Raw genomic sequence first — 55,210 nt, forward strand, 5'->3', positions numbered from 1 at the left:
GCCCGAGTACTGGACGTACTCGGGCGCCCCGACAACGCGGCGAGGTGCGGTGCCGGGCGGCGCGGGTCAGGCAAGATCCGGAAGAGACGGCCTAGAGCCTGCGGATGGCGGTCTGCGCGTACCGCTTGGCGAGGTTGAGGGTGGCGGTGCTGTTGCGGCCGAGCGCCTCGCGTACGTACGTCCTGGCCTGTGCGAGGTCCGCGCCGGGGCCGAGGACCCGCTCGACGGCCTCCTCCCGCAGCAGCACGCTGTGCTGGGAGACCGCGGTGACCCCGGTCTCGTCGGGGATCAGCGACCACTCGCCGGTGTGCGCGGTCATCAGGGCCGGGGTCACGGTCTGCTTGTAGACGATGCGGCCCGCGTGCGGGAAGCAGACCCGGACGGACTCCGTGGTGTGCACGGATCCGTCGGACGTCACGGTGTCCATGCTCAGCAGCTGGACGCCGGGCTCGTCCTCGGTGACGGCGACGCGGGAGACGTGCGGGACGCGTTCCGGCCAGTCGGCGACCCCGTAGAGGAACTGGTAGACCAGGTCGGCCGGTCCGTCGATGCGTACGGAGTCCTCGAAGGACAGCAGCAGGCCGTCGAGCCGGGTCCAGTGCTCCGCGGCCTCCTTCAGCTGCGCCAGCTCGGCGCGGCTGTTGGTGTCGGTGGCCGCCTTGGTCCAGTCGACGTCCGCGGGCCGGTCGCCGGCCACCGCGAAGTCGTGGAGCAGCGTCAGCCGCGAACGGTCGGCGCCCCGCGGCTCCACGATCCAGCTGCCGCCCATCGCGATGACGGGGGCGGCGGGGACCTCCTGGCGGAAGTCGATCCGCAGCCGGGGCGCGTCCAGGGTGCGGCGCGAGAGCCAGGACCTGACGCTCCCGTTCGCGGTGACCCACATGTGGAAGCGGTCCTGGGAGCCGTCGAAGTCGAGCCGCTCGACGTGGATGCTGGGCGGGATGAACAGCGGCCACTGCGTCGTGTCCGCGATCAGACCGTAGACCACGCCTGCGGGCGCGTTCACATCCACGGCATAGGACGTCCGGTGCACTTGCTGGACAGACATCGCCACACCCTTCCCTCACACTTGGTCCAGAGTCTGTCCGCGACCGCCGGAGTACGGCTCGAGACGGCCTGGAGCCCCGGGCGGTGTCCGGTGGATCAGGTCCGGACGGCCGCGACGCTCCCTGCGGACACGACACCCCCTAGCTCGCGAGCGCCGACTCCGCGTGCTGCTTGGCGTACGTCATGGTCGCGGTGCTGTTGCGGCCCAGCGCCTGGCGGACGTACCTGCGGGCGGCCGCGAGGTCGGCGGAGGGGCCCAGCACCTGGGTGATGGCCTCCTCGCGCAGCACGACGCCGTGCTGCGAGGTGACCGTCGAGCCGTACGCGCCGCCGGTGACCGTCCACACGCCGGTGTGGGCCGACATCAGCGCCGGGGTGCGGGTCTGCTTGTAGACGATGCGGCCGGCCGCCGGGAAGCACACCCGCACCGATTCGGTGGTGTGCGCGGACCCGTCGGCGGTGAGCGTGTCCATGGCCATGATCTGGACGCCGGGCAGCTGGTCGGGCTCGGTGAGCTCCAGCCGCGAGACGTGCGGCAGCAGCTCCGGCCACTGCTCGGCCCGCTCCAGGAACGCGTAGACCAGCTCCGGCGGGGCGTCCACGTCGACGCGGTCCTCGAAGGACATCACGAGTTCGTCGAGCTTGCCCCAGCGCTCGCCCAGCTGCGCCAGGTTCGCGAGCTCCGCACGGCTGTTGGTGTCGGTGGCGCGCTCGACCCACTCCACGTCCTGCGCCCGGTCGCCCTCGACCGAGAAGTCGTGCAGCAGCGTCAGCTTCGAGCGGTCGGCGCCCAGCGACTCCACGATCCAGGTGCCGGTCATCGCCGACAGCGGGGCTGCGGGGATCTCCTGCCGGAACTCGATGCGCCGCGCTGCCGCGTCGAGCACCCGGCGCGAGGTCCAGGACTTGACCTGGCCGTTCGCCGTCGCCCACATCCGCAGCCGCTCCTGTACGCCGTCGAACGCCAGGCGCTCCACGTGCACGTTGGGCGGGAAGTACAGCGGCCACTGCACGGCGTCCGCGATCATTCCGTAGACCACGCCCGCGGGGGCGGCCACCTCGGTCTCGTGCACGGTACGGTGCACGCGCTCGGCCGCCATCAGAAGTTCCCCAGTCCGCCGCAGACGTTCAGCGCCTGCGCGGTGACGGACGCGGCGAGGTCCGTGGTCAGGTAGCCGACCATGGCCGCCACCTCCTCCGGCGTCGCGTAGCGCCCCAGCGGGATCTTCGCCTCGAACTGCTCCTGCACGTCCTCGGTCGTGGTGTCCCAGGCCGCCGCGTAGCCGGCCCGCACGCGCTGCGCCATCGGCGTCTCCACGTAGCCGGGGCACACCGCGTTGACCGTGATCCCGGCCGGGGCGAGCTCCTTGCCGAGGGCCTTGGTGAAGCCGACGACGGCGTGCTTGGAGGCCGAGTACGGGGCGCCCAGCAGGACGCCCTGCTTGCCCGCCGTGGAGGCGATGTTGATGATCCGGCCGTAGGAAGCCCCGGCCAGGCCGCCGTGCTTGAGCACCTCCCGGGTCAGCAGGAAGACGCTGTTCAGGTTGGTGTCGATGACGTCGTACCAGAGCTCGTCGCTGATGTCGGCGGTCGGACCGCCGCCGCTGCGCCCGGCGTTGTTGACCAGGACGGAGATCGGGCCGAACTCGGCCACGGCGGCGGCCACCAGTTCCGCGATCGCCTCGCGGGAGCGGACGTCGGCGGCCAGGCCCGAGACCTCCAGGCCCTCGGCGCGCAGCTCCTTGACGGTCTGCTCGACGGTTTCCGCGGTCCGCGCGCACAGGAACACCCGGTGCCCGCGCCGGGCCAGGTCGCGTACGACGGCCAGGCCGATGCCGCTCGTGCCGCCGGTGACCAGGGCGACCGGCTTCTCCGGCGCCGCGTGCGGCTGCGCTGACGGTGTTGTCGGTGTGCTCAACGTGTCCCCTCCAGTACCCGTGGTGAGGTCTCGACCGTGTCGCGGAGCTCTGGAGACGCGCTGGAAGCAGGGTCGAGGAGCGGTACGGAGGCGCGGTCGGCGGGGGTCGCGGCCGCCGCCGGCGGCGCGGACGGGCGGGGTGCGCGGACCGCTTCGCGGATCACGTCGGGCAGCGCGGCGGCCGCACCCAGCGGCGCGAGGGCCCGCGCGAGCCCGCGCCGGGTCAGCTCCGTGCCGCTCGCGGCGATGTAGCCGTCGGGCCGGATCAGCACCCAGCTGCCGGGCCCGAGGTCCAGCGAGCGCCGCAGCAGCCCGTTCGGGTCGGGCAGCGGGGCGGGCCCGCCGCCGAGGCCGTCGCCCGCGGTCCGTACGGACAGCCACGTGCCGTGTGCGGCCGCGGCGGCCGCCGCGACCCGTCCCGCCTCGCCGGGCTCCTCCTGCGCCGCCCACACCAGGGACCAGCGGGTGTCGCGCAGTTCGGCGCGCAGCGCCCGGGAGCCGGGGTCGTCGGGGTGCCGCCCGGCCGCAGCGGCGGCACGCGAGCCCGCGGGCACCGCCATCAGCGGGTCGGCCGTGGTCAGCGGGGACTCGGGGTAGGACAGCAGCAGCCCGGACATGCCGCCGAGCACCTTGCGCTGGATGGCCCGGCGCAGCGGCCCGATGTTGCGTACGAAGGTGAAGGCGACGGGCAGCCCCACGCCGGCCAGGGTGTTCTTGAACTGGACCAGGAAGGTGGCCTTGCGGACGGAGCCCAGGAGCTTCTTGCCGATCGGGACGCGCTCCTGCCCGTACGTGGCCAGCAGTTCCCGGCCCGCCTGCCCCAGGGCGGCCATGGCGAGCTTCCAGGCGAGGTTGTAGGCCTCCTGGATGCCGGTGTTCATGCCCTGTCCGGAGGCGGGGCTGTGCACGTGGGCGGCGTCGCCGGCCACGAAGCAGCGGCCGTCGTGCATGCGGGGCACCATGCGCTGCTGGAAGGTGAAGACGGAGGTCCAGTCGGGTTCGCCGACCTGTACCGGGCGGCCGAGCCCGGTGCTGAGCTTCTCCGAGAAGCGCTGCGCGGCCTCGCGCGGGGTCTCCGACCGGCCGGCGGGGGCGGTGTCGAGCAGTCGCCAGTACCCCTCGCGCTGGTACGGGACCATCATCATGGCCTGGCTGCCGGTGTGGGCCCAGTAGATGGTGTCGGGCGGCAGGTCGAGGGAGACGGCCGCGTCGGCCAGGGCCCAGGTCTCGCTGGACTCGCCGAGCAGCGGGAGGCCGAGCTGCTTGCGCACCGTGCTGTGGCCGCCGTCGCAGCCGACCAGCCAGGGCACCTCGTACTCCTCGGTGGAGCCGTCGGCGTGCTCGAGGCGGGCGCGTACGGTGTCCCGGTCCTGCTCGAGGGAGGTCAGGCGCACGCCCCATTCGACCCGGACGCCGAGCCGTGCGACGGCCTCGCGGAGCACTTCCTCCGTCTCGGTCTGCCCGATGACGAGGGTGTACGGGAACCGGGTGGGCATCGAGCGGTAGTCCGCCTCGAGGCGTACCAGGCGCCGGCCGCGCGCGAACATCGTGAAGGCCCGGTTCTTGCGGCCCCGGGCGAGCAGCCCGTCCACGAGGCCCATCTGGTCGAACGTCTCGAGCGTGCGCGGGTGGACGGCCACCGCACGGCTGGTGGGGGCCGGACCGGGGGCGCCGTCCACGACGCGCACGCGCAGTCCTCGGCGGGCCAGTTCATGGGCGGCGGTCAGGCCCACGGGGCCCGCCCCCACCACGAGCACGCGGGGGGACCCGGCCGCGGGGGATGTACCGGCGTTGGTCGCCACAGTGGTCGCTCCTCTGGTCGTACGGGAAGTGGTGCGCGGGCCGTGCGGGCGCGGCGGTCTCACGCCGCCGTCTCCGCCTCGGCCCGGCTGCGCAGGCTGTGGCGCAGGGAGCGCCGCTCGGGCTTGCCGACGTGGTTGCGCGGCACGGCGTCGATCACTTCGACGCGGCGGATCTGCTCGAACCAGTTCAGGCTGCCGTTGGCGCGCTCCACGACGGAGTCGATGACGTCGAGGAGGCCGGGGGCGGTCGGGTCGCGCAGCACGATGCCGGCCCAGACGACCGCGCCGTGGACCGGGTCGGGCCAGCCCGCCACGATGCACTCGGCGACGCGCGGGTCGGCGCCGATGACCCGTTCGACGGCGGTGGGCGAGACGAGTTCGTTGTCGTACTTGAAGACGTCGCCGAGGCGGTCCACCAGGAACAGTTCGCCGTCCTCGTTGCGGTAGCCGACGTCCCCGGTGGAGAACCAGCCGTCCTCGTCGATCGGCGAGGGCGCGCTGTCGTCGAGGTAGCCGGCCATCAGCTGGGGCCCGCGGACCTGCACCTCGCCGGTGGCGTAGACCTCGAGCGGGGTGCGCGTGCCGGTGTGGACGATGCGGCATTCGGTGCCCGGTACGGCGGGACCCACGGAGCCGCTCTTGGGGTGGTGCGGGTCCTGGGAGTGGGAGAGCGGGGAGAGTTCGGCCAGCCCGTAGCCCTGGATGACGGGCACGCCCAGGCTCTCGCGCAGCGCGCGGGCGGCGGTGGGGGACAGGGCGGTGCCGCCGGAGAGGACGGCGGTGAGGCGGCGCCCGGCCGGGAAGTCGTCGGTGAGCCGCCCGTCCTGGGCCAGCACGTGGAGGCGGGCGGGCAGCCCGTAGTAGTGGGTGGCCTCCGCCTGCGCCGCGACGGCGAGGGAGGCGACCGGGTCGGGGTCGGTGCACAGCACCTGGCAGGCGCCCGCGTAGATCCCCGAGTTGAGGTGCATGGTGTGGTAGAGCGGCAGGTGGTTGAGGGTGACCGAGTCGCTGCCGAGGTCGTGCGCCACGGCGATCTGGGCGGCGTTCGCCACCAGGTTGCGGTGGGTGAGCCGGACGCCCTTGGGGCGGCCGGTGGTGCCGGTGGTGAACTGGATGCACGCGTCGCCGTCGAGGTCGACGACTCCGGGCAGGGCCGTCCGCTCCGGTGCCGAGTCCAGTGCCGCGGCCAGCGGCAGGGCGTCGCCGGGGACGATCCCGTCGGGCGCGTCCGTCACCACGACGGAGCGCAGGTCCGGCAGCTGGTCGCCCAGTTTGATCAGCAGCTCGGCCGTGGCGGCCGGCACGAACGCCACTTCCACGGCGGCCGTCCGCAGCACGTGGACCAGGCCCGTCTCCTTGATCAGCGGGTTGACCAGCACGACCGTGTTCCCGCTGCGCACCGTCCCGTAGTAGGCGGCGGCGAAGACGGGGTCGAGGACGTTGGAGACGCCGATCCGCGCGCCCCGGCGGCCGCAGGTGTGCTCCAGGTAGGAGGCGAAGCGGTCGGCCTGGCCGTCGAGTTCGGCGAAGGTCACGGTGGTCGTCATGCCGGTCCTGGTCGCGGTCCGGATCGCCAGGCCTGCGGGGTCGCGGACCGCCGCCCGGCGCAGCAGGCCGTCCAGCGGGAGTTCCGGGTACACGAATCTCGGCATGGTGCTGTCCTCCTGGCTCCCGAAGGGGCGGCCGCGGCTGCGGTGGCACCCCTAGACCCTGTCGGCCCAGCCTGGGCAGGAACGCTTGAGGAGTCTTCGAAGAATGCTCGATCTGCGCCGCAGAAGCTGTCGGGAACCGAAGAACGGAGTCCCGCGATGACCGCGACGATCGCCACCGAGGCGTCCCCCCGCCCGCCCCAGGGGCGGGAGTTCGGCCTGCTGTACGCGGAGGTCCAGCAGTTCTACTCCCGTCAGATGCAGCTCTTCGACTCCTTCGAGGCCGAGCCGTGGGCGCGGACGTTCACCGAGGACGCCGTCTTCGACGTGCCGACGCTGCCGGCGCCGGTGGTCGGCCGCGCGGCCCTCGCCTCGAACGTCCGGCGCAACGCGGAACTCCACTCCACCAGCGGTGAGAAGTTCCGGCACTGGCTGGGCATGCTCGACGTGCAGCCGCAGCCGGACGGATCGCTGCACACCCGCAGCTACGCCCTGGTGTACCTGACCCCGCGCGGCGGCGAGTCGAAGGTGCACCGGGTGTGCGTGATGGAGGACGTGCTCGTCCGCTCGTCCGGCCCCTGGCAGGTCTCCCACCGCCTGGTCACCCGCGACGACCTCGCGTGACGGCCCGGCCGGGCCGCACGTCCGCTCAACCGCGGACGTGCCGGTCGGGCAGGGCGGTGAACAGGTCGGTGCGGACCCCGGCCGGGTCGCGCCCGTGCGCGAACCTCCGGGTGATCCTCGCGCCGATCGGGGTGCGGGTGACGATCCCCGCCGCGCGGGCCCTCAGCAGCGCGGCGGCCGGCGGCCCCCCGCCGGACAGCGCCCGGGTCTGCACGACCTGCATCCGGTGCACGGCGGAGGCCGCCGGGGACCGCCGCCGCTGATAGGCCTCGAGCCGCCGGGCGGTGGGCTCCCCCGCGTGCAGCGCGGCGACGAGTACGGGGTGCAGCGCGGCGGCGTCCTGGAGGGCCAGGTTGATGCCCTGGGCGCCGATCGGCCCGTGCGTGTGCGCGCTGTCGCCGAGGAGGACGAGTCCGTCGCGCACCCACTCCCGGGCGTGCGAGGCGGACACGTCGAGCACGGTCAGGTCGGCCATGGAGCCGAGCTGTGCGTGCAGCAGGTCGGCGAACTGCGGCAGGATCCCGGCCAGCTCCCGCCGGATGTCCCCGATCCCGCGACCGGCGGTGCGGGCCCGGCCCGGCGGCAGGGCCCAGACCACGCTGATCCGGTCGGGGTGGGTGTCGTGGACCAGGACGGCGCTGTCCGGCGCGCGGTGCACCCGTACGCGCCCGGTGGCCCGGCGCGGTGCGTGCAGCGAGAACCGCACCACGTCGTGGACGAAGGACGTGGTGCGCCCCGCGTCGATGCCCGCGAGGGCGCGGGTCTTGGAGAACCGGCCGTCGGCGCCGACGACCACGGCGGCCCGCACGGTGACCGGCGCCCGGTCGGGGCCGTGCACGACGGCTCCCTCGCAGGGGCTGCCGGGACGCTTCTCCAGGAGCGCGGCGATCCGGTGCCCCTCGAGAACGGTGAAACCGGGCAGCCTGCGGCATGCCGCCAGGAGTTCCTGCAGCACGTGCGCCTGCGGGAGGGCGAGCAGGTGGTCGTACGGGGCGGGCAGGCGCCCGTAGTCGATGTCGAGCAGCACCTGCTCGCGCTCCAGGACCTGGACGCCGCGCAGGCTCGCCGCGCCGCGGGCCGCGGCTCCGGCGAGGATGCCGAGCTCGTCCAGGACGCGCTGGCCGCCGGGCTGCAGGAGCTCGCCGTGGAAGTCGCGGCGCAACCCGGTGGAACGCTCGACGAGCGTCACGCGGACGCCGGAACGCAGCAGCATCAGCGTCAGCGCGAGCCCGGCGGGTCCGGCGCCGATGACGCAGACGTCGGTGTCGAGCTCCTCACCCACCGGTTCAGACCGCGGCCCGGGCTGCCAGCATCTCGTTGACCATGGCGAGGTAGCGGCGCGGGGTGTCCGCGTCGTCGAGGGCCTCCTCGTCGAGCAGGACGTCGTACTCGCGCTCGATGTATCCGGTGGTCTGCAGGACGGCGAGCGAGTCGTAGCCCAGCTCGAACCAGCTCAGGTCCAGGACGTCGCCGTCGAGGTCGACACCCTCGTCCTCGCCCGCGCACTCGCGCAGGATGCGCTTCAGGTCGTCGAGTTCCAGACGTTCCATGCTCTTCCTCTGTTCCGGTGGGTGATGTGAGGTGGGGTGGGTGCGGGTCAGGCGTCCGCGGCGCGGACGACGACGGCGGAGTTGAAGCCGCCGTGGCCGCGGGCCAGTACGAGCGCGGTCCGCAGCGGCATCCCCAGGGCGGGGCTGGCCGCTCCGGTGACCAGGTTCAGCGGGCAGTCGTCGGCCGGCAGCTCGGTCCCGGTGGTGGGCGGGATCACCTGGTCGCGCAGGGCGAGCAGGGCTGCGGCCACGTCGAGGGCCGAGCCGCCGGCGGCGAGCCGCCCGGTCATCGACTTGGGTGCGGTGACGGGCACCCCGCGCGGGCCGAACAGTGCGGTGATCGCCGCGGCTTCGGCACGGTCGGCGTTGCGCTCGCCCGCCGCGTCGGCGAAGACGACGTCGACCTCGTCGGGGTGCACGCCCGCATCGGCGAGGGCGAGCTCTGCGGCCGCGCCGAGGCGGGAGGTCCCGTCGGCGTCGAAGGTGGCGGCGTGCCCGGCGATGCTCCCGTAGACGCGGGCGCCGCGGCGGCGGGCCTCCTCGGCGCCCTCGAGGACGAGGAGCGCGCCGCCCTCGCCCGCGACGTGGCCGCTCGCGTCCTCGGCGAACGGCAGGTAGGCGCGGGCCGGGTCCTCCCGGTCGGTGAGCCCCCCGCCGGCCAGGTGGGCGGCCCAGCCCCAGGAGCACAGCGCGGAGTCGAGGCCGCCGCTGACGACGAGCTCGGCGCCCTTGCGGATCTGGCGGCGGGCGTGGGCCAGGGCGTCGAGGCCGCCGGCCTGCTCGGAGACGATCACTCCGGAGGCTCCGCGCAGGCCGTGCCGGATGGAGATCTGGCCGCTGTTGACGGCGTAGAACCAGGCGAAGGACTGGTACGCCGAGACGTGCTGGCCGCCCTTGCTCCACAGTGCCTGGAGCTCCTGCTGGCCGAAGTCGAAGCCGCCGAAGGAGTTGGCGGTGACCACGCCCGCGGCGTAGTCGGGCAGCTGCGCGGGGTCGGCCCCGGCGTCGTCGAGCGCCTCCTTGGCCGCGGCGAGCGAGAGCCGGGTGACGCGGTCGGTCTGCGGCAGCAGCCGGCTGGAGACGTGGTCGGCGTCGACGAATCCGGGCACCTCCCCGGCGAGCTTCGCCGGATAGCCGCTCGCGTCGAAGCGGCTGACCGGGCGGATGCCCGATTCGCCGCGCAGGACGGCGGACCACCAGGCCTCGGTGCCCAGCCCGTTGGGCGCGGCGACACCGATGCCGGTGACGACGGGGGCCGCGGTGCGGGAGCCCGCGGCGGCGGGAGTGGCCCGGGCGGGGGCAGGGGCGGCGACAGCGGTGTTCATCGGTCCGCCTTCAGGTTCGGGCTGGTCAGGATCATCGCGCTCTGGAACCCGCCGAATCCGCTGCCGACGGTCAGGACGGCGTCGGTGCGCTGCCGGCGGGCGGTCAGCGGGGTGTAGTCGAGGTCGCAGGCCGGGTCGGGCTCGTGCAGGTTCGCCGTCGGCGGGACGGTGTCGTGCTCGATGGCGAGGGCGCAGGCGGCCACTTCGAGGGCCCCGATCGCGCCGAGCGAGTGCCCGACCATCGACTTGATGGAGCTGACGGGGACCTCGTACGCGCGCTGTCCCAGACTGAGCTTGAAGGCCTCGGTCTCGTGCTTGTCGTTCTGCTTGGTGCCGGAGCCGTGCGCGTTGATGTAGTCGATGTGCTCGGGCAGCAGCTGTGCCTCGTCGAGCGCGGCCGTGATGGCTGCGGCCATCTCGGCTCCGTCGGGCCGCAGTCCGGTCATGTGGTACGCGTTGCTGCGCGAGGCGAAGCCGGAGATCTCGGCGTAGATGTGCGCGCCGCGGCTGCGGGCGTGCTCGTACTCCTCGATGACGAGGACCGCCGAGCCCTCCCCCAGGACGAACCCGTTGCGGGTGCGGTCGAAGGGCCGGGACGCGGTCTCCGGCTCGTCGTTGCGCGTGGAGGTGGCGCGGATGGCGTCGAAGCAGGCGGCGGTGATCGGCGTGATGGGCGCCTCGGCCGCGCCGGTGACCATCACGTCGGCGCTGCCCTCGCGGACGAGGTCGACGGCGTGCCCGATCGCGTCGAGACCGGAGGTGCAGCCGGTGGAGACCAGCGCCACGGGCCCCTGGGCGCCGACGGTCCGGGCCACCTCGGCGGCCATCGAGCTGGGGACGAAGTGGTCGTACAGGTGGGGCACGGCCTTGGTGTGGTCGACGAGCGTGCGGCTGCCCTGCTCGCTGACGACCCCGTACTCGGCGTCGAGGCTGGTGGTGCAGCCCAGCGCGCTGCCGAGGGTGACCCCGGTGCGCGTCGTGTCGTACGAGCCGGCCAGGCCGCTGTCCGCGAGGGCCTCGCGGGCGCTGACGACGGCGAACTGGGCGGCGCGGTCCAGGCGCCCGGACTGCTCGGCGGTGAGCCCGGACTCCTGCGGGTCGAAGTCGGCCTCGGCGGCGATCCGTGAGCGGAACGCGGAGGCGTCGAAGAGGGTGATGGCACGGGTGGCCGTACGGCCGTCGGTCAGCAGCGACCAGAATTCCTTGGTGCCCGGGCGGCCCGGGGCCACGACCCCGATGCCCGTGATGACGACTCGTCTCATCGCCCTTCCCCCTGTCCTGTCTGGTCGCGGTGGCCGCGCTGCACGATGCGGGCGGCCCGGCCGAGCATCCGGGGCAGTTCGCCGCCCCGTACGAAGAAGTGGTCGCCGGGCACGGTCCGCTGGACGAACCGTCCGGTGGTCCATCGGCGCCAGCCCTCGGCGGCCTCGGCGCCGACGAGGGGGTCCTGGTGACCGGTGACCGCGAGCAGCGGTACGGGCACGGGCCCGGGCGTGGTCGGCTCGATGGCGGCGGCGCGCAGGTTGCGGGCGAGCCGGAGATCGGCGCGGAGCACGGGGAAGACCGACCGGAACCAGATGTCCCCGGGCTGCACGCCGGGCGGCAGCGCGTCGAACCGGTCCAGGACCCGCAGCAGTTCCGCCTCGGGCAGTTCCGCGGAGTCCGCGAAGACGGCCGGGGTGTCCGGCGGCGGGCTGGCCCCGACGGCCAGCAGTGCGGGCATCGGCAGCCCTTGTTCCAGCGCGACGTGGGCGACCGTGAGGGCGACCGTCGCGCCGAGGCTGTGCCCGTAGAGGATGTAGGGGGCGCCGGGCTCGTCGGCGATCTGCTCGAACAGCGGCTTGAGGTCGGCCAGGAGCTCTTCGCGGCCGGTCAGCCGGATCTCACGGCGCCGCTCGTCACGTCCGGGCAGCAGCCAGGACGTGGTCTTCACCCCGCTGCCGGCGAGCTTGTCCCACCGGTAGAACGAGGACACTCCGGCCCCCGCATGTGCGAAGCAGTGCAGCCGTACGGCCTGCCTGTCTCCCACAGCCACCTCCCAGGAACCGAACCACGTAGACCTCGACCCTCACCGACCGCGCTGGAGACCGGCTCGAATCGGTGTGCAGGGTCGAGGAACGCGGCGCGGTCCGCCGGCGGCCGGGCGAGGAGCCGGCGGGCGGCGGCCCGCGTCGGCTCCCCCGCCGGGCGGGCGGCTAGGCGGCGTACAGGTCGAACGTCGATCCGCGGCGCGGACCCGCCACCACGTCCAGCGCCGGATCCACCGTCAGCATCGCCTGGTGCAGGCGCTGCAGCTGCGGGGACGGCTCCACGCCCAGTTCGTCTATCAGGCGGTTGCGCAGCCTGCGGTAGACGTCCAGGGCCGTGGCCTGGCGGCCGGACCGGTACAGCGCGACCATGGCCTGCGAGTGCAGGCCCTCGTGCTGCGGATGGCGGGCGATCAGTTCGGTCAGCTCGGCGATGACCTCGACGTGGCGGCCCAGGCGCAGGTCCGCGTCGATGCGCCGCTCGACGGTCACGAGCCGGCTCTCCTCGAGGCGCATGACCTCGATCTCGAGGATCGGCCCCACCCGTACGTCGACCAGCGCCGGACCGTTCCACAGTCCGAGCGCCCTGCGCAGCATGTCGGCCGCGCGCTCGTCGTCGCCCTCCTCGTACGCGTTCTGCCCGCCGGCCACGAGCGTCTCGTACTCGTGGACGTCGACCGCGTCCGGCGGGATCTGCAGCAAGTAGCCGCCGTGCCGCGTCGCGAGCACGTCCTTCGCGCTGCCCGGGACCCCCGGGCCCATGGCGGTGCCCAGCCTCCTGCGCAGCTGCAGGATGTACGTCTGCAGTGTGGTGAGCGCGCTCTGCGGGAGCTCGGTGCCCCAGATCTCCTCCATGAGGGTCTGTACGGGCATCACCCGCCCCGGGTAGAGCGCGAGCAGCGCCAGGATCTGGCGCGGCTTACCGGCCGTCGGAACAATCGAGCCCCCGTTGACCTCGGCACTCAACGGACCCAGAACCTGAATCTGCACGGTCTCCTCCGTTATTTTGTCGAGTTCTCATCGATTTTCAGCCCTCGACTCCGGCACGCTAGCGGGATCCAGTGCCGTGCCCCCGAATTCTTGAGCAGGTGTCAAGCCGCCCTCCGTCAAGGACGGTTGCAGGTTGAAAACACAGTGGTAGATTCCGCTCAGGGGATTAAAACCGGCGCATTTGCTTACGGCCGCCGGTCTTCGTGTCTTTCCGCAGATCCCGCGAGATCGCCGGGAGGAGGCACCATGGATTTCGGCGCACACGGCACCCGGGACGTACCCGGCGACGCCGGGGTGGACTTCCGCATCCTGGGCCCGGTCGAGGTGTTCGACCGGCGCACGGGGGCGTGCATCGTGCCCTCCGGCTCCAAGCAGCGGGCGCTGCTGGGCGCCCTGGTGGTGCGGGCGGGCCACGTGCTGTCCGCCGAGCGGCTCATCCACGAGCTGTGGGGCGACCGCCCGCCCGTGAGCGCGGCCAACGCGCTCCAGGCCCATGTGGCCCGGCTGCGCCGGCTGCTGCAGGGTGGCGCTGCGGACGGGGACGGCCACGAGTGGATCGCGACCCGTTCGATGGGCTACCTGCTGCGCCCGGGCCGGGCCACCGCCGACGCCCAGCGCTTCCACCGGCTGTCCGCCGAGGGCCGGGCGGCGCTCGGCTCCGACCCCGTGCACGCGGCCGAACTGCTGCGCGGGGCCCTCGCCCTGTGGCGCGGACCGGCGCTCGAGGGCAGTACGCAGGGGCCCATCTGCACGGTGGAGGCGGACCGGCTGGAAGAACTCCGGCTGACCACGCTGGAGACGCTGCACGACGCGAACCTGCGCAGCGGGCGGCACGCCGAGGTCACCCGGGAGCTGGAGCGGCTGACGGCCAGCCACCCCATGCGCGAGCGGCTCTACGACCTCCACATGCTGGCGCTGTACCGGTGCGGCCGGCAGACGGAGGCGCTGGGCGTCTACGAGCGGGCCCGCCGGCGACTGGTGGACGAGCTCGGCGTCGAGCCCGGCCCGGCCCTGCGCGAGCGGATGGAGGCGATCCTGCACCACTCGCCGTCCCTCGCGGTCCCGAGGCCGACACCGCCCGTCCCGCTCGCCCTGCCCATCCCGCCCATCCCGTCCAGCCCGTCCGGCCTGCTCGCCCCGGCGGTCCCGTTCACCCCGCGCGCCCCGGCCGCCTCGCCGGATCCGCATGCGGCCCTGCTCGAACTCGGCCGTGAAATCGCCCGTCTCGGCGACCGGATCGAGTCGCTCAGCCGGGAGCAGGAGGAGCTGATCAGGCGCTTCAACCTGCTGGCCGCCGTGCCGGTGCCGGGCGGGCAGCTCGTCTGACCCTCGCGGGCACCCGTACGCGAAGACGCGAGCGCGCGAAGACCCCCTGCCGGCATCTGCGGCAGGGGGTCTTCGCGCCGGCTCAGGCGAGGCACTGCGAGGGGCGGCCGTGGTACATGGTCATCTCCTGGAACAGGGCGCCGACGTCCAGCGGCGATCCTTCGGGCAGGCCCTGCTCCTCGGCGTATCCGCGGTGGAGGTTGGGCAGCAGGCGCTCGGTGTCCAGCAGGTCGGCGTAGGGGCCGAGGTCGGTGGCGCGGGCCAGCTCGAGCGGGGTCGCGCCGGCCGCGGCGCCCTCCCGGGCCAGGCGCTGGATCCAGCGCAGGTAGGCCTCGTTGGCGTCGAGCAGCTCGGGGCCGCCGACCGGGCCGTGGCCGGGCACGACCGTGGTGGCGCCCAGTGCGCGCAGCCGGTCCAGCGCGCGCAGGGAGCCCGCCACGGACCCCATGACGCAGAACGGCGTGACCCCGTTCATCACGAGGTCGCCGGTGAACAGCACGCCCTGGTCGGGCAGCCAGACGATCGTGTCGTCGGTGGTGTGGGCCGCCGGGCCGATGTGCACGAGCTCGGCCCGGATGTCGCCCACGTGGAGCGTCGTGCGGTCCTGGAAGGTCAGCTCGGGCGGGGTGACCTCGATGTCGCCCCAGCAGACGTCCGGCCACAGCCCGGCCATGTGCAGCCCTGCCGCCCGGACCATGGCCCGGGTCCGCTCGTGGCCGATGGTCAGGGCTTCGGGGAAGACGAAGTTGCCGTAGGTGTGGTCGCCGTGGAAGTGCGTGTTGACCACGGCGCGCGGCGGCCGCGGTGCCAGGCGCAGCGCGGCCCGGCGCAGCTGCCGGGCCCGGTTCTCGGTGGCGGCGGTGTCGACGAGCGCGCTGTGGCCGCCGTCGGTGAGGATGCCGGCGTTGTTCAGGCACCAGCCGCCCTCGGGCTGGACGTACGCGTGGACGCCCTCGGCCACCTCGATGACGGCGCTCTTGGCGTCCACGGGCCACCTCTTTCTACGAAGATCCGGAAATATGAATTCTCGGTCTCCGCACCGCCGCCCCGCTCGACTTTCCCTTGATTTCCCGTCGCATTACGAACTCCGGTTCGCTTTCCTCCACCCGTCTCGATCGAATGTCGAGCGGATTTCCAAGGAAATCGTTTGCGGCCACCCGATGCGGCACGGCGGACCGCGGGTCCGTCATACTCCGGCGGGCTCCGGCAGGACCAGGCGGCGGGGCGCGGCGCGCCCCCACGGGAATCCGTGGTGAAGATGGACGGCCGGCGGCCGGGTGTCGTCGACCTCGACCGCAACCGCCGCCAGCACGTCGGGCACCGGCTCGACCTCCAGGAACCGCCAGCGCGCCGCCGCATCGTCGGCGGGCGGCCGGAAGGACAGGACACCCCGGTCCTCGGCCAGGGTGAACACGAAGGAGTCGAAGGGCAGGCCGAGTCCCAGCCCGCGGGCCTTGGAGTACGCCTCCTTCAGCGTCCACAGGCGCAGGACGCGCCGGTCGCGCGGCCGCCCGGGGGCGGCCCGGGCGATCCACTCCTGCTCCTCGCGGGAGAACGTCGCGATGATGCTCTCCAGACCGCGCTCACCGCGGTCGAGCCGCTCGACGTCGACTCCGATGCGCAGGCCCCGGGAGACGCCCAGCAGGTTGTAGGCGTTGGCGTGCGAGAGGTTGAAGTCCAGCGTGTCGGCGCCGCGCGGCAGACCTCCGGCGGGCGTCTGGAGGAACGGCCGCCCGCGCGAGGAGCGCCAGATGATCGCCTCGGCCTCGGGGATGCCGGTCTCCAGAGCCAGCACCCGGCGCACCAGGGCGTGGGCGACCAGGTACTGGCGGCGGTCGCGTTCGAAGAGGAAGCGGCCGGCCACCTGCTGTTCGTTCTCGTCCAGCCAGTGCGAGGCCAGGGTGGCGGCGATCCCGGGCGCGAGGTCCTCGTTGGGGCAGAACCACAGGTTGACCGGGGCCGGCTCGTTCTCCCCCTGCCCCGCCAAGTCGAAGGACAGCGTGGTCATGCCGAAGCCTCCTCGCCGCCCAGCCACAGCGGTATGCGCAGGAATGCGGATGCGGGCAGCGGTACGGCCACGGTGGCTGCTCCGTGGGCCGGTTCGAGCGCGGTCCAGTCGACGTCGAGCCCGGACAGCCACAGGCCGCGGAGCTGGTGCAGGTGCCCGGCCTGCCAGAGCGCGGCGAGGTACCCGTCCGTCTCGGGTACGCCGCCCAGCCCCAGCGGGTCGGCGCCGCCGTCCCGCAGGTCGGCGCAGGGAGCGCCCTCCCGTACGAACCGCTCCAGGATCCGCACCAGTTCGCCGGTGTCGGCGACGACGGCCGCGAACCGGCAGTCCATGGCGGCCCGGCCGGTGCGCAGGGCGCGGGCGAGCGCCCCGAGCGGGGGCAGCGGGCCCGGTCCGCCGAGCAGCTCGGCGAACCGCCGTGCGGTGGCGGCCAGATGGGCGGGCGTGGGGGCGGACAGCACGAACAGCTCGTCGGCCGCGGGAGACCGGTCCGCCGCCGATCCGGCGGCCGGGGCGGGCACGTACTCCTCGAGGACCACCTGCGCGTCCGCGCCGCCGGCGCCCCGCACGCCGACGCAGATCCGGCGGGGTGCGCCCTCCCCGACCTCCCCGGCCTCCCCGCTCCCCCAGGGCTCTGCCTCGGCGCGGGCGGGGCCGGGTGCCAGGATCCGGTGGCGCAGCTGGAGCACGGCCCGGGTCAGGGCGGCGGCCCCGGTCGCGGGGCCCGCGTCGCCGACGAGGGCGCGTACGGATCCGGCGTTTTCGCGGACGGCGACGGCCGACGCGTCCATCCCGGCCACGCGCAGGGCCTCGCGCAGCACCCGCTGCGCGGGGGCGTCCGCCGGGGCCGCGGGCTGCGTACCGAGATCGGCGCAGGACTCGCGCAGGGCCGCTGCGGCACGCGCGGCGGCTCCCTTGCGCGCGTCGGCGGCCCGGGACCTGCGGCCGGGGCCGGCTGCCGAAGGGTCGGGGGCGGTGTGGCCGACCGCGCTGCCGCGGACCACGCAGTGGATGCTGTCCCCGTCGGCCAGGGCCCGTGCCAGGGGCTTGAGCAGCAGCGCGCCGACGCCTTCGCCCGCCCCGGGGAGCCGGCTGGACGGGTGCAGCAGCAGCCGGACCCCGCCGACGAGCGCGGCGGCACATTCCCCGCGGTGCAGGGCGGCGACGGCGAGATGGAGGGCGACGAGCACGGAGGACTCGGCGGTGTCGACCGACTGGCTGGGGCCGGTCAGGCCGAGCAGGGCGGAGAGCCGGTTGGGCAGGCTCCACTGGCCGCCCGCGGGCATCGGGCGGGGCCGCTCGGACGTCCACGTCCGGGCCGCGAGCAGCAGGTAGTCACCGCTGCCGGCGCCGGTGAACACCCCGACGCTGCGCGGCGTCCCGTCGCGCGCGGTCAGGGCGTCCAGGCGGCCGCCGGTGCAGCCGGCGTCCTCGAGGGCCTCCCAGGCGGTCTCCAGGAACAACCGCTCCTGGGGGTCGATCAGGGCGGCCTCGTGCGCGTCGATCCCGAAGAACTCCGGGTCGAAGTCCTGTACGCGCTCCAGGTAGTGGCCCCGCTCGTCGCCGGGCCGGCCGGCCGGCGGCCGGGAGGCACTGTCGTGCCCGCCGCGCGCGTGCCGCCAGAAGGAGGCGAGGTCGGGGGCGCCCGGGTAGCGGCCGGCCATCCCGACCACCGCGATCGGCTCGGCGCCCGGCCCGGCGGGCGCGAGGGGCTCGGCGGGCTCTGCGGGCGCGGACTCCGCGCTGCGGCCGGGAGCCGGGTGTGCTGCGGCCGGGGACTGCTCCTTGGCGTCCTGCTCCGGCCAGGCGTCCGGCAGTGTGAAGACCACGGGTCCCGAACCGGTGGCGCCACCGGCGGCGCCGGTCAGCAGAGCGGCCACCTGGGCCCGGTCCAGATGGCCGTTCTTGAACCGGGTCAGGACTTCCTTCTCGTCCATCTGGACGTGCTCCTTCTAGGGGGTGTCCGGCGCGTCGGGTCGGATGGGCCGGATCGTCTGGTGCCGTGGACGGCGAGGCGGAGGAGGCGACGCGGCGGGGCGCCTGCCGGCGGTGGCCGGGGGACGTCGGCGAGCGACGACGACGCGGCACGGCGCGGTGCCGGACGAGCCGGGCCGGGCCCTGGTCCGCCGGACATCCCCTGGGGGCTTGAGCTCCTTCAGCCGCGGCGGGCGAGCAGCAGGAGTGCCTCGTCCACGGTGAGCCGGTCGTCGCGGATCGCGTCCAGCAGGACGTCGAGATCGCCGCCCGGCAGCGGCCGTGCGGCAGGGGCAGCGGCGGCGGTGGTGCCGGCGGGGGCGGCGGACGCCGGCCCGGTGGCCGGGCGGAACGCCGGCTCCTGTGCGTGGGGAGCGGGGCTCCCGAGGGCCGCCGGGGCAGGGGCGAGGTCCTGCGCGGCCGCGCCGGTGCGGGCCGCGATGTATGCGGCCATGGCAGCGAGGTTGGGGTGCTCGTAGAGCAGCACCGACCGCTCCTCGAGACCGAAGGTGCGGTTGACGACCGCGATGAACTCGGCGCCCACGATGGAGTCCACACCGAGCACGTTGAACGCGGCGGTGGTGTCGATGTCCCAGGGGTCGCAGCACAGGATCCCCGCGAGCTGCTCCCGCAGCACCTCCGCGATCCGGGTCGCGGCGGCGGCCGCCGGCACCTGCCGCTCGAGGCCCGTGGCCGGCGCCGGAAGGGCAGCTGCCGGGACGGCGGCGGCTGCGGCCGCGACCGCCGCCGCGGAGACGGCGCGGGTGACGGGGGCGGGCACGGGCGCTGCGGCCGCGCTGCGCGCCGCCCGCGCGACCTCGCGTGCGAAGGACGCCGGTGTCGGGAAGTCGTACAGGTCGGTCGCCAGCACCCGCAGTCCGTACCGGGTGTTGACGACGGCGACGAACTCCACGACCAGCAGGGAGTCGAGCCCCATGGACTGGAAGGTCTGCTCGGGGTCGATCTTCTCGGGCTTGATCCGCAGCACGTCGCCGAGGACGCCGATGAGGTCCGTCAGTACGTCCGCAGGATGTTCATTCGTCATCGCAGGCTCCTCCAAGTCGTCGGTGGCGCACGGTCACGCGGTGCTGCCCGAGAACACCGGCCGGGACCGGCGGGCCGTGGGTGCGTCCAGGGCGTCGCCCACGAGGCGGGGCGCGGGGTCGGTACCCGGCATCCCGACGCGGAAGTTCTTCTCCGCGCCCTCGGGAACCAGGCAGGGCAGCAGCAGCGACCACACCCCGGCCACCCGGCGCTGGAGCTCGGCGTACGGCATCCCGGTGCCGGCCAGCGATTCGATCCCGCAGCTCGCCGCGGCGACCAGCGACTCGATGCTCTCCCAGCGGCCCTCGGCGCGGAGTTCACCCGCGTCGCGGGCCTGGCGCAGCAGTCCGCAGACCTCTGCGAGCCAGATCCGGTGGAAGTCGGTGGCGAGCGCGGTCAGTCCCGCGCACTCCTTGGTGATGCGGAAGCTGGCCGGGATCGCCGGCTCCTCGCGCAGGTTGAGCGCGAGCCAGTGCGTCGTGTTGATCAGCGTCTGGAGCGGAGAGAGGCCGGATGCGCGCAGTTCGCGCACCGACGCGTGCAGCAGCTCGCAGCCTCGCAGCTGGACCGCCTCCGCCAGTTCGTCTTTGGAGGCGAAGTGGAAGTACAGCGCCCCCTTGGTCACTCCGGCGAACGCGGCGATCTCACCGAGTGTCGCGTTCGCATAGCCGTTGCGGTGGAACATCTCGGCCCCCGCATGGACGAGCTTCCTGCGGGTCCGCTCCGACCTGTCCTGCATCGCGCTGCCTCCTCGGCCCGTGGTCCGGGCGCGCGTCCGGCCCGGCGAGCCGATCGCGGCCGCGTTCCTCGTATCGCGTAGGGCCATCTCAGCCCACGCGTACGAGTCGCTCGCTGTTCGTGTCCGTGGCCACCGGACTCTCGGGGCTGGCCATCAGGATCGAGCGCTGCAGCCGGCGCAGGGCGGCCGACGGCTCGAGCCCGAGTTCGCGCACCAGGGTGGCGCGCAGCCGCTGGTAGACGTCGAGGGCCTCGCCCCGGCGGCCGGAGCGGTGCAGGGCCAGCATGAACTGGCCGTGCAGGTTCTCGTGGGTGCGGTACCGGCTGGCCAGCACGGTCAGCTCGGCGAGCAGTTCGCGGTGTCGCCCGAGCCGCAGATCGGCCTCGATGCGCTGGTCGAGCGCACAGAGCCGGGTCTCCTCGAGCCGCCGGGCCTCCATGTCCAGCTGGATCCCGCCGTGCACGTCGGCGAAGGCGGGCCCCGACCACAGGGCGAGCGCCTCGCGCAGCTGCCGGGCCGCGCCCGGGAAGTCGCCCGCGTCCATCGCCCGGTAGCCGATGCCGGCGAGCCGGTCGAACTCGCGGACGTCGCTGGTGCCGCCGCCGCTGTTGAGCAGGTAGCCGCCGGGCAGCGTGACGAGCACGTCCTTGGCTGTGCGCCGGCCTGCGGCGCCCTCGGCACCTTCGCCGCCTTCTGTGGCGGCCGCGCCCTGCTCCAGTGCGCTCGCGATGAGGGCCCGCAGCTGCAGCACGTAGGTCTGCAGTGTGGTGCGTGCGCTGCGCGGCGGTGCACCCGCCCACAGCTCCTCGATCAGAGCCGACACCGGGACGACCTGATCGGCATGGAGCGCGAGCAGCGCCAGCACCTGTCGCGGCTTGGGGGCTGTCGGCGTTACGGAGACTCCTTGCTCCCGAACCGCCAGTGTTCCCAGTACTTCGATGTCCACGCGTACTCCCCTGTCCGTGGATGAGCCGACCTCAGTAAAAAACAGGACCGGCGGTTTGTCAATACGAAACCGACCGTGCTGTTTTTATTTCTTCGCCCACCTAAAGATCTCCCGCATAACGCTCTGACCTGCACATTCACCCCAAGCGGAGACGGCGAGACCCGCTTCGACTACGCTCCGCTCCCCCTCCAAAGCAGACCGAGGCGGACAAGAACAGACCATCAGGTATCCACCTGGAGGGCCGGGCCGGCACACGAAAGCCCCGGCCCTCCGCGGGGTGCGGGAAGGGCCGGGGCACTGGCGCGGCATCCCCTACGACTCGCGGATGCCCTCGGCATCGAGGTCCACGAGGAGGGGGGCGGGTACGAGCGTCGGCAGCAGGAGCCGCCAGAACCGGGTGACCGTGGACGCCGAGAGCCACGCCGCGTCCCGGGCGCCGAGCACCTCGAAGCCCACGGTCGCCGCCACCACGGCGGTCACCACGTCCCGGGCCGCCACACCGGGGTGCAACTCGCCCTCGGCGTCGGCCCGTTCCAGCGTATCCTCGACCCACCTCCGCCAGCGCACGCGCAGATCGGACTGCGACACACGGGACGGCTCCCCGCTCAGCTCGAATCCGGCCCGCAGCACCACATCGGTGCGCAGCGCCGCGGCGAGCCCGTAGGTGACGTCGACGAGGAGCTGCACACGGCCCGCCCCGGGCGCCGGCCCGGCGTCCGTGACGGCCAGCAGCCGGGTGAGCGCCGCCGCCTCGACGGCGTCCGCCAGCGCGGCCTTGCTCGCGAAGTGGAAGTGCAGCGCCCCGTTGCTCACCCCGGCCAGCGAACTGATCCCGGTGAGCGACGCCACCGAGAAACCCTCCCGGTCGAAGATCTGCGCCGCGGACCGGATCAGGCTTTCACGCGTGCGCGCCGCGCGCTCCTGTTTGACCATCGACTGCTCCGTCACTGCGAGGGGTTGCCGCACCGGCCGAAGGGCAGGCAGGCCGGGGGCGCTGTCACGGAGCGGCCGGGGGAGCTGATCGCGATGGCACCCCGGCGCCGCCCTCACAGTCACACCAGACCATCCCCCGCGAGGCGGCCGCTGCTCCGTACACCCACCCTAACAAACCGCTCATGCGGTTTTTGCTCAGGATGCGTGGCCCATTCCGGACCGACAAGGGGCGCGCCGGTTCACGGCCACCCTCGACACAGGCACTGGAGAACCACTCGCGTCCCCCTGGACACACGCGGAGAAGCGAGGATCCTGAGACTGCGGCCAGAGCGGGCGGAAAGTGGCCACAGGCCTCTGAGCAGGGAGGACTGCCAACAAGAAGCAGATCGTTCCACCCACCCCTAGGCGGAGGCTCTGGTACCGCTAGAAATTAAACCGGTTGGTATGTATCTTTCGAGCCGAGGGCATACAAGCCATCACTCGCCAGCGGAGCCCAGGGGGAGCAATGTCTGCGAGCACGTTCCACGTCGAACGCCCGGCAATCGCCGCTTACCAGGCGGCATTCATGGCGGAGTCACGGTCCGATCTGGCCGCCCTCCGCTATCCCACCCTGACGACCACCGTGCCCAAGGAGCTGGTGCACCGGGCGGCCGTGGCCGAGGTCATGCTCACCGGCTGGGAGCGGGAGGACGACGCCCGTTTCCGGGTGGAGGCGCAGTGGCCGCGCAGCCACAGCTTCTTCATCCCCATCGACGGGGAGTACCACGACCCGCTCATGGCCGCCGAGACGATCCGCCAGGCCGGAGCCCTTATCTCACACGCCGAGTTCGGCGTGCCTTTCGGCCATCAGTTCCTGATCCGGGAGATCGGGCTCACCGTCTATCCGGAGCACCTCAGGGTTTGCCAGACCCCCGCCTCCCTCGACATCGAGATCACGTGCTTCGACGTGAAGCGACGGGGTGGCCACCTGTCGGGGATGACGTACGAGTCCGTCGTCCGTCGCGAGGGACTGATCGTGGCCACGGGGCGGCTCTCCTTCACCTGCGTCAGCCCGGCCGTCTACAGGCGGGTCCGCCCCCAGCACGTCTTCCGCGCGGACCACCCCATGGTGGCGCTGACCGCTCCCATGGCGCCGCAGAGCGTGGGGCGCACCTCGCCGGCCGACGTGGTGCTCTCCCCCATCGGTCACAGCAATCGCTGGCAGCTGCGGCTGAACTCCCGCCACCCCGTGCTGTTCGACCACCCGGTCGACCACGTCCCGGGCATGCTGCTGCTCGAGGCCGCCCGGCAGGGCGCGGCCGCCGTGCTGAACCGTTCCTCCTTCATCCCGCTCGGCGTCACGACCGAGTACAAGCAGTACACCGAGCTGGACGAGCCCTGCTTCATCGAGGCCCACCGGCTCGGGCCCGCCACCCCCGGAGGGGAAGAAAGAGTGCGGGTGACGGGCTACCAGGGCGGAGCGCTCACCTTCAGCTCCCTCGTGACTGCGGCCCCGGACGCCGTCTGATCCCGGAGCTCGCCCCCGACGCTGCATGGACCACCAGACGGGCCGGGCAGGACGCAGGCCCGGCCGAGGAGACGGATTCACGCCCATCGCACCTCTACGCCCGACCACGAGGCCATCGGAGAGCCAATCACCGGTAAGACATGCCCGAGTCTGTCATGTGTTGGTTGGCCCGGGGGGCGTCCGCTGTAAGATACGAACTAGACGGTTTGTATACAGAGCCTTTCCAAGGGTTCGTGAACCAAGTGGAGGGCACCATGGCCGAGCAGGAACGGGCCATCCGCACGCGTCGAGCCATCTTGCTGGCGGCGGCAAAGGTCTTCCAGGAGCGCGGCTACCAGACAGCGACGATCTCGGAGATCCTCTCCACTGCCGGGGTGACCAAGGGGGCCCTGTACTTCCACTTCCAGTCGAAGGATGAGCTGGCGCAAGGCGTGCTGACCGCGCAGCACCAGGACCTCGTCATCCCGGACCGCACGACCAAGCTCCAGGAGATCGTGGACATGGTCGCGCTCCACACCTACCGGTTGCAGACCAATCCCATGGTCCGGGCCAGCGTACGGCTGGCGATGGACCAGCGGGCGGCCGACCTCGACCGAAGCGGCCCTTGGCAGGACTGGGTCGACGGCGTCCGGGTGAAGCTGGAGCTCGCGCAGGCCCAAGGCGAGCTGCTCCCCCAAGTCCAGGCGGGCGAGACCGCCGACGTCATCGTCGGCGCCTATGCCGGCATCCAGTCGATGTCGCAGGCGATCAGCGACTACGAGGACCTCGTGGTCAGGGTCTCCGCACTGCTGCGCCACCTGCTGCCCAGCATCGCCCAGCCCTCGGTCCTCCCGTCCTTGGACCTCACCGAGAGCCGGGGCGCGCGCGTCTATGAAGAGGCTCTGGAGTTCTCCAAGCAGCTGGCCGCCGCCGGATAGGCAGACGACGCACGCGCACGTGCAACCCCCTCCGGCCGGGCCGGTGTTGCCCCCCCGGCCACTTGAAAAAATACCGCCACCCTGTTCTTTTTCACGCCGACGCCCACTCCGGACGCCCACGGCATCAGCCCCGCATCGCCGACGACATCGGTCCGCCCTCGGAGCGCTCGGTCTTGCGCCCCTTGATGCCCGGCGCCAAGGTCTTGGCGTCCACGGCCTCCGCAGGCGCCCCCGTGGCATACAGCCCGTCGGGGGCGGTGTCCCGGTCGTGCGGGAGCAGCCAGAACACCCGGCGCCGGAACGTGCCGGAGGAGCGGGAAGGCTTGGCGCCCGGCCCCAGCACGGCGTAGCCGACCATCCGTCCGTCGCGGTGGTACGCGGGCCTGCCGCGCCGCGTCGGCAGCCGGTCGAGGCTCTGGCGGACGTAGTCGAGCCGGCTGATGTCCTCGAGCCAGACGAGGTCCACTTCGTGGACGATCTCGTCCTCTGCGATGAGGGCGCTCATGCTGTCTCCTCGTCCGCGAGCAGGCCGATGCCCGGGTAGTACTTGCGCTGGTTGGACAGGATCATCTGCTTGGGCGACGCCAGCCCCACCGCCTCGCGGACACGTGCCGCGAAAGCCCGGGACGAGATCGCCGGGGCCCCCTCATTCTGGCACCAGCTCCTGTAGGCCGCGTAGAGCAGGGCCTGCTCCGCCCGCAGATCGGGCTCGAGCCGGCAGGTCTCGCCGATGAAGCGCCCGGTGTGGTCCTCGGTCTCGGCGTACGCCGTGGTCGCGATGCGGACCCGCTCGGGACCCGTGAGGTCCTTGTCTCCGCCGAGGTACCGGCGGGCCCCCTCTATCAGCCAGTTGAGGATGCCCGGCCCCTCCTGGGTGACGAGGATGTCCGCCAGGTTGTCGATCTTGCGGTCGTCGGAGACGACCCGCTCGAACGGGATCAGCCGCATGCGCCGCCAGAACGCGAAGCCGCCGGTGCCCACTTCGGGGCGGTGGTTGCCCAGCAGCCACAGTTTGTGCGTCGGCTCGAAGCTGAAGAAGTCCTGCCGCATCCGGCGCGCCTTGATGCGGTCGCCGCCGGTGAGCAGCTTGACGCGGGCCTCGTCGAAACGGTCGCCCGGCTTGACCTCGCTGCACACGATCACCCGCCGGCCGTGCAGCTCCGCGAGGTCCGTCGGATGGCCCTCGTACGGGCGGGCCATCAGGAACCCGGGGGGCGCCGCGTCCGCGTAGTCGCCAAGCAGCTTCATCAGGACATCCAGCAGTACGGACTTGCCGTTCTTGCCGGAGCCGAACAGGAACGGCATGACCTGCGCACCCACGTCGCCGGTGACGGAGTAGCCGAGCAGCAGCTGCAGGAAGTCGATCATCTGCGCGCCCTCGGCCCCCTCGCCGAAGGTGTCGGTCAGGAAGCGGTTCCAGCGCGGGGTGGGCATCGGCCGGGGCGCCGCCGAGGTGGAGCGCGAGTGGAAGTCTTTCGTGGGCTCGGCGGGGCGGACGTGCCCGGTGCGCAGGTCGACGACTCCTGCGGGCGTGCACAGCGCGTAAGGGTCGGCGTCCAGGCGCGCCGCGTTGAGCACCATGCCCGGCGCAGACTTCGCCTGGGTGAGCATCGCGTTCATCCCGCTCGTGCTGAGCGCACGGCGGCGGTGCTGCTGCAGCGCGGCCGAGGTGTGGATCCCGCGGGGGTCGGTGCCGGCGATGCTCTCCGCCAAGTCTCCGGCGGCCCATACGACCGTGTCGTCCTCGTCGATCTGCCAGCGGGTGCCGTCCCACCGGAACCAGCCGATGCCGGGCACGTGGCGGTAGTCGTTGCTGTAGAGCTTGACGAACAGTTTGGCGTTGCCGCGATCAGTGAGCGTGTCGGGCAGCAGTCCGTCCGCCGTCGCCTCGCCGGCCGCCGCCGCCGCGATGCCGGCGGCGTCCGCGTCCGGGCCCGCGGAGCCCGTGCGGGAGCCCCGGGAATCGCCGGACTCCACGGACTCCCGGGGCGCCGGGACGGGCTGCGCGAGGATCTGCGCGGCGACGGCCTGCACGTCGAAGCCGGACAGCATGCTGTCGTTCTCCACGCTCACACGCGGCCTCCGAGCGCCAGCGGGCGCGCCAGACCCGCGCCCAGGCCGCCGCGGATGATGGCGCTGCACCGGCGCTGCTGCCCGGGGCGGGCCCGCTCGGCCATCTCCTGCAGGGCGCGGGCGGCCTCGGCCCGGGTGACGTACCCCGCGGCGACCAGTCCGCCCGCCGTGTAGGCGGCACGGTTCAGCTTCTCGGAGAACGCCGCCCCCTCAGGTACGGCTGCGCAGGCGGCGACCTCGGCGAGGACCCCCGCCAGGACCCGCTCCGAAGCCCCGCGTTCGCCGCCCGCAGCGATGACGGCCTGCCGGGCGCGCGGCGGTACGGGCCGGGGCCCGGACACCGCCGGGGACGAGAGCGCCGACGGCAGGTGCCCGGTGCGCTCCAGCTCCCGGGCGAGCCAGCCGGGCAGCGGCGCGGGCTGCCGCACGGCTCCCTCCGGCCGGTAGACGCCCGAGCGGGTGACGGTGCCCGGGGCCACGATGTACCCGCCGTGCGCGCGTACATCGACCTGCCAGGCCAGGGCCCGGCTGCCGCCCGACCCGGCCGAACACTGCCAGCGCCGGGCCGCGTCGTCGCGGTACCACACGTGCAGCCCGCCGGACGGAGTCCGTACTCGCAGGGTGGAGCCGTCGTCCGCCGGACTCGCGCAGCCGCGCAGGGCGGCCAGTACGCCCAGGGTGTGGAAGCCGTTGGCCAGTCCGGTCAGGTCGACCTCGGGGTTGATCCCGACGCCGGGCAGCAGCCGGTTGCGGTCGGGCAGTTCCCGGCCGTGCGCATCGATGTCGATGACGACCAGGCCGGCGGCACCGGTGGCGACGCCGACACCCATGTCCGGGCGGGCTCCCCACCACTGCTCGATCCGGTCCGGGTCGAGCGTGGCCGCATGGAAGCCGTGGCACCAGCGGCCCGCGGCGAGGCAGGCACAGCCCGCCCGGTCGTGCCCGGAGGGCCGGCACGGGTCACAGTTGCCCACGGGTGTCTTGCGGCCCGGTGCGAGGGGGTGAACCGGCCATCCCTGGCTCGCACACCACAGGGCAGTCGTCAGGGGGTGCGACCCACCAGGGGCAGCTCGCATGAACTGCCCCGCGTCGCTGCGCGAAACCCGCAGCTCAGCTGCCATTCACTTCCCCCATCAGCGACTGAAGCGACTCAACGCCCAAAATCAGATTAGCGAAACCCCTGTGAGACAAGGGATACCTGAGCCAGAACAGATGTACGCCGCTCAGGCGGCGTCGGCGACCGAGCGGCTGAGCGACTGAAGCCACAGTTACTGACGCCTGTTCAGTCGCTTGCCGCCCGCTGCACAGAACACCAGGTCACAGCCTTGCGCAAGGCAGAACAGCGACTGAAGCGACTGAAGTCCCCCATATATGACGCATGCACACGCGCACACACACGCGCACGAATGTCGCCATAAGCCCGGGGCTTCGGTCGCTTCAGTCGCTGCCTCCCCCCAACCAGGGCCTCTGGCCTGGGATTTTGCTGTTCTTCTCGGAGCGACTGGAAGATTGCTCAGTCGCTTTCCGTCCGTCGCTGCCCCGTGCCCGCCTCCTCCAGGCCCGTTCGAGCCCCCTTGCGGTCTGCCCCGAGCCGGGAGCGAGCACCTGCCGATCCGTCCCCACCCGGGAGTTCCTCCCGCGCCGGGGCCGAGCGGAGTGCCAGGCGCGTCACCAGGGCCGCGAAGATGAGCAGGGCCCCGAGCGGTGTGGAGCCTTGCTGGATCAGGATGTAGAGGGCCATGACGCGGCCGCGGTACTGCGGATCGGTACCCAGCTGTATGTGCTGGTACGTGGCCTGGGCGAAGTACAGCGTGGCGAAACCCGTGAGGGCCAGCAGGGCCACGGCCGTCACGGCCGTGGGTGCCCAGCCCGCGGCGGCCTCGACGGCACCGAAGCCGAGGGCGGCCACGACGACCATGCGGGCGGAGGGCCGGACCCGCCGCCCGGCAGTGGCCAGGGCCGCGAGGAGGGACCCCACGGCCATCGCCGTGGTGAACATGCCGAACAGGCTGACGGCGGCGACCAGGCCGATGACCGGGACGAGGTCGCGCCGCCCGGCCGTGTAGCGCAGGCCGTCGCGCACCCCCGCCCCGGCGGCCGGCTTCTCCTGTACGGGCGGCTCGTGCAGTTCCGCCGGACGCATCAGGCACAGGGTGATGACGGTCCCGAAGAAGGTGACGGCGTTCATCACCATCACCGGGCCGGTGCCGACGGCGCTGATGAGCAGGCCTGCCCCGGCGGGTCCGACGATCTGCGCGATGTTGGAGTACGTGGCGGTGATCGCGGAGGCGCTGGGGAGCAGCTCCGGACCGACCATCTCGCTGACGAACGCCATCCGGGCCGGGGTTTCCACGGCGTTGATGCAGCCCACGGCCAGGGCCAGCAGGTTGATGTGCCACAGCCGGACCTCACCGGCCAGGACGAGCACCGCCAGCAGCAGCGCCAGGCCCCCGGCGGCGACATTGGCGGCGACCAGGAGCCGCCGCTTGTCATAGCGGTCGGCCATCAGGCCGCCGTACAGGGTGAGCAGCAGGATCGGGGTGAACTGGAGTGCGGTGACCGTTCCGAGGGCGGTGACGGAGTCGGAGCTCAGGGACAGCACGAGCCAGTCCTGGGCGACGATCATCATCCATGTGCCGATGGCGGAGACGGCCTGGCCGACCGTGAAGAGGCGGAAGCTGCGAACAGTCAGGGAGGGGAATGCGGACGACGTCCCCAGGCATCCCCCCTCCTGCCGCGCCGATTACGGGGTGGTCAGCAAAGACCGGAGCTTCTCCGCATAGGCCCTGGGGTGCGTGGTGTTCCCGTTGTGCCCGCCCGGGAAGGTCTGTATCCCGGCCCCCAGCAGGTCCGCCAGTTCCATGGCGCACCGGTGGTCGAACACCCCTGCCGGTGTCTCGGCACCGACCGCCGGGACGATCCGGGTCTGCGTGCGGGCCAGTTCGGCCGGGTCGAGGGTGTCCCCGATGACCGCCGACAGGTCGTGTTCGATGAAGTAGTCGAAGTTGGCGCGCCGCTGGTCGTCGATCGGCTGCGGGGTCAGGCCCGGCTCGGTGTCCTGCCGGGAGGGGTCGATGCCCACCGCTCGGGCCATCTCCGCAAACACCCCGCTGAGCCCGCCCGCCCGGTACAGCCCCTGCAGCCCGGCGAGCTCCGCCTCGTGACGGTCCCGCAGCTGCGCAGGCAGCAGCCGCGGGGCCACCGGCTCGTGGGCCACCAGGGTGCTCACCTGCCCCGGATACCGTGCGGCCACGTGCAGCCCGATCAGGGCTCCCATGCTGCACCCCAGCATCAGGGCGGGCTCGTCCGTGACGGCTGCGAGCAGCCGGTGCACGTCTTCGGCGTGCTCCTCGAGCGAGGTGGTCCGCCCGGGCTCCTCGAGCCGGCTGCGCGAGAGGCCGCGGCGGTCGTAGGTCAGGACCCTGAAGGTATCGGTGAGATGGGGAACCATGTCGACGGTGCGGTCCGCGTCCCCCTCCCCGCTCTGTGCGATGAGCAGCAGCGGGCCGGAGCCCTGGATGCGGTAGTGCAGCGTGGCACCGGCCACCGCCAGGATCCCCATGGTGTTGCTGTTGCCGTGAACGGTGTTGGACATGACGACTCCCCCAAGATGTCTGCCGCAACGGCCTTCGCCCGCTGCTCTGCGATCAGCCTAATCCATCGAATCAGATACATCAAGAGAGATGTATCCACCTTGATGTATCTTGCCTCCATGGATGGAATCGAACTGTTCCTGCTGGGCCGGGCCCTGATGAAGCTCGGCGAGGAAGCCCTGCCCGAACCCCCCGGCGGTCCGGGCCAGTACGCGGGCAGCACCCGCTCCGTGGTCATCGTCGCCGGGGACATCGCCGCGCACCCCGACACCACCGTCGGCGAGACGGCTCAGCGCACCGGGCTGCCCCAGAGCCAGGTCTCCACCGCCGTCGCCCGCCTCCGCGAGGCCGGTTCCGTCCGGACGGCCCCCGACCCCGCCGACCGCCGCCGCACGCTGGTCCGCCCGGCCCCGACGGTCTCCGACCGCGTGGCCGCCGTCCGGGCCGCGGGCTCCTCCAAGGTCGAGGACGCCCTCGCGAAGGCCCTCGGCACCGCCGAGGCCGCCCGCCTCCCGGAGGTCACCGAGGCCCTGGAGCTCCTGGCCCGGCACTTGGTCCGGGAACCCCGCTAGCCCGCCCAGCTAGCCTGCCCCGGGGCCCCGCCGAACAGCCCCGCCGAAGGCCCCGGCCCCGCCCCTCAGCCCGCCTGCGGGCCGAACTCGCCCGTCAGCAGCAGCTTCTTCTGCGGCTTGCCCATCGCGTTGCGCGGAACCGCCGCCACGAACCGCACCTCGCGCGGCCGCTTGTGCACGGACAGGTGCGCGGCGACGAACTCCGTGAGCTCGGCGCCCGTCACCCCCTCCGCGACGACGAAGGCGACGATCCGCTGCCCCAGGTCCGCGTCCGGCACCCCCACCACCGCGGCCTCGCTGACCTTGGGGTGGTCCAGCAGTGCGTTCTCGATCTCCCCGGCGCCGATCCGGTAGCCGCCCGACTTGATCATGTCGATGGAGGCCCGCCCCACGATCCGGTGCACCCCGTCCGCCTCGTCCACGGCCGCGATGTCGCCCGTACGGAACCACCCGTCCTCGGTGTACGCGGCCGCCGTGGCCTCCGGACGTCCCAGGTATCCCGCGAACAACGTCGGCCCGGTCAGCTGGAGTTCCCCGATCTCCGCGCCCGGCTCGGCCGCGATCCGGGTCCTCGTCCCCGGGAGCGGGGTGCCGACCGTACCGGGGCGGACCTCGCCGCCCGCGCGCCCGCTGACGGTGATCAGCGTCTCCGTCATCCCGTAGCGCTCCACGGGCCGCAGCCCGGTCAGCCGCTCCAGGTCCCGGAAGACCGGCGCGGGCAGTGCGGCGCTGCCCGAGACCAGCAGCCGGGCCCCGGACAGCGCGGCCGCGGCCTCCGGGGCCGCGGCGATACGGGACCACACGGTCGGCACCCCGAAGTACAGGCTCCCGCCCGCCGCCGCATACGCCTCGGGCGTCGGCCGCCCGGTGTGCACGAGGCGGCTGCCGGTGCGCAGGGCCCCGAGCACGCCGAGCACGAGCCCGTGCACGTGGAACAGCGGCAGCCCGTGCACCAGCGTGTCCTCGGCGCTCCACTGCCAGGCTCCGGCGAGCGCGTCCAGGTCGGCGGCCAGCGCCGCGCCGGTCAGCACCACGCCCTTGGGCGCGCCCGTGGTCCCGGAGGTGTACAGCACCAGCGCCGGGTCCTCGGGGGCTGCGGCGGGCCCGTTCCAGTCGGAGCGCCGGGCGAAGTCCACGTCCACGAGCTCCGCCCCGGAGTCCCGCAGGATGTGCTCGCGCTCGGCGGGCCCGGCGTCGGGCGGCAGCGGTACGAACGGCACCCCGGCCAGCAGCCCGCCGACCATGGCCGCGACGGTCTCGAGGGAGGCCGTCGCGGTCACCGCGAAGGCCTTCGCCCCGGCCACGTCGGCTGCCACCGCGCGCGCGGCGCCCAGCAGCTCCTCGTACGAGGCGGTCCGCCCCGCGACGCCGATCGCGTCCTCGCGGTCGCCGTACACCCCGTCCAATGCGGTCAGCACGGTCACGTCCCCCTCGGTGTTCCTTCGGCCTGGTCGGCCCCAGGCTACGGCCCGGCTCCCGCCCACCGGGCGACACCGGCCCGCCTGCGCTCGAGGCGGAGTCAAAGCCCGCTTCCGCCCGCCCGCTGCCGCCCGGCGGCACCCACCGCGCCGCACCGCATCCGCAGCGCCCCCGCACGGGGCCCGGGGCCGAAGCCCCGGGCCCCGCCCGGTCAGATGACGCCCTGCGCCAGCATCGCGTCCGCGACCCGCTCGAACCCGGCGATGTTCGCGCCGGTGACGTAGTCGCCCGGGGCCCCGTACCGCTCGGCGGTCTCGTACGCGACGGCGTGGATCGAGCGCATGATGCCGGCGAGCTCGTCCTCGACCCGCTGCGCGCTCCAGGCCACCCGCCCGGCGTTCTGGCTCATCTCGAGGGCGCTGACCGCGACCCCGCCCGCGTTGGCCGCCTTGCCGGGCCCGAACGCGACCCCGGCCTCCTGCAGGATCCGTACGGCCTCGGGAGTGGTCGGCATGTTGGCGCCCTCGGAGACCGCCTTGACCCCGCCCGCGACGAGCGTACGGGCGTCCTGCGCGGTCAGTTCGTTCTGCGTGGCGGAGGGGAAGGCGACGTCCGCCGGCACCTCCCAGACCCGCCCGCCGGGCACGAACCGTGCCGAGGATCCGCGGCGCGCCGCGTAGTCGCTCACGCGCCCGCGCTCGACCTCCTTGACCTGCTTGAGCAGCGCCAGGTCGATGCCCTTGTCGTCGACGACGTAGCCCTTCGAGTCCGAGCAGGTCAGCGGGTTCGCGCCGAGCTGCTGGAGCTTCTCGATCGTGTACAGCGCGACATTGCCGGAGCCGGAGACCACCGCGGTCAGCCCGTCCAGCGACTCGCCCCGGACCGCCAGCATCTCGGCGGCGAACAGCACGCTCCCGTAGCCGGTCGCCTGCGGCCGGATCGCGGACCCGCCCCAGCCCTGGCCCTTGCCGGTCAGGACGCCGGCCTCCCAGCGGTTGGTGATGCGCCGGTACTGGCCGAAGAGGTAGCCGATCTCGCGGCCGCCGACGCCGATGTCCCCGGCGGGCACGTCGGTGTGCTCGCCGATGTGCCGGTGCAGCTCGGTCATGAAGGACTGGCAGAAGCGCATGACCTCGGCGTCCGACCTGCCGTGCGGGTCGAAGTCGCTGCCGCCCTTGCCGCCGCCGATCCCCAGGCCGGTCAGGGCGTTCTTGAAGATCTGCTCGAAGCCCAGGAACTTCACCACGCCGATGTCCACCGACGGGTGGAAGCGCAGGCCGCCCTTGTACGGGCCGAGCGCGCTGTTGAACTCGACGCGGTAGCCGCGGTTGACGTGGACGCGGCCCCGGTCGTCCTGCCACGGGACGCGGAAGAGGATCTGCCGCTCGGGTTCCGTGAGCCGCTCCACCAGGGCCACGGCCGGGTCGGCGTACTCGGGCCGGGCGGCGAAGACGGGGGCCAGGCTCTCGAGGACCTCCCGTACCGCCTGGTGGAACTCGGGCTGCGCGGGGTTGCGGCGCTCGATCTCGGCCCGCAGGTCTTCCAGCCTGTCCTTCGAGTCCTTCACGTGTGTCCCTCCAGGGATTGCGCGGTGCGTAGACGACGGCAGGTGCATGGTGCCCGCTCAGAGAGTCGCTCCGGGGAGGACTTCCGTTCCCCGGACGGCGGACATCCCCGTGAATCCCCCGCGACACGCGGCCCTACTGCCCCTACGATCGGCAGCCTTGACGATTCGATGACCCGTGCATGACCGCGAACAGACCATGCACAGACCATGCACAGACCAGTCACGGGCCACGAGCGGACGCCGAGCAGACCACCACCAGGGGGAAACGGACGTGGACATCGCAGGGCTCGTCTCACTCATCGCCGCGACGATCACGACGGGCCTGATGGCGGGCCTGTTCTTCGCCTTCGACGTCTCGGTGATGCCGGCGCTGGGACGCTCGGACGACCGGACGTTCATCGCGGTCATGCAGCGCATCAACGTCGCGATCATCAACGGCTGGTTCATGATCGGCTTCCTCGGCTCCCTGCTGTTCACGGGCCTCGCGCTGGCCCTGCACCTCGCCTCCGGCGCAGGCGAGGTGGCGCCGCCGCTGATCGGTGCGCTCGTCGCGTACGCCCTCCAGCTTGGTGTCACCGGCAGGGTCAACATCCCGCTCAACAACGCCCTGGACCAGGCCGGTCCCGTCGAGCGCATCGCCGATCCGGCCGCCGTCCGCGACGCCTTCGCGTCGCGCTGGGTGCCGGCCAACCGCTGGCGGACGCTGCTGTGCACGATCGCCCTCGGCTGCCTGGCCTGGGCCCTCGTACTGCACGGCCGCCTCTGACGCCGCCGCGGCTCAGCGCGCGGTGGCCCGCCCGTACAGCACCAGGGCCCGCGCGAGGGCCGTCAGGGCCGCCGTGCAGAGCAGGGTGCGGATGATGTTCGTGGTCACCCAGGTCCCCTTGAACTTGTCCACGATCGAGAAGTCGGTCAGCTTCGCCGCGTCGCCCGCGTCGGCCAGCTCGTTGTTCAGCGGGATGTTCACGGTGAAGGTGATCACCAGGACGACGAGGTACAGGGCGGCCGCCGCCCCCACCCACACCGCGACCCCGCGCCGGCCCTTGCGGTACTCGAGGACCGCCGAGGCGACGGCGGCGAGCAGGGCCACCACGAAGACGGTGCCGAACAGCCCGTTCCCGTCGATGACCGCGTTGAAGTTCTGCATCGCGGTGACGTACGTCCGCTCGTCGCCCCGCGCCAGGCCCGGCATCACCGAGACGTCGAACGCGAAGAACAGGCCCGCCATCAGGCCCACGAGCACGGTCGAGACCATGAGCAGGACGGTCGCGATCCGGTTGCTGCCGTCGGCTGTGTTCGTCTGCACGAGAGGCTCCCATCTGGTCGATATGGTCGTACTGCCACGGGTTGTGCTGTCATCTCGAAAATCTTCGGTGCCTGCGCCGGACACACCCTCGGTAGGGTGCGGCCATGAGCACCTCCGCACTCCGCCTGGAGCCGGTCACCGCAGCCAACTTCGACGCGGTGTGCGCGGTACAGGTACGTCCCGACCAGGCCCATCTCGTCTCCCCCGTGGTCAAGTCCCTGGCCGAGGCCTACGTCCACGGGGACACCGCCTGGCCGCGCGCCGTCCTCGACGGCGACGAGGTCGTCGGCTTCGTCATGGCCTTCGTCGACATCGCCTGGGCCCCGGAGAGGGACCCCGCCGACATCCGCTCGGGCATCTGGCGCCTGAACGTCGATGCCGCCCACCAGGCCAAGGGCTACGGCCGGTTCGCGGTCCAGGCCGTCACCGCCGAGCTCCGGCGCCGCGGCGCCGACCGCGCGTACGTCACCTGGGAGCCCGGCGCCGGCACCCCCGAGCCGTTCTACCTGGGCCTCGGCTTCCGCCTCACCGGCGAGGCGAGCGGCGGCCAGACCGTCGGCGTACTGGACCTGCCGCCCGCCTAGGTCGTGTCCGGCAGGACCACCGTGCGCGGGGGCCCGGCGGCCGCCGGGCCCCCGACCGGGGCGGCGGCCCCCGTACGGAACTCCTGCGGGCTGACCCCGCGGACCCGCTTGAAGGCCGTCGACAGCGCGAACGCCGAGCTGTAGCCCACCCGTCGGGCCACCGTCGCCACCGTGGCGTCCGGCTCCCGCAGCAGATCGGCCGCCAGCGCCAGGCGCCACCCCGTCAGGTAGGCCATCGGCGGCTCCCCGACCAGGTCCGTGAACCGCCGCGCCAGCGAGGCCCGGGAGACCCCCGCCTTCTGCGCGAGCTCCTCCACCGTCCAGCCGTGGGCCGGGTTCTCGTGCAGCAGCCGCAGCGCCCGCCCGACCACCGGATCGCCCTGCGCCCGGTACCAGCCCGGGGCCCCCGACCCGGGGTCCGCGAGCCACGTACGCAGCACCCCGATCAACAGCAGGTCCAACAGCCGGTCCAGGACGAGCTCCTGGCCCGGGTCGTCCCGGGAGATCTCCGAGGCGAGCAGCCCGATCAGGGTGGTGTCCGCGGCCGCCGCCGGCCGGACCAGCACCGTCGGCAGCGCGCCCAGCAGCCGGCGGCCGATCTCGCTCGGCCCCTGGTAGGTGCCGCTCAGCATCACCGCCGACCCGGCGTCCTGGAACGCCGCGCCCCAGGTCCGCACCCCCAGCGCCATGGACTCGCTGACGTCCTCGCCCGCCCGCGTGCTGCACCGCTGCTCCGGGTCCACCGTGATCTGCACCGGCGTACCGGGGGCGTCCGCCAGCGTGTACGGCTCGGGCCCCCGTACGACGGCCACGTCCCCGGGGCCGATCAGCACGGGCGTGCCCCCGTCGGGGAGCAGCCAGCCCTCCCCGTGCACCATCGTGACCACCGACAGCGGGGCCCGGTCCTCGATCCGCACCGCCCACGGCGGGTTGAAGACGGATTTGAGGAGGAAGGCGCCCCGGGCTTTGGGGCCTTCGAGGAGGCCGCTCAGCGTGTCCATGGGCCCATCCTCTCCCGGAGGCCCGCCCCGCAACAGGGACTCAGACGTCCCAGACACCGGTCGCCGCCGCATCACGGGCGAACTCGGCGAAGTCCTTCGGCTTCCGGCCGAGCACTTCCTCCACCCCGTCCACCAGATGCGCGTTGCGCCCGTCCAGGATCAGCGTGAACAGGTCGGCGAACTCCTCCGGCAGGCCGTGCTCGCGGAGCACCGCGCGGTACGCCTCCAGGGAGACGGGGACGTACGTGATCGTGCGCCCCGTCGCCTTCGACAGCTCGGCGGCGACGTCGGTGAAGCTGATCAGCCGCGGTCCGGACAGCTCGTACGTCCTGCCGATGTGCCGGTCGTCGCTCAGCGCGGCCACCACCACGTCGGCGATGTCGTCGGCGTCGACGAAGGCCTCCACGGCGTCCGCGGTCGGCAGGGCGATCTCCCCCGCCAGTACGGGCTCCAGGAAGAAGCTCTCGTCGAAGTTCTGGTTGAACCAGCTGGACCTGACGACCGTCCAGTCGGCCCCGGAAGCCTTCAGGCTCTCCTCGGCGCGCTGCGCGGCCTCCTCGCCCCGGCCGGACAGCAGGACCAGGCGGCGCGCCCCGGCGGCCACGGCCGCCTGCGAGAACGCGCCGATCTGCTCGGCGGCCCCCGGGAAGGCGAGGTCGGGGTGGTAGGTCACGTACACCCGGTCGACGCCCTCCAGCGCCGGGCCCCAGGTGACGGGGGCGTTCCAGTCGAAAGCGGGGGCTCCGGTACGGGAGCCGATCCTGACCGCCCGGCCCTGGAGCCGGAGCTTCTCGGCGACGCGCCGGCCGGTCTTGCCGTTGCCCCCGATGACGAGGGTGGAGGGGGCGGCGTTCTTCGTGTGCTGCGGTGTCTGTGTCATGGCTCCAGTCAAGCCCGGCGCAGCGAGACGGAACATCGCCGAAAAGCTCAGCTCCATACGCGTACGTCCAAGACCCGCTCCCGCGTGCGGCGCCCGTTGCTCAGGCCCGCCCCGCGTCCTCGCCGAGGGTGTGCGCGACCAGGGCGTTGGCGTGGCCGTGCCCCAGGCCGTGCTCGGTCTTGAGCCAGGAGACGAGCTCCATGTGCTTGCTCAGCGGAGAGGACCGGATCAGGTCCTTCCATTCCGCGACGGGGCGTCCGTACTTCTTCTCGATCGAAGGGAAGTAGCTGGCGGGGCCCTTCACCGGCTCGCTCATGTCTGGGGTGCTCCTGTCCGTACGTCGTGCTCGGCTGTCACAGAGGTAGACGCGAGTCCCGCCCGGAACTCATCGGCGGGAGCCGAAGAATCTGGGAAATCGTTCCGGCTGTCGCGCCCGCTCCGACCAGGACTGGGGATTCGTACAGTCATCCGACATTCGCCCATATGGCCGATCGCGCCACCTCCACTATGGTCGAGATCAACTCATGTGATCACATGGCGGTATGACCCCCACGAGGACGCTCTACCTGCTCTGTTCCGCCGCCCCGCCCGTATTCGACGTGGCCCACGTCATCGAGGACGCACAGTCCCGCGGCTGGGACGTCTGCCTCGGTCTCACCCCGACCGCCGCGCACTGGCTCTCCGGAAGCCTCGACGGCCTTGCCGCCCTGACCGGTCACCCCGTGCGCTGGCAGTACAAGCTCCCCGGCGAGCCCGACGTATGGCCGGCCGCCGACGCCATCCTCTTCGCCCCGGCCACGTTCAACTCCCTCAACTCGTGGGCCCTCGGTCTGACCGACCGCTTCGCCGTCGGCGTCGCCGCCGAGGCGATCGGCAAGGGCACCCCGGTCGTCACCATGCCCTGCACGAACGCCGCCCTCGCCGCGCACCCGCAGTTCGACCTGTCCCTGGCCACCCTGCGCGGCGCCGGCGTCGCGGTCCTCTACGGCGAGGACGGCTTCGTCCCCGGACCGGCCGGCCCCGACGCCCCGTCCCACTTCCCGTGGCCGGTGGCCTTCGCCGCCCTGGACACCGTGACCGCCCCGCGCACCCCCTGAGGGCGCCGACCTCGCCTCACCGGTCCCGGTCGATCGGACACCCGGGATCACTCCACTCGGCGAACTGCTCCCCGATCCTAGGCCCGCCCACCGTTAACGGCGTTAACGCCGCAGGCCCACCCGGCGGGAACCATTAACGGCGTTAACGCCGAGGGCCCGACCCGGGGAGCCCGAACCGTTAACGCCGTTAACGGCGTTAACGCCGGACGCCTGTCCCAGCGAGGACCGGTACGCGGAACCCCCGCCCGGGCCCGGACCATTAACGGCGTTAACGCCACGGGACACAAGCCGCGGAGACCGTTAACGGCGTTAACGCCGTTAACGGTCTCGGCCCCGGGCCGAAGCGCCACGAGGGGCTCCCCCAGGAGCCCTGAGACGGCTCTGTCCTCCCAAAAAGTAATAGCAAAAACCACCCCAGCACCCCACAAACCGTCACCCGCCCCTCGCCAAAAAATACTTGTCGACTGGTTTTCTTTGCTGCCGCCCCACTAGATTGACCTTGTACGAGCCCGGCAACAGACACGAACCGCCAAGCACCAGCGGGCGGCAAGCGGCAGGGAGAGCACATGGCACGGGCCCGTCAGGAACGCGCCGAGATCACCCGGCAGGCGATCCTCGACGGTGCGGCCATCGCCTTCGACCGCTTCGGCTTCGGCGGCGCCAGCCTCAGTGACGTGGTCAAGCACGCCGGGGTCACCAAGGGCGCCCTGTACTTCCACTTCCAGTCCAAGGAAGCCCTCGCCCGCACCCTGATGGACGAGCAGTTCGAGGTCGCCGCAGGCGTCCCCGCCGTCGAGGAACCAGGTCTCCAGACCGTCATCGACCTGACGCACCAGATGGCATACGGACTGCGCGCGAACGTCCGCATCCGCGCCGGCATCCGCCTGGTCATCGAGTTCGGCTCCTTCACCAACCCGGACCCGGCCCCGTACAACGCCTGGATCGAGACCGCCCACGCCTGCCTGAAGCCGGCCCAGGAGCGCGGCGACATCCTCCCGTCGCTCGACGCGTACGCCCTCTCGACGCTCCTCGTCGGCTCGTTCACCGGAATCCAGGTCACCTCCCACGTCCGCACCGGCCGCGCAGACCTGCACTCCCGGATCGTCGACCTGTGGAACTTCCTGCTCCCGGGGATCGTGCCCGCGCACCGCATCCCCCTCTTCGACCCGGCGGGCTCGCCCGCCTGCCGGGCCGAACTCGGTCTGCCCGCCCCGGAGTCCTCTGCGGTTCCGGTCGGCTGACGACGCATCCAGGGCGGCCTCGCACACGCCGTGGCGAACCACGGGGGTGCTCGCTACGGCGTGTGCGAAGCCGCCCTGTCGCGTACCCGGATCCGGCCGCGGCACCCGCACCTTCACCCCTTCGTTAGCAAAACCCAAGCGTGGCGCCCACATCCACCCGCGAACGTTAGTAAAGTCCCTCTCATGACTTCGCCCTCGTCTCAGAGCGACCGAGAGAAGGTCGTCTCCAAGCTCCCCCCGTGGCTCCGCCAGGAGTTGAAAATCCGCACCGCCCAGCTGCGGGTGGACATCCAGGACGCCGTCCACCAGGGGATCGCCCAATGGAGCGCCCTCGCCTCCGCCCCCTCCCCCGTCGACACCTCGGGCGCCGAATCGTTCTCCACCTGGCTGCCCGCCGGCCAGTGGGAATCCTTCCGCGCCGACTCCAAGGACCGCGGTGTCTCCCTCATCCAGGGTCTGGCCCAAGCGGTCCGCCTCTGGCTGGAGATGAACCCGGCGCCCACGGTCAAGCGGCCCTCCGTCGTACGCCGCATCGTCGTGTGCAACCAGAAGGGCGGCGTCGGCAAGACCGCCATCACCGCCGGTACCGCCGAGGCCCTCGCCGAGGACCCGGAGACCCTCCACCCGGTCCGCATCGCCCGCCAGCTGGCCCGCGCCGCGGCATCCGACGAGGGCAGGCAGAGCGAGCAGCCCCACCCCGAGACGACCCCCCTGGACCTGGAAGACCTCCCGGGCCTCGGCATGCGCGTCCTGCTGGTCGACTTCGACCCCCAGGGCCACCTCACCAAGCAGCTCGGCCAGCAGCCGCTGCCCATCGGCGGCGACAGCCTCACCTGCCACATGGCCGGCGAGTCCAAGGGCCCCCTCGCCGATCTGATCGTCCCCATCCCGGACCAGCGCTTCGGCAACCGCCTCCACCTCCTGCCCGCGTGCACGGACGCCTTCCTCCTCGACGTCCGCCTCTCCACGGTCCGCGCCCGCGAGGCCGCCCTCGAACGCGCCCTGTCCCCCGTCGAATCCGACTACGACGTCATCCTCATCGACTGCCCGCCGAGCCTCGGCCTCAGCATGGACGCCGCCATCTACTACGGGCGCCGCCGCGACACCGAACAGCCGGGCGCCTCCGGCGCGCTGATCGTCGTACAGGCGGAGGACTCGTCGGCCGACGCGTACGACCTCCTCACGTCCCAGATCAACGACCTGCGCGACGACCTCAGCCTCGACATCGACTACCTCGGCCTCGTCGTCAACCTCTACGACGGCCGCCGCGGCTACATCGCGACCTCCTCCCTCCAGGCCTGGATGGACATAAAGGATCCGCGTGTCGTCGCCGTCGTACCGGACCTCAAGGAACAGCGCGAAGCCGTCCGTGTGAAGCAGCCCCTCTTCGTCTACTCGCCCAAGGGTGACCAGGCGATCGCCATGCGCGCCCTCGCTAGGGAGATCTCATGAGCAAGGCCGACAAACTCGGAGTCTCGGCGTCCTTCGCGCGGGCCCAGCCGGTCGGCGTCAGCTCGCGCCGCGCGGCGATCGCGGAAGCCACCGGCGCCCCCACCTCCGGGGTGGTCCCGCCGTCCGAGGTCCCCATCGAGGCACTGGCCCACAACCCGTTCAACCTCCGCGAGGACCTCACCGAACTCGAGGAGCTGGCCCAGTCCCTCGTCTCCCGCGGCCAGCTCCAGCCGCTCGCGGTCGCCACCCGCATGGCCTTCATGGAGGCCCACCCGGGCCAGACCGACGGGCTGGGGCGCGCCCCGTACGTGGTCATCGACGGCAACCGGCGCCTCGCGGCGGCCCAGCTGGCCGGCCTGAAGACCATGCACATCCACGTGAACGACGCCCTGTCCACCTCCGCTGCGGACATCCTCGAATCCGCGCTGATCGCCAACGTCCACCGCGTGGACGTCGCCCCCATGGACCAGGCCCGCGCCCTCCAGGAACTCGTCGACGTCCACGGCTCCCAGGCCCAGGTCGCCAAGCGGCTGGGCAAGACGGCGGCCTGGGTCTCCCAGCGCCTGGCCCTCCTGAACCTCACTCCGAGCCTCCAGGAGAAGGTCGACACGGGCGAGCTCAAGGTCGAACCGGCCCGCCGCATCGGCCGCCTCCCCCAGGAGCGCCAGGAGGCCGCGGCAGACGAGACCCTCAACACCGTCACCCCTCCCCGCCAGCGCGCCCACCCGGCGCCGACCGTTAACGCCGTTAACACCCCCCCTCCCTCCACTCCCCCGGCACCCCAGGCACCCCAAGCACCCCAGGCACCCCAAGCACCCACGACACCCCGGATCACGATCGCGACGGACACCCCGGAAACGATCGCGGACGCCCTGACGGCCCACCTCACCCCGGACGACCTCAAGGCCGTCACCGAGCTCCTGCTGCTGCGACTCTGAGCGGGGCATCCGAGGCAACACCCACGACGGGGGCGCTGACGGCATTAACGCCGTTAACGCCCCCACGTGCGTTTCGTGTGCGTTCGGTCGTGCGATTCGCATAGGCTGACCTTGGAGGTACCGATGCCCAACGAACAAGAGAGCCTCTTCGCAGCGGTCGACGCCCTGCTCGAGGAAGCAGCCGCCCAGGACCCGCTCCCGCACCCGGACGAGCGCAAGCGCCTGCGCGAAGCCGCCGGCCTGAGCCAGGACCAGATCGCCAAGGCCCTCTCCGTCCGCCGAGAAACGGTCACCTCGTGGGAAACGGGCCGCACCGCCCCCCGCCCGCCCAAACGCGCCGCGTACGCCCGCCTCCTGGAGGGCCTCTCCACCCTCCACCCCGTTAACGGCGTTAACGCCGTACCCCCCACCAACCCGCTCCCCGAGGCGCACCAGGACGCCCCCAACCCGGCGCGCACCGTCAACGCCGCCCAGGCCGCGGCGCCCACCGTTAACGCCGTTAACACCGCCCCGCCCCCGGCATCGAGCATTAACGGCGTTAACGCCACCCCGCTCACCGCCGACGCGACCGCCACTCCGGCACAGAGCATTAACGCCGTTAACGCCGTCGCTCCGACCGCCCCCGTTAACGCCGTTGACGCCCCCGCCGCCGCAGGGCCCCAAGCCACTCCGGCAGCCCGCGCGGCAGCCCCCATGGCTGCCCCGCGCGCCGCGGGCGCCGCGACCCCCACGCGCCCGGGGTCTGGGGCGGAGCCCCAGTTTCGGGAAGGGGCGGGGAGGGGAACAGCCCCGCAGGGCCCCACCCCGACGCCCCAGACCGTTAACGGCGTTAACGCCGTCAGCGCCGAGCCCCCGGAGGCGGCAGCCCCCGCACCCGTCCCGACCCCGACCGTTAACGCCGTTAACGCGGAAGCCTCGGCAGCACCGGCGACCCCGGCTCCGGCCCCGACCGTTAACGGCGTTAACGCCGTTAACGCCCACCCCCCGGCCACACCCCAACGGCCCCGCCGCCGGACCCACCCCACCCCCCTGGAAGGGAACGGCCCCCTCGCCGTCCTCACCGGCACCGGCCAGGCCCACACCACCGCCGGCCTCGTCCTCGACCACCCCACCACCGGCGGCCTCCCGGCCCTCCTCACCTGGGCCCTCGGCCCCGACGCCGGCCTCCGCTCCCCCCGCCTCCACCGCAACGGCAAGGACGGCGATCCCCTCCTCGTCCTCACAGCCCCCGCCCTGGAGCTCCTCGGCCTCCCCCCCGTCCTCGAGGACCGCCGCGGCCTGCGCCTCCCGGACAACCACCCGGTCATCAAGCAGCTCGCCAAGGCCAAGTGGCAGCTGACCCGACGCGGCTTCGGTCCCTGGCCCCGCATCTACCGCCCCGCCACCCCTTCCACCGGCCGCCAGTGCGTCCAGCTCGCGATCCTCCCGTGGGGAGCCCTCGACCCCCGCGCCTGGGGCGAGGGCACCCCCGACCTCCCGGCCCCGGAACTCGCGGAGCTCCTCACCACCTACGCGTCCCGCGTCCTCACCCCCCGCGGCTCCACCGCCGTCACGGGCCTCGAACTCATGACGGCCCTGCGCCCGCCCACCCGTGCCGCGAAGGACGAAGCGACCAACACGTGGGTGTCGGCCCCGGTCCCCGGCTCGCTGACCCGCCCCGTCGACCCGGCTCCGCCGGAGGCCCCCGACGAGCACCCGGTGGTCGCCGCCCTCTACCCCCGCTCCCACCAGCGCACCCCGGCCGAGGTCCTCGACGAAGAGGCGTACGACTGGATCCGTGACCCGGAGCTCCTCACCGACGCCGAGTGCACCCGCACCCACGCCGTCGGCATCGACGTGAACATGGCCTTCGCCGCGGCGGCCAACCGGCTCCCCGTCGGCCTCGGCCCCGCCACCCACCGCACCGGCCCCCGCTTCGACCCGAAGCTGCCCGGCTGCTGGCTGGCGGACCTCTCCTCCATCGCCCTCGACCCGCGCCTCCCCAGCCCCTTCACCCCGCACGGCCGGCCCCCCACCGGTCCCGCCTGGTACGCGACGCCGACCCTCGCCTACGCCCAGGAGCTCGGCCACGAAGTCCACCCGACGGAGGCCTGGCTCCGGCTCGACCACGGCCCGTACCTCGACGCCTGGTACACCCGCCTCCGCGACGCCTACATGGCCACGATGGCGGACCTCGGCATCACCTCGACGCTGCCCGAACCCGAGTTCCTGGCGGCGATGGCGGAGCTGCAGCAGCACTCCGACCCGGTCCTGAAGCCGGTCCTCTCGGCCATCAAGTCCACCGTCAAGGGCGGCATCGGCAAGCTCCGCGAACGCCCCCAGGGCGCCGGCTACCGCCCGGGCGAACCCTGGCCCGCCCTCGAACGCCCCACCTGGCGCCCCGACATCCGCGCCGCCGTCATCTCCACGGCCCGCGTCAACATGCACCGCAAGATGAACAAGCTCGCCACGGCCGCCGGCCAGTACCCCATCGCCGTCCTCTCCGACTGCGCGGTGTACCTCTCCGACGGCCCCAGCCCCCTCGACTTCCTCCCCCGCACCCCCGAAGGCAAGCCGCTGCCCGGCGGCTTCCGCCTCGGCGTCAGCCCTGGCATGGTCAAGCACGAGGGCACCCAGCCCCTCCTCTGGGCCGTGCAGATGCTCGACGAGAACCACAACCCCGCGCGCCACATCAAGGGCCACGACGCGGCAGCCGACGGAGAGTAGTAGTCCCCCATGACCCAGATCGACGACAGCCTGACCCGCGCGGACGAACTGCACTTCACCCGTCCCGTCCCCAAGTCGGCGGGCGCCCAGATGCGCTTCCTCGTCAAGCAGCTCAAATCCACCCGGGAGGCGGCCCGTCTGCTCGGCATCTCCCAGCGCACGGTCGAGCGGTACGTCAAGGACCAGATCAAGCAGCCCAAGCCGGCCCTCGCCACCCGCCTCGAGTCCGAGGTGCGCCGCCGCTGGCAGCCCCTGGTCCGCAAGCGCGCCCGCGACAGGGCCGCCTCGACCACCGGCCTGGTCATCGAGACGCGCGCCCGCTTCGGCTTCACCGCGGCTCCCGGCACCACCGACGACGGCCGCATGCGCCGCATCACCCAGCACCTGCCCCCGGAGTACGCGGCCCGCCTCTTCAGCGCCCAGGCAGCCGGCGCCGCCGAGGCCCGGCTGCAGCAGATCGCGGCCGAAGCCCTCCAGGAGATGTACTTCAAGGACAACGGCTCCCGCGCCCAGGGGCTGCTGGTCGAGTTCACCGACATCGACTACGTCGACTTCGCCTTCTGAAGCCCCGGCCGGAGGGACCGAAGGGACCAGAGGGACTGAATTTCGCCATTACCTGAAGCGCTTTCCAGCCATCGCACGGGACGGCGGAAGGGTCTGAAGGGACCGGAGGGACTGAATCCGCAAACTGCCGGCATCAACCAACTGCCGGCATCAGACGAAAGCCGGCATCAGGCAACCGTCGGCGTGGACAGCCCTCGCTGCGACCGCAGGGTCTTCCGGCCGACCTGCCGGGGTTCGATCGTCCGCGGGTCCACGGCCTCGCCCGGCGCGCCCTCCCGGTACAGCCCCTCGGGCTCGGCGTCCCGGTCGTGCGGCAGCAGGTAGAAGACGCGCCGCTTCTGCAGGCCGCTGTCGGGATCCGCTTCCGCGGTGTCACCGAGCTCGGTGAAGCCGATCATGCGCCCGTCGCGGTGGTAGCGCGGCTTCCCCCGGCGGCGGGGGGTCTTGTCCAGGGCCTGGCGCACGTAATCGAGCTCTTCAGGGTCCTCCAGCCACACCACTTTGTCCTCGTGGGCGAGATCGCTTGAAGTCAGTAGCGAGCTCATGGCCTGGATCCTTCCTCGTGCACGTAGGCCCTTCCAGGCCCCTGGTTCCGCCGCGCCGCGAGCGGCGCCGAAGCCGGTATCCGGCAGGCCCCTGCGGGCCGCCGTCGGCTGGTGGGTCGGTTCATCTTCCTTGTCCATCGTAGGCGTGCCCGCCCCCGGGCGGCGGCACACGTGGTCCTTTCACGGCGCGCTTGCCCTGTTCGCCTCGCGCGGGGTCTGCGCTTCGTCGGCCAGGAGCGCCAGGCCGGGGTAGAACTTCTGCCCGTTCGAGCGGAGCATCTCATTCGGCGAAGCGACGCCGACCTCGGCTCGAATACGTGTGGCGAACGCGCGGGTCGTGGCGGGACGAAGGCCCTCGCCGTCGAGACACCACGCACTGTACGCGCGGTACAGCGCTCCCTGCTCCACCTTCAGATCACGCGGATCGGGCAGATCCACTCCCGTGGTGCAGCACTCGGCCAGGAACCGCCCGATGTGGTCCTCGGTGGTGGCGTACGCCTGCGTGGCGGTACGCACCACGCTGGGCCCGGTCAGGGCCGGCTTGGTGGCGAGATAGCCCTTCGCCCCCTGGATCATCCAGTGGAGGATGCCCGGACCCTCCTCCTGTACGAGCGCCTCCGCCAGGTTGTCGATCTTCCTGTGGTCGGGGACGACCTTCTCGAACGGGATCAGCCGGATCCGGCGCCAGAAGGCATGGCCGCCCGTGCCGACCTCCGGACGGTGGTTGCCCAGGAGCCACAGCTTGTGGGTCGGCTCGAAACTGAAGAAGTCCTGCCGCATCCGCCGGGCCTTGAGCCGGTCGCCGCCGGTCAGCAGTTTGACCCGCGCCTCGTCGAACTTGTCGTGCGGCTTGAGCTCGCTGCAGACGAACAGGCGCCGGCCGTGGAGTTCCGTCAGCTCGGTCGAGTGCTCGTTGAACTTGCCGCGCTCCATCAGGAACCCGGGCGGGGCCACGTCCGCGTAGTCCCCGAGGATCTTGATGACGACGTCGAGGAGTGCCGACTTGCCGTTGGCGCCGACTCCGTAGAGGAAGGGCAGCACCTGGCCGCCGACGTCGCCGGTGATGGAGTAGCCGAGCAGGAGATGAAGAAAGTTGATCATCTCCTTGCCCTTGTCGTCGTCGCCGAAGGTCTGGTTCAGGAAGGCGTGGAACCGGGGTGTCGGCATGGCCTCGGGAGCCAGGTAGGTGGCGCGCGAGTGCAGGTCCCGGGTCGGGTCCGGCTTGTGCAGGTCACCGGTGCGCAGGTCCACGACGCCCGCGGGGGTGCACAGCGCGTACTTGTCGCCGTCCAGGACGTCCGGGTCCAGGGCGAGTTCGGGGGAGGCCTTGGCCTGGGTGAGCATCGCCTTCACGCCCGAGGTGGACATGGCGCGCTTGCGGTGCTGCGACAGCTCCCGGTCGGTGAAGACGCCCCGGGGGTCGTGGGTGGGCAGTTCCTCCGCCATGTCCCCGGCGGCCCAGATCGCGGCCTTCTCCCCGCCCGTGCGCTTCCACCGGTACTCGTCCCACACGTACCAGCCCAGTCCCTCCACGTGCCGGAACCGGTTGTGGTGGAGGTGGGCGAACAGCTTCGCGTTGCCGCGGTCACTGAGGTTCTGCAGCAGTCCCGTCGTGACGAAGTCGGCTCCGCCGCCCCCGGCCGCCGGGGCCGCGCCCTGCTGGGCCGGCAGCCGCCTGCCGCGTGCGGGCGCGGCGGTGTCGGTGCTCTCGGTGGCGAACGCAGCAAGCTGTTCCGCCGCTGCCTGGGCGTTGAACCCCGTGCTTCCGGCGCTGCTCATGGGCGTTCCTTGGGATGGATCGGTCGGTCGCTTCCGGCACGGAGCCCCGCTTCGACGATGACGACGTTGCGGCGCGTCTGGTGGGGCCGGGCGTGGTCCGCGGCCTCGAGGAGCAGCCGACGGCACTCCCCGGCGGAGAGGTGGCCCCCCGCGGCGAGCCCTCCGGCGGTGAAGGCCGCCCGGTTGAGCTTCTCGCTGAAGGCCGTTCCGGCCGGGCTGGCCCCGCAGGCCCGTACCTCCTCCAGGAGCCCCGCGAGAGCCCGTTGAACGCCTTGCAGGGACCCAGGGCCACGCGAACCGCGCACGGGCCCCACAGGGGCCGTCAGGGGCTCCACGGGGGCCGTGTCGACGCCATGGCCGGTCCGCACGAGTTCGGCGGTCAGCCACAGCGGCAGGGCGGCGGGCAGCCGCGCCCCGGGCAGCGCCTCGTACACGCCGGTGGCCGTACGCGTCGTGGGCGCCACGATGTAGCCGCCGACGGCACGTACGTCGACCTGCCAGGCCAGCGCGACCTTCGAGCTCGATCCGCTGGAACACCGCAGGCGCGGGCCGCCCTTGGGCACCCGGTACCAGATGTGCATCCCTCCGGAAGGCGTACGGACCCGCAGGGTCGACGTGTCTTCGCAGGGGTTGGGCCGGGACCGGTACGCGGCCAACAGCGCCAAGGTGTCGTACCCGCTGCCGAGTCCGGTCAGGTCGACCCGCTCATCGATGGGGATGCCGGGCAGCAGCCGCTCCCTGCCGGGCACGGAAGCAGCGTGCGCGTCCACGTCGATGACGACGAGCCCGGCAGGCCCGCAGGAGACCCCGATCCCGAACTCGGGCTCGGCCTCCCACCACTCCCGCAGCGTACGGAGGTCGGTGGTGGCCGCATGGAACCCGTGGCACCAGCGTCCCCGGGAGCGGCAGGTGCAGTCCTGCGGGGAATGCAGGGCGCCCCGGCAGTCGGGGCAGTTCGGAGCAGGCGTCTTGGCCCCCGGGGCCAGCGGATGGACCGGATAGCCGCGCAGGGCCATCCAGGTCGCCACGTCCAGTGCCGTCCCACCACGCACGCCCTGGGGCAGGTTCTGGGAATAGACGGGCACTGGCTCTTCCTTGACGCGTGTTCAGGGACGGTTCCTCCTGTCCCGGGCTGCTCTCCGAGGTGCTCGTCCGACCTGCACGTCAGGGACCAGAGGGACTGAAGATTCACTATCGCGGAGCGTACCGCAGACATCGCGCAGGCTCCTCCCGATAGAACCGCTGTATTGAGAGTTCAGTCCCTTCAGTCCCTCAGTCCCTGAAGTTCTACCCCAGTTCGTCCGCAAAAGTTCCTCGATCCACCCCGGTGCACGCCCGGGCGTGTCGCGGCTCGAACCCCCTGTCGGCAAGCGCCACTCCAGCCCTCCTCCACCAGCGCCCGAGGGTCCCTGGGTAAGCCGACCCTGCCCACCGCGACCTGACGGCGGTCCTGTCGGCCCCGCCCCGGAACCGGGACGCCCAGGTACTGAACGGTCCCTGCCCCCGTTCAGTCCCTCCAACTTCAGTCCCTCGACAAACCTGCAGGTCAGAGCGATGGGTCCACGTTCTCAGGGACTGAAGGGACTCAGAATTACCACTTCCACGCTTTACGTGCGTGCGTGTATGCGCGAGCGTAAGAAAGAGCAGGTAGAGGTACCCATGTTCATATCTGGCTCATAACTAGAGATTTGAGTCCCTTCGGTCCCTGTGCCCGCGAGCCCGAGCCCCTGACCTGCAGGTTTATGCAGTGACTGAAGGGACAGGGACCGAAGGGTCCGAACCGGCCTTCAGCCCCTCGGCGGGGGGGAGGGAGTACCGGGGGAGGGGCCGGGCCCCAGGCACCGGACGCCACGAGGACCGAACCCCGCTCCCGCCCCACGGCGGCCCGGCCCCCCAGGGACCCTCGGAACCCCCACCCGTGCCGTTGCCACGGCGACCGTGCCCGGAAAGCCACCGGCCCCGCCGCGCAGGTGCGGCGGGGCCGGTGACGACATCGTGATGCCCGAGCCTTCCCGGAGAGGCAGCCGGAGACGACCGTCCTCGATGGCCAGGCGCTTCATACGAGCGCCATGTGCTCCCGGTACCAGTCGGCCGCCTCGTCCAGGCGGGCCAGCGGCCCCGGCCCGGGCGGGCAGCCGGCGGCCTCCCAGATCCCGGCGCTGTCGTACCAGTGGTCTTGCGCGAGCAGCCAGAACTGACGCGGGCTCAACGGGGAACCGGAAGCCGCCAGCCGCTCCAGGCACTCCGCCTCGGAGAGGTCCCGCTCCACCGGAGGCACTATCTCCCGCCGGGCGAGCGCCCGCACCAGAGCGCCCGTGCGCACCGGCTCCGGATGGCTGGCGTGCCAGACGGTTCCCCCGTCCGGGCCGTGCCCGAGCGCGAGGCGGGCGATGAGGTTGGCCAGATCGCCGACCGCCACCAGGGACAGCAGAGCCCGCCCGCCTCCCCACAGAGCCCCGGTGGCTTCGAGGAGTTGTCCCAGCCCCGGTACGACCCAGCGGTCTCCGGGCCCGATCACCAAACTGGGACGGAGCACCACCGCCCCCGCGGCCAGTGCCGGCCCCTCGCCCGCCAGACGCGTCCGGCTGGTGGCTGAAACGGGCGCCGGAGCGACACCGTCCACAGGGATGCCGCGGTGTGGTCCGCAGCCGTAGACGGCCGAGGTGGACAGGTGCACGATCCGTCCGACACCGGCCCGGCGGGCCTGATCCATCAGCGCAGCGGTTCCCTCGGTGTTGACGGCGGCGCACTGCCGTTCGTCGGCGCCGATCAGCGAGGCCAGGTGGACCAGGACATCCGCTCCCTCACAGCTGTCGCGCAGCGACCCGGGGTCGGACAGGTCTGCTCGGACCCATTCGTCGGCAAGGCCGCCCTCCCGCGGGTACCGCCGGCCCACCACCCTCAGGCGCAGCGCGGCAAACCCCGGCTCCTCGCACCGGATCCGGGCGAGTTCGGACAGGACCGCCGTACCTATGAAGCCGGTGACACCGGTGATCACCACCCGGCGAGGCACGGCCCGCTGAGGGCGATGCGGCTCGGACATCAGTACACCGTTCATCTCGAAAAACCGGACGGCCGGGATCTTACGTTCCAGAAGATCCGTAGGATTAGTTGGCAATCAGTCAGACAATCGGCCACGAGCTCACTCGGACCCGGTCCAGAACGGCGCGAACCTTGACGTACCCCCCCGCACCCCGGCCCCCCGCTCCGGAGCAGCAGCCCCGGGCACGGAGCGCCGACGGACCGCTGGCAGGCAGGACGGCACTGGTCACCGGTGCCAGCCGCGGCATCGGCCGCGGCATCGCCGAACGTCTGGCCTCCGACGGGGCGCTCGTGGTGGTCCACTATGGACAGGACAGTGCCGCGGCCCACGACGTCGTGACCTCCATACGGGCCGCCGGAGGCCAGGCCTTCGCCCTGCGGACCCGCCTGGGCGTCAACGGCGACGCCCAGGAGCTCTACGCCGCCCTCGACTCCGAACTGGCCCGGCGCGGCCTCGAGCCCGGGTTGGACATCCTCGTCAACAACGCCGGCGTCAGCGGCTCGGCGCGGATCCACGAGGTCACCCCGGAGCTGATCGACAAGATCTTCTCCGTCAACGTCAAGGCGCTCCTCTTCATCGTCCAGGAAGGCCTCACCCGCATGCGGGACGGAGGGCGGATCATCAACATCTCCTCCGTCGCCACCCGGATCGCCTACCCGAAGTCCGTCGTGTACTCCATGAGCAAGGGCGCGGTCGACACCCTCACCCTGGCGCTCGCCAAGGAGCTCGGGCCCCGCGGCATCACGGTCAACACGGTCTCCCCGGGCTTCGTCGCCACCGACATGAACGCCAAGCTCCGCACCACTCCCGAGGACGCCGAGAACCTGGCCCGGATGTCCGTCTTCGAGCGCATCGGCGAGACCTCCGACGTAGCCTCCATCGTCGCCTTCCTCGCCTCATCCGATGCCCGATGGATCACCGGCCAGCGCATCGACGCATCGGGCGGCTCGCAACTCTGACCGGTCCGTGGCGCCCCTGCCCGCCGGACGGCCCTTGGAGCGAGCCCGGGCCGGGCACCCCGAGCACGGCATCGACGGCGGGGGAACACTGCGACGAGCCACTTCGTTGCCATGGGGCCCACTGCTCCCGACCGAACCCAGGGGTACCGTGCCGAAAACCTCGTCCACCCCCGCCGTCCACTCCCTCCCGCCCCTCGCCACCCAGGCCGAGCGCCTGATCGAGCTGGGGGTTCACCGGCTCGCGGGGATGCCCGCCGACGAACTGCGCGCCTTCGCAGAGGAAGCCGAAGGCCGATCCGGCGACGCCCTGCTCGCAGTGCACCCGGACCGCGCCCCGGCCTCCGCCCTCGCACCGCTGCTCCGCCACGAGGCCAAGCCCGGTTTCGTCGTCACGGACATGCCCGACGTCGACCGCTTCGTCCCGGCCGACGGAATCGAGCCACCCGGCACGTCCCTCTACCTCCTCACCGGCCTCGACCGCGGCGACCACATGGCCAACTGGAGCCCGGAGGAGGCACTGCCCGCCCTCACGGAACAGGACCGCACCCCGCTGCTCCTCACCGAGGGCATCCACTGGGTGCTCCAGCAACCGGCAGCCCTGGAACGCAACCACTGCTTCATGACCATCGGCTCACGGCTGCGCAAGCCCAACGGCGCCCTGGACGCCCGCACACCGGCGATCTGGATCAGCAACGGCACGGGCCGGGACGGCCGCGAGCGGCGCAACGCCCCCAAGGTCGGCTGGTGCTGGTGGGGCAACCGCCACACCTGGCTGGGCTTCGCCTCCGCCACGGCCCGCACCACTTGGAGGAGCTGACACAGTGCCTGGACCCGCCTGTACGTGATCACACAGCAGGCGAGCTTCAGGAACGCCTCGTGGATGTCGTCGCGGATTTCCCAGCGGACCGAGCCCAGGCCGGAGCCGTGCGGAACTCCGCGTCGGGCGGTGACCGGCTTGATGCCGCGCTTCCACAGGAGCCGACGGTACTTGTCGAAGTCGTAGCCCATCCACGGAGGACCGTTTCCCCTTCCCCATGACTCGTGCTCCAACTCCTGCAGCTGACGGCTTGGAAAATGGAGTGCGGTTGCCGCCGCGCCCAGCCTCGAGGCGCCGGTGCCGTCCTGCCCCGAGGCGCTGCTGGCCTGGTACGCCGAGTCGAACGAGCTGCTGCTGAGTGCACTGCGCGAGGCCGGCCCGGAACGCGAGTACTGGACGTGGTGGGCCGCCGGCGTATCGCCGGCGAATGCCTGGGGCGTTGCCCGGCGCCGGGTGCACGAGGTGCTGGTGCACACCTACGACGCCCAGCTCGCCGCAGGCGCCGTGCAGCCGATGCCGGCGGACGGCCAGTACGGCCTCGTACAACTCGGGCCCGAGCGCCTCCCGCAGCACCGCCGACTCAGCCAGGAAGGGGATACGGCTACGGCCAGGCTTTCTGTTGGATGCTCTTAAGGGGTGCCTCTCGGCCTCAAAGACACCCCGCAAGGGCCGGGAAGCACCGTGCGCGGCGGGCCAGGACGCCTCCCGGGGTCGTGTCAGCTGCGGCTGGCGTCGATGACGCAGAACCGGTTGCCGTCGGGGTCGGCGAGCACGACGAAGTCGGGGTCCTCGGGGTACAGGTCCCACTCCACCCGCTGCGCACCCAAGGACACCAGCCGATCCACCTCGGCCGCCTGCTCGGCGGCATCGTCCGCGTACAGGTCCAGGTGGACCCGCGGATGCTCTTGAACCGGTGTCTCACTCAGCCCGAGCGCCAGCTGGATCCCGGCCCCCGCTGCCGGCGTCAACACCACCCAGCCCTCTTCGATCTCCCCGCGCGGCAGATACCCGAGAGCCTCCGTCCAGAAAGCGGCCGCACGCGGCACGTCCGAGACACCCAGCACCACAGATCTGATCGTCAGCACGCATCCATCCTGCCGGACGCTCCGGCAGGATCGGTGCGTGCCGACGACGACCTCGCACGAGTACGGGCGGCGTACGCCGACGTCGTGTCGGGTACGCCGCCCGGGGGAGGACGGGGGCGGCTGCGGGAAGCAGTCCGCGCGCTCATGTCGCCTACTTGGGGTCGCGCTTGAACTGCGACGTCGACCAGCGGTAGCCGAGTGCGATGAGGGCGACGGACCAGCCGAGGGCGAGCCAGCCGTTGTTGCCGATCTCGGTGCCGAGCAGCAGGCCGCGCAGGGTCTCGATGGCCGGCGTGAAGGGCTGGTACTCGGCGATGGGCTGGAACCAGCCCGGCATCGAGTCGATCGGGGTGAACGCGCTGGAGATGAGGGGCAGGAGGATCAGCGGCATGGCGCTGTTGCTGGCCGCCTCGGCGTTGGGGCTGGCCATGCCCATGCCGACCGCGATCCAGGTGAGCGCCAGGGCGTAGAGGGCGATGAGGCCGAAGGCCGCCAGCCACTCCAGGACGGAGGCGTCGGTGGAGCGGAAGCCGATGGCCACGCCGACGAGGCCGACGAGGACCACGCTGGCGATCGACTGCAGGACGCTGCCGACGACGTGCCCGATGAGTACGGAGCTGCGGTGGATCGCCATCGTCCGGAAGCGGGCGATGATGCCCTCGGACATGTCGGTGGAGACGGACACCGCGGCGCCGACGACGGTGCTGCCGATGGTCATCAGCAGGATGCCCGGCACGATGTAGGCGATGTACTCGTCGCGACCGCCGCCGCCGATGCCGCCGCTCATCGCGCCACCGAAGATGTAGACGAAGAGCAGCAGCAGCATGACCGGGGTCATCAGCAGGTTCAGCGTCAGCGACGGGTAGCGGCGCGCGTGCAGCAGGTTGCGGCGCAGCATCGTGGACGAGTCGCGCAGGGCGAGGGAGAGGGAGCTCATCGGACGGCCTCCTTGGCCTCGGTGGTCTGGCTGGGCACGGTGGCGCCGGTGAGGGCGAAGAACACGTCGTCGAGGTCGGGGGTGTGGACGGTGAGCTCGTCCGCCTCGACGCCGGCGGAGTCCAGCCGGTCCAGGACGGAGCGCAGGTCGCGCTGGCTGCCGTCGCTGGGGATCTGCAGCGCCAGCGCCTCGTCGTCGCGGGCGACCTCGCCCAGCACGGCGGCGGCGGCCTGGTAGGCGGCCGGGTCGGAGAACCGCAACTTCACGTGCCCGCCGGGGATGAGCCGCTTCAGCTCCTCAGCGGTGCCTTCGGCTGCGATCTTGCCGTTGTTGAGGACGGCGATGCGGTCGGCGAGCTGGTCGGCTTCCTCGAGGTACTGGGTGGTGAGGAAGACGGTGACGCCACCCGTGACGAGCTCGCGGATGATCTGCCACATGTTGTGGCGGGAACGCGGGTCGAGTCCGGTGGTGGGCTCGTCGAGGAAGATGATGCGCGGGTTGCCCACCAGGGTCATGGCGATGTCGAGGCGGCGCTTCATGCCGCCGGAGTAGCTGGCGGCGGGCTTCTTCGCGGCCTCGACCAGGTCGAAGCGCTCCAGCAGTTCGGCGGTGACCCGCTGCCCTTCGCTCTTGGACAGGTGGTGCAGGTCGGCCATGAGGAGCATGTTCTCCTCGCCGGTGATCAGCCCGTCGACGGCGGAGAACTGCCCGGTGACACCGATCGAC

Annotated in this window: 51 protein-coding genes and 2 pseudogenes (1 of these 53 cut by a window edge); 16 read left to right on the plus strand and 37 right to left on the minus strand. The window is 72.2% G+C overall.

Features of this window, described 5'->3' with window-relative positions:
- Positions 1-91: 91 nt before the first annotated feature.
- From ACFYXK_RS30800 to ACFYXK_RS30820, 5 genes are all read right to left on the minus strand, one after another.
- Positions 92-1,048, minus strand: a complete 957-nt coding sequence (locus tag ACFYXK_RS30800) for an aromatase/cyclase (protein ID WP_389414118.1) — start codon at positions 1,046-1,048, stop codon at positions 92-94.
- A 139-nt stretch (positions 1,049-1,187) separates the two neighbouring features.
- On the minus strand, positions 1,188-2,147 hold the full coding sequence (locus ACFYXK_RS30805; protein WP_389414119.1) for an aromatase/cyclase: 960 nt from the start codon (positions 2,145-2,147) through the stop codon (positions 1,188-1,190).
- Complete coding sequence (gene fabG / locus ACFYXK_RS30810) at positions 2,147-2,965, minus strand: 3-oxoacyl-ACP reductase FabG (RefSeq protein ID WP_389414120.1); 819 nt, start codon at positions 2,963-2,965, stop codon at positions 2,147-2,149. The genes ACFYXK_RS30805 and fabG overlap by 1 nt, the downstream gene beginning before the upstream one ends.
- A complete protein-coding gene (locus ACFYXK_RS30815; protein WP_389414121.1) occupies positions 2,962-4,767 on the minus strand; it encodes an FAD-dependent oxidoreductase in 1,806 nt (601 codons plus the stop codon). The genes fabG and ACFYXK_RS30815 overlap by 4 nt, the downstream gene beginning before the upstream one ends.
- 59 nt (positions 4,768-4,826) lie before the next feature.
- Positions 4,827-6,419, minus strand: coding sequence for a class I adenylate-forming enzyme family protein (locus tag ACFYXK_RS30820; RefSeq protein ID WP_389414122.1), 1,593 nt, complete (start codon positions 6,417-6,419; stop codon positions 4,827-4,829).
- A gap of 156 nt (positions 6,420-6,575) precedes the next feature.
- Here ACFYXK_RS30820 and ACFYXK_RS30825 point away from each other — a divergent pair, with 156 nt between their 5' ends.
- On the plus strand, positions 6,576-7,040 hold the full coding sequence (locus ACFYXK_RS30825; RefSeq protein ID WP_389414123.1) for a nuclear transport factor 2 family protein: 465 nt from the start codon (positions 6,576-6,578) through the stop codon (positions 7,038-7,040).
- 25 nt (positions 7,041-7,065) lie between these two features.
- Here ACFYXK_RS30825 and ACFYXK_RS30830 read toward each other — a convergent pair whose 3' ends face one another.
- The 6 genes from ACFYXK_RS30830 to ACFYXK_RS30855 all read right to left on the minus strand — a co-directional run bounded on the left by ACFYXK_RS30830 (position 7,066) and on the right by ACFYXK_RS30855 (position 12,932).
- On the minus strand, positions 7,066-8,322 hold the full coding sequence (locus tag ACFYXK_RS30830) for an FAD-dependent monooxygenase (protein ID WP_389414124.1): 1,257 nt from the start codon (positions 8,320-8,322) through the stop codon (positions 7,066-7,068).
- Between the two features lie 4 nt (positions 8,323-8,326).
- A complete protein-coding gene (locus tag ACFYXK_RS30835; RefSeq protein ID WP_389414125.1) occupies positions 8,327-8,590 on the minus strand; it encodes an acyl carrier protein in 264 nt (87 codons plus the stop codon).
- A 47-nt stretch (positions 8,591-8,637) separates the two neighbouring features.
- Positions 8,638-9,915: a ketosynthase chain-length factor gene (locus ACFYXK_RS30840; RefSeq protein ID WP_389414126.1), complete on the minus strand. Its 1,278-nt coding sequence runs from the start codon at positions 9,913-9,915 to the stop codon at positions 8,638-8,640.
- Positions 9,912-11,177: a beta-ketoacyl-[acyl-carrier-protein] synthase family protein gene (locus tag ACFYXK_RS30845; protein WP_389414127.1), complete on the minus strand. Its 1,266-nt coding sequence runs from the start codon at positions 11,175-11,177 to the stop codon at positions 9,912-9,914. The genes ACFYXK_RS30840 and ACFYXK_RS30845 overlap by 4 nt, the downstream gene beginning before the upstream one ends.
- Positions 11,174-11,944: a thioesterase II family protein gene (locus tag ACFYXK_RS30850; RefSeq protein ID WP_389414128.1), complete on the minus strand. Its 771-nt coding sequence runs from the start codon at positions 11,942-11,944 to the stop codon at positions 11,174-11,176. The genes ACFYXK_RS30845 and ACFYXK_RS30850 overlap by 4 nt, the downstream gene beginning before the upstream one ends.
- A 166-nt stretch (positions 11,945-12,110) precedes the next feature.
- Positions 12,111-12,932, minus strand: a complete 822-nt coding sequence (locus ACFYXK_RS30855) for an AfsR/SARP family transcriptional regulator (protein WP_266674249.1) — start codon at positions 12,930-12,932, stop codon at positions 12,111-12,113.
- 246 nt (positions 12,933-13,178) lie between these two features.
- On the opposite strand from ACFYXK_RS30855, the gene ACFYXK_RS30860 reads away from it, so the two are divergent.
- The gene (locus ACFYXK_RS30860; protein WP_389414129.1) at positions 13,179-14,258 is read left to right on the plus strand and encodes a BTAD domain-containing putative transcriptional regulator; all 1,080 of its coding nucleotides are present in this window, start codon (positions 13,179-13,181) and stop codon (positions 14,256-14,258) included.
- 82 nt (positions 14,259-14,340) lie between these two features.
- Here ACFYXK_RS30860 and ACFYXK_RS30865 read toward each other — a convergent pair whose 3' ends face one another.
- From ACFYXK_RS30865 to ACFYXK_RS30895, 7 genes are all read right to left on the minus strand, one after another.
- On the minus strand, positions 14,341-15,246 hold the full coding sequence (locus ACFYXK_RS30865; RefSeq protein ID WP_389414130.1) for an MBL fold metallo-hydrolase: 906 nt from the start codon (positions 15,244-15,246) through the stop codon (positions 14,341-14,343).
- Positions 15,247-15,444: 198 nt separating this feature from the next.
- Entirely contained in the window at positions 15,445-16,266 is an 822-nt protein-coding gene (locus tag ACFYXK_RS30870) for a 4'-phosphopantetheinyl transferase family protein (RefSeq protein WP_389414131.1), read from the minus strand.
- Entirely contained in the window at positions 16,263-18,203 is a 1,941-nt protein-coding gene (locus ACFYXK_RS30875) for a beta-ketoacyl synthase N-terminal-like domain-containing protein (RefSeq protein WP_389414132.1), read from the minus strand. Before ACFYXK_RS30875 ends, ACFYXK_RS30870 begins: the two co-directional genes overlap by 4 nt.
- Positions 18,204-18,421: 218 nt before the next feature.
- On the minus strand, positions 18,422-19,285 hold the full coding sequence (locus tag ACFYXK_RS30880; protein ID WP_389414133.1) for a phosphopantetheine-binding protein: 864 nt from the start codon (positions 19,283-19,285) through the stop codon (positions 18,422-18,424).
- A gap of 33 nt (positions 19,286-19,318) precedes the next feature.
- Positions 19,319-20,023 (minus strand): ScbR family autoregulator-binding transcription factor, encoded by a 705-nt coding sequence (locus ACFYXK_RS30885; protein WP_389414134.1) that lies wholly within the window; start codon positions 20,021-20,023, stop codon positions 19,319-19,321.
- An 88-nt stretch (positions 20,024-20,111) separates the two neighbouring features.
- Entirely contained in the window at positions 20,112-20,969 is an 858-nt protein-coding gene (locus ACFYXK_RS30890; RefSeq protein WP_389414135.1) for a BTAD domain-containing putative transcriptional regulator, read from the minus strand.
- 312 nt (positions 20,970-21,281) lie between these two features.
- A complete protein-coding gene (locus tag ACFYXK_RS30895) occupies positions 21,282-21,935 on the minus strand; it encodes a ScbR family autoregulator-binding transcription factor (protein ID WP_389414136.1) in 654 nt (217 codons plus the stop codon).
- Positions 21,936-22,467: 532 nt separating this feature from the next.
- Here ACFYXK_RS30895 and ACFYXK_RS30900 point away from each other — a divergent pair.
- On the plus strand, positions 22,468-23,409 hold the full coding sequence (locus ACFYXK_RS30900) for a ScbA/BarX family gamma-butyrolactone biosynthesis protein (protein WP_389414137.1): 942 nt from the start codon (positions 22,468-22,470) through the stop codon (positions 23,407-23,409).
- Between the two features lie 254 nt (positions 23,410-23,663).
- Entirely contained in the window at positions 23,664-24,326 is a 663-nt protein-coding gene (locus tag ACFYXK_RS30905) for a ScbR family autoregulator-binding transcription factor (RefSeq protein WP_389414138.1), read from the plus strand.
- Between the two features lie 124 nt (positions 24,327-24,450).
- Here ACFYXK_RS30905 and ACFYXK_RS30910 read toward each other — a convergent pair whose 3' ends face one another.
- The 5 genes from ACFYXK_RS30910 to ACFYXK_RS30930 form a co-directional block, all read right to left on the minus strand.
- Entirely contained in the window at positions 24,451-24,831 is a 381-nt protein-coding gene (locus ACFYXK_RS30910) for a DUF6009 family protein (RefSeq protein ID WP_389414139.1), read from the minus strand.
- Positions 24,828-26,378 carry a phage/plasmid primase, P4 family gene (locus tag ACFYXK_RS30915; protein ID WP_389414183.1) on the minus strand — a complete coding sequence of 517 codons (1,551 nt, stop codon included), beginning with the start codon at positions 26,376-26,378 and terminating at the stop codon, positions 24,828-24,830. Before ACFYXK_RS30915 ends, ACFYXK_RS30910 begins: the two co-directional genes overlap by 4 nt.
- 17 nt (positions 26,379-26,395) lie before the next feature.
- Positions 26,396-27,520: a bifunctional DNA primase/polymerase gene (locus ACFYXK_RS30920; protein ID WP_389414140.1), complete on the minus strand. Its 1,125-nt coding sequence runs from the start codon at positions 27,518-27,520 to the stop codon at positions 26,396-26,398.
- Positions 27,521-27,912: 392 nt separating this feature from the next.
- On the minus strand, positions 27,913-29,118 hold the full coding sequence (locus ACFYXK_RS30925; RefSeq protein ID WP_389414184.1) for an MFS transporter: 1,206 nt from the start codon (positions 29,116-29,118) through the stop codon (positions 27,913-27,915).
- 24 nt (positions 29,119-29,142) lie between these two features.
- On the minus strand, positions 29,143-29,994 hold the full coding sequence (locus ACFYXK_RS30930; protein ID WP_389414141.1) for an alpha/beta fold hydrolase: 852 nt from the start codon (positions 29,992-29,994) through the stop codon (positions 29,143-29,145).
- Between the two features lie 117 nt (positions 29,995-30,111).
- Here ACFYXK_RS30930 and ACFYXK_RS30935 point away from each other — a divergent pair, with 117 nt between their 5' ends.
- The gene (locus ACFYXK_RS30935; RefSeq protein ID WP_389414142.1) at positions 30,112-30,564 is read left to right on the plus strand and encodes a MarR family transcriptional regulator; all 453 of its coding nucleotides are present in this window, start codon (positions 30,112-30,114) and stop codon (positions 30,562-30,564) included.
- 65 nt (positions 30,565-30,629) lie between these two features.
- Here ACFYXK_RS30935 and ACFYXK_RS30940 read toward each other — a convergent pair whose 3' ends face one another.
- Positions 30,630-31,982: an AMP-binding protein gene (locus tag ACFYXK_RS30940; protein ID WP_389414185.1), complete on the minus strand. Its 1,353-nt coding sequence runs from the start codon at positions 31,980-31,982 to the stop codon at positions 30,630-30,632.
- 212 nt (positions 31,983-32,194) lie between these two features.
- Positions 32,195-33,550 carry an NADP-specific glutamate dehydrogenase gene (gdhA, locus tag ACFYXK_RS30945; RefSeq protein WP_389414143.1) on the minus strand — a complete coding sequence of 452 codons (1,356 nt, stop codon included), beginning with the start codon at positions 33,548-33,550 and terminating at the stop codon, positions 32,195-32,197.
- A gap of 271 nt (positions 33,551-33,821) precedes the next feature.
- On the opposite strand from gdhA, the gene ACFYXK_RS30950 reads away from it, so the two are divergent.
- Positions 33,822-34,316, plus strand: coding sequence for a DUF1772 domain-containing protein (locus ACFYXK_RS30950; RefSeq protein WP_389414144.1), 495 nt, complete (start codon positions 33,822-33,824; stop codon positions 34,314-34,316).
- Between the two features lie 12 nt (positions 34,317-34,328).
- Here ACFYXK_RS30950 and ACFYXK_RS30955 read toward each other — a convergent pair whose 3' ends face one another.
- Positions 34,329-34,856: a DUF1772 domain-containing protein gene (locus ACFYXK_RS30955; protein ID WP_389414145.1), complete on the minus strand. Its 528-nt coding sequence runs from the start codon at positions 34,854-34,856 to the stop codon at positions 34,329-34,331.
- 104 nt (positions 34,857-34,960) lie between these two features.
- Here ACFYXK_RS30955 and ACFYXK_RS30960 point away from each other — a divergent pair, with 104 nt between their 5' ends.
- Positions 34,961-35,440 carry a GNAT family N-acetyltransferase gene (locus tag ACFYXK_RS30960; RefSeq protein ID WP_389414146.1) on the plus strand — a complete coding sequence of 160 codons (480 nt, stop codon included), beginning with the start codon at positions 34,961-34,963 and terminating at the stop codon, positions 35,438-35,440.
- Here ACFYXK_RS30960 and ACFYXK_RS30965 read toward each other — a convergent pair.
- The 3 genes from ACFYXK_RS30965 to ACFYXK_RS30975 all read right to left on the minus strand — a co-directional run bounded on the left by ACFYXK_RS30965 (position 35,437) and on the right by ACFYXK_RS30975 (position 37,637).
- Entirely contained in the window at positions 35,437-36,441 is a 1,005-nt protein-coding gene (locus ACFYXK_RS30965; RefSeq protein ID WP_383519933.1) for an AraC family transcriptional regulator, read from the minus strand. The two genes, ACFYXK_RS30960 and ACFYXK_RS30965, sit on opposite strands and share 4 nt — an antisense overlap.
- Before the next feature lie 40 nt (positions 36,442-36,481).
- Entirely contained in the window at positions 36,482-37,321 is an 840-nt protein-coding gene (locus ACFYXK_RS30970; RefSeq protein WP_389414147.1) for an NAD(P)H-binding protein, read from the minus strand.
- A gap of 100 nt (positions 37,322-37,421) precedes the next feature.
- Entirely contained in the window at positions 37,422-37,637 is a 216-nt protein-coding gene (locus ACFYXK_RS30975) for a DUF4287 domain-containing protein (protein ID WP_389414148.1), read from the minus strand.
- A gap of 226 nt (positions 37,638-37,863) precedes the next feature.
- Here ACFYXK_RS30975 and ACFYXK_RS30980 point away from each other — a divergent pair, with 226 nt between their 5' ends.
- The 6 genes from ACFYXK_RS30980 (at position 37,864) to tpg (ending at position 45,319) form a co-directional block, all read left to right on the plus strand.
- Positions 37,864-38,418 carry a flavoprotein gene (locus tag ACFYXK_RS30980; protein WP_389414149.1) on the plus strand — a complete coding sequence of 185 codons (555 nt, stop codon included), beginning with the start codon at positions 37,864-37,866 and terminating at the stop codon, positions 38,416-38,418.
- Between the two features lie 566 nt (positions 38,419-38,984).
- On the plus strand, positions 38,985-39,659 hold the full coding sequence (locus tag ACFYXK_RS30985; protein ID WP_389414150.1) for a ScbR family autoregulator-binding transcription factor: 675 nt from the start codon (positions 38,985-38,987) through the stop codon (positions 39,657-39,659).
- Positions 39,660-39,842: 183 nt separating this feature from the next.
- Entirely contained in the window at positions 39,843-41,111 is a 1,269-nt protein-coding gene (locus ACFYXK_RS30990) for a ParA family protein (RefSeq protein WP_389414151.1), read from the plus strand.
- On the plus strand, positions 41,108-42,049 hold the full coding sequence (locus ACFYXK_RS30995; protein WP_389414152.1) for a ParB/RepB/Spo0J family partition protein: 942 nt from the start codon (positions 41,108-41,110) through the stop codon (positions 42,047-42,049). Before ACFYXK_RS30990 ends, ACFYXK_RS30995 begins: the two co-directional genes overlap by 4 nt.
- A 123-nt stretch (positions 42,050-42,172) precedes the next feature.
- Positions 42,173-44,755 (plus strand): telomere-associated protein Tap, encoded by a 2,583-nt coding sequence (gene tap / locus ACFYXK_RS31000; RefSeq protein WP_389414153.1) that lies wholly within the window; start codon positions 42,173-42,175, stop codon positions 44,753-44,755.
- A gap of 9 nt (positions 44,756-44,764) precedes the next feature.
- Complete coding sequence (tpg, locus tag ACFYXK_RS31005; RefSeq protein WP_389414154.1) at positions 44,765-45,319, plus strand: telomere-protecting terminal protein Tpg; 555 nt, start codon at positions 44,765-44,767, stop codon at positions 45,317-45,319.
- Positions 45,320-45,486: 167 nt separating this feature from the next.
- Here the strand turns inward: tpg and ACFYXK_RS31010 are convergent, their stop codons facing one another.
- From ACFYXK_RS31010 to ACFYXK_RS31025, 4 genes are all read right to left on the minus strand, one after another.
- A complete protein-coding gene (locus ACFYXK_RS31010) occupies positions 45,487-45,864 on the minus strand; it encodes a DUF6009 family protein (protein ID WP_383519908.1) in 378 nt (125 codons plus the stop codon).
- A 180-nt stretch (positions 45,865-46,044) separates the two neighbouring features.
- Positions 46,045-47,643, minus strand: a complete 1,599-nt coding sequence (locus ACFYXK_RS31015) for a phage/plasmid primase, P4 family (protein WP_389414155.1) — start codon at positions 47,641-47,643, stop codon at positions 46,045-46,047.
- Positions 47,640-48,728, minus strand: a complete 1,089-nt coding sequence (locus ACFYXK_RS31020) for a bifunctional DNA primase/polymerase (protein ID WP_389414156.1) — start codon at positions 48,726-48,728, stop codon at positions 47,640-47,642. The genes ACFYXK_RS31015 and ACFYXK_RS31020 overlap by 4 nt, the downstream gene beginning before the upstream one ends.
- Positions 48,729-49,699: 971 nt before the next feature.
- Positions 49,700-50,686: an NAD-dependent epimerase/dehydratase family protein gene (locus tag ACFYXK_RS31025; protein WP_389414157.1), complete on the minus strand. Its 987-nt coding sequence runs from the start codon at positions 50,684-50,686 to the stop codon at positions 49,700-49,702.
- A gap of 203 nt (positions 50,687-50,889) precedes the next feature.
- Between ACFYXK_RS31025 and ACFYXK_RS31030 the strand changes: the two genes are divergently transcribed.
- Positions 50,890-51,645, plus strand: coding sequence for an SDR family oxidoreductase (locus ACFYXK_RS31030; protein ID WP_389414186.1), 756 nt, complete (start codon positions 50,890-50,892; stop codon positions 51,643-51,645).
- A gap of 148 nt (positions 51,646-51,793) precedes the next feature.
- Positions 51,794-52,462, plus strand: coding sequence for a DUF5701 family protein (locus tag ACFYXK_RS31035; RefSeq protein ID WP_389414158.1), 669 nt, complete (start codon positions 51,794-51,796; stop codon positions 52,460-52,462).
- Here ACFYXK_RS31035 and ACFYXK_RS31040 read toward each other — a convergent pair.
- A pseudogene (locus tag ACFYXK_RS31040) lies at positions 52,462-52,650 on the minus strand (IS5/IS1182 family transposase); the annotation flags it as partial. The gene ACFYXK_RS31035 and the pseudogene ACFYXK_RS31040 overlap by 1 nt on opposite strands.
- A gap of 85 nt (positions 52,651-52,735) precedes the next feature.
- On the opposite strand from ACFYXK_RS31040, the pseudogene ACFYXK_RS31045 reads away from it, so the two are divergent.
- Positions 52,736-53,095: pseudogene (locus ACFYXK_RS31045) on the plus strand (maleylpyruvate isomerase family mycothiol-dependent enzyme); the annotation flags it as partial.
- A gap of 83 nt (positions 53,096-53,178) precedes the next feature.
- Here the strand turns inward: ACFYXK_RS31045 and ACFYXK_RS31050 are convergent.
- From ACFYXK_RS31050 to ACFYXK_RS31060, 3 genes are all read right to left on the minus strand, one after another.
- A complete protein-coding gene (locus tag ACFYXK_RS31050; RefSeq protein ID WP_389414159.1) occupies positions 53,179-53,547 on the minus strand; it encodes a VOC family protein in 369 nt (122 codons plus the stop codon).
- A 151-nt stretch (positions 53,548-53,698) separates the two neighbouring features.
- Positions 53,699-54,484: an ABC transporter permease gene (locus tag ACFYXK_RS31055; RefSeq protein ID WP_389414160.1), complete on the minus strand. Its 786-nt coding sequence runs from the start codon at positions 54,482-54,484 to the stop codon at positions 53,699-53,701.
- Positions 54,481-55,210 carry the 3' portion of an ATP-binding cassette domain-containing protein gene (locus ACFYXK_RS31060; protein WP_389414161.1) on the minus strand. The gene runs 233 nt beyond the window's last position, so the window shows 730 of its 963 coding nt (coding positions 234-963); its start codon lies beyond the right edge, outside the window; the stop codon is at positions 54,481-54,483. The genes ACFYXK_RS31055 and ACFYXK_RS31060 overlap by 4 nt, the downstream gene beginning before the upstream one ends.

It is taken from the genome of Streptomyces sp. NPDC002209 (genome assembly GCF_042890265.1).
In the GTDB taxonomy this organism is placed as follows: Bacteria; Actinomycetota; Actinomycetes; order Streptomycetales; family Streptomycetaceae; genus Streptomyces.

What these genes read in the sequence shown, in the direction of transcription:
- tap (WP_389414153.1), top strand. Translation starts at nt 42,173, where the DNA reads ATGCCCAACGAACAAGAGAGCCTCTTCGCAGCGGTCGACGCCCTGCTC.
- ACFYXK_RS30800 (WP_389414118.1), bottom strand. Translation starts at nt 1,048, where the DNA reads ATGTCTGTCCAGCAAGTGCACCGGACGTCCTATGCCGTGGATGTGAAC.
- ACFYXK_RS30990 (WP_389414151.1), top strand. Translation starts at nt 39,843, where the DNA reads ATGACTTCGCCCTCGTCTCAGAGCGACCGAGAGAAGGTCGTCTCCAAG.
- ACFYXK_RS30930 (WP_389414141.1), bottom strand. Translation starts at nt 29,994, where the DNA reads ATGTCCAACACCGTTCACGGCAACAGCAACACCATGGGGATCCTGGCG.
- tpg (WP_389414154.1), top strand. Translation starts at nt 44,765, where the DNA reads ATGACCCAGATCGACGACAGCCTGACCCGCGCGGACGAACTGCACTTC.
- ACFYXK_RS30880 (WP_389414133.1), bottom strand. Translation starts at nt 19,285, where the DNA reads ATGACGAATGAACATCCTGCGGACGTACTGACGGACCTCATCGGCGTC.
- ACFYXK_RS30970 (WP_389414147.1), bottom strand. Translation starts at nt 37,321, where the DNA reads ATGACACAGACACCGCAGCACACGAAGAACGCCGCCCCCTCCACCCTC.
- ACFYXK_RS30910 (WP_389414139.1), bottom strand. Translation starts at nt 24,831, where the DNA reads ATGAGCGCCCTCATCGCAGAGGACGAGATCGTCCACGAAGTGGACCTC.
- ACFYXK_RS30825 (WP_389414123.1), top strand. Translation starts at nt 6,576, where the DNA reads ATGACCGCGACGATCGCCACCGAGGCGTCCCCCCGCCCGCCCCAGGGG.
- ACFYXK_RS31015 (WP_389414155.1), bottom strand. Translation starts at nt 47,643, where the DNA reads ATGAGCAGCGCCGGAAGCACGGGGTTCAACGCCCAGGCAGCGGCGGAA.
- ACFYXK_RS30920 (WP_389414140.1), bottom strand. Translation starts at nt 27,520, where the DNA reads ATGGCAGCTGAGCTGCGGGTTTCGCGCAGCGACGCGGGGCAGTTCATG.
- ACFYXK_RS31025 (WP_389414157.1), bottom strand. Translation starts at nt 50,686, where the DNA reads ATGTCCGAGCCGCATCGCCCTCAGCGGGCCGTGCCTCGCCGGGTGGTG.
- ACFYXK_RS30885 (WP_389414134.1), bottom strand. Translation starts at nt 20,023, where the DNA reads ATGCAGGACAGGTCGGAGCGGACCCGCAGGAAGCTCGTCCATGCGGGG.
- ACFYXK_RS30845 (WP_389414127.1), bottom strand. Translation starts at nt 11,177, where the DNA reads ATGAGACGAGTCGTCATCACGGGCATCGGGGTCGTGGCCCCGGGCCGC.
- ACFYXK_RS30860 (WP_389414129.1), top strand. Translation starts at nt 13,179, where the DNA reads ATGGATTTCGGCGCACACGGCACCCGGGACGTACCCGGCGACGCCGGG.
- ACFYXK_RS30905 (WP_389414138.1), top strand. Translation starts at nt 23,664, where the DNA reads ATGGCCGAGCAGGAACGGGCCATCCGCACGCGTCGAGCCATCTTGCTG.
- ACFYXK_RS30840 (WP_389414126.1), bottom strand. Translation starts at nt 9,915, where the DNA reads ATGAACACCGCTGTCGCCGCCCCTGCCCCCGCCCGGGCCACTCCCGCC.
- ACFYXK_RS30960 (WP_389414146.1), top strand. Translation starts at nt 34,961, where the DNA reads ATGAGCACCTCCGCACTCCGCCTGGAGCCGGTCACCGCAGCCAACTTC.
- ACFYXK_RS30935 (WP_389414142.1), top strand. Translation starts at nt 30,112, where the DNA reads ATGGATGGAATCGAACTGTTCCTGCTGGGCCGGGCCCTGATGAAGCTC.
- ACFYXK_RS30975 (WP_389414148.1), bottom strand. Translation starts at nt 37,637, where the DNA reads ATGAGCGAGCCGGTGAAGGGCCCCGCCAGCTACTTCCCTTCGATCGAG.
- ACFYXK_RS30965 (WP_383519933.1), bottom strand. Translation starts at nt 36,441, where the DNA reads ATGGACACGCTGAGCGGCCTCCTCGAAGGCCCCAAAGCCCGGGGCGCC.
- ACFYXK_RS30915 (WP_389414183.1), bottom strand. Translation starts at nt 26,378, where the DNA reads ATGCTGTCCGGCTTCGACGTGCAGGCCGTCGCCGCGCAGATCCTCGCG.
- ACFYXK_RS30805 (WP_389414119.1), bottom strand. Translation starts at nt 2,147, where the DNA reads ATGGCGGCCGAGCGCGTGCACCGTACCGTGCACGAGACCGAGGTGGCC.
- ACFYXK_RS30835 (WP_389414125.1), bottom strand. Translation starts at nt 8,590, where the DNA reads ATGGAACGTCTGGAACTCGACGACCTGAAGCGCATCCTGCGCGAGTGC.
- ACFYXK_RS30900 (WP_389414137.1), top strand. Translation starts at nt 22,468, where the DNA reads ATGGCGGAGTCACGGTCCGATCTGGCCGCCCTCCGCTATCCCACCCTG.
- ACFYXK_RS30870 (WP_389414131.1), bottom strand. Translation starts at nt 16,266, where the DNA reads ATGACCACGCTGTCCTTCGACTTGGCGGGGCAGGGGGAGAACGAGCCG.
- ACFYXK_RS30995 (WP_389414152.1), top strand. Translation starts at nt 41,108, where the DNA reads ATGAGCAAGGCCGACAAACTCGGAGTCTCGGCGTCCTTCGCGCGGGCC.
- ACFYXK_RS30980 (WP_389414149.1), top strand. Translation starts at nt 37,864, where the DNA reads ATGACCCCCACGAGGACGCTCTACCTGCTCTGTTCCGCCGCCCCGCCC.
- ACFYXK_RS30985 (WP_389414150.1), top strand. Translation starts at nt 38,985, where the DNA reads ATGGCACGGGCCCGTCAGGAACGCGCCGAGATCACCCGGCAGGCGATC.
- ACFYXK_RS31010 (WP_383519908.1), bottom strand. Translation starts at nt 45,864, where the DNA reads ATGAGCTCGCTACTGACTTCAAGCGATCTCGCCCACGAGGACAAAGTG.
- ACFYXK_RS30820 (WP_389414122.1), bottom strand. Translation starts at nt 6,419, where the DNA reads ATGCCGAGATTCGTGTACCCGGAACTCCCGCTGGACGGCCTGCTGCGC.
- ACFYXK_RS30875 (WP_389414132.1), bottom strand. Translation starts at nt 18,203, where the DNA reads ATGGACGAGAAGGAAGTCCTGACCCGGTTCAAGAACGGCCATCTGGAC.
- ACFYXK_RS31055 (WP_389414160.1), bottom strand. Translation starts at nt 54,484, where the DNA reads ATGAGCTCCCTCTCCCTCGCCCTGCGCGACTCGTCCACGATGCTGCGC.